Origin of the sequence: Ignavigranum ruoffiae, assembly GCF_900110675.1 — a bacterium.
GTDB classification, from domain to species: Bacteria; Bacillota; Bacilli; order Lactobacillales; family Aerococcaceae; genus Ignavigranum; species Ignavigranum ruoffiae.
Genome location: NZ_FOEN01000001.1, coordinates 346030 through 403700 on the forward strand (window position 1 = coordinate 346030; position 57671 = coordinate 403700).

Genomic DNA, 57671 nt, shown 5'->3' on the forward strand with positions numbered 1-57671 from the left:
ATGAACCTGTAAGTCAACACTTGGTCTTCTTTTATATTGTCTTATATTTTATGCTTACGCGAACACTTTTGCCAAATCTAGGGGATCAACGGCTTGATGATTGGCATCAAAGACTCGCATATTACCGCCAGAAATCTCATCAATTAAGAGAATTTGACCTGTTTCTTTATCACGACCAAATTCAAATTTAATATCGAATAAGGTCAAGTCATGCTTAGCTAATTCATCCCGGACAACTTTGGCTGCCGCAATCGTTAAGTCACGAATTTCTTGGTAATCTTCCTTGCTTAAAATACCAAGAATGTCTAAGGCCTCTGCTGAAATAAAAGGATCTTGCCGTTGGTCATCTTTCAAGGAGATTTCTACATAGGCTGGCAAGTCTTGACCAAATTCAATGTAATCACCATAACGTTTAATAAAACTTCCAGCTGCTTTAAAACGGCAGATGACTTCTAAGCCTTTGCCAAAAATAGACACGGGACGAACATCCATAGTAGGTCCTTGTAAGTCAGCTTCCAGGTAATGTGTCGCAATGCCAGCCACTTGCATTTTCTCAAAGAAATATTGAGTCAATTGTAAATTCGCTTGACCAGAACCCGCAACTTCTAAACCTACCGCATTCTCACCAGGGTCAAAGACACCATCTTTACCGGTCATACTGTCTTTAAATAATAAGCGAACGTCGCCAGATTCTAATTGATAGACATCTTTTGTTTTGCCTTGATAGATTTTTTCCATATTTATTTCTCCTTATGATACATGGATTTCATTGTTAATAAGAGTTGATCTGTTTGAAGTAAAGTTTCTAATGATTGAATATCTTCAGCAAGTAAGGTAAAGTGACCCATTTTACGTTGGAACTTAGCTTGGCCCTTGTCATATATATGCACCATGGCTTGAGGGAAATGATCAATAATTTCATCAAGCATAGACATATGTTGACCCATAATATTAATCATCAAGGCTGCTTGTAATAACTTAATGGGTTGGATACTTCGCCCTGTGACTGCCAAGATATGTTGATCAAATTGAGAAAAATTGCAGGCTTCAATACTATAGTGGCCACTATTGTGAGGTCTAGGAGCTATCTCATTGACCAACACTTGATGGTCTTCAGTTACAAAGAACTCTACTCCACAGACGCCCACCAATTTACCTGCTTGGGCAATCTTAGTAGCTGCTTCATGAACAGCTTGAGTCACTGCTACAGGATAGGTCTTACCCACCAGACTAGAGAATAAGACACCTGCTTGATGATCATTCTCACTAATGGGGAAGAGTTCAACCTGCCCGGCTTGATCACGAGATACCATCACCGAAATTTCATAAGCAAAGGGACAATAGGCTTCGATAATGCAACTTTGCTCATTCATAATCGCCTTTAAATCTGCTTCATTTTGTTCTAAATCTGCTGGACTGGTCAGGCGAAATTGTCCTTTCCCATCATAGCCAAACCGGCTGGTCTTGATAATCACAGGATAGGATAAGTCTTCAATACCTTGTTGAAGCTGATCCCAATTCTCTGCTTTACGGAAGGGGACTACTTTAACTCCAATACTTTCTAGCCATTCTTTCTCCATCAGACGATGTTGAGAATGAATCAAGAGATCGGTTCCTTGAGGTAATTTATTGGTTTGAGCTAAGTTTTCTAGGATTTGACCATTAATATTCTCAAATTCATAGGTAATGACATCTGCTTCCTTAGCAAAATTTAGAACAGCTGTTTCATCGTCGAAACTTGCAGCTTGTTTCCAGTGAGCTAAAGGAAAGGCACAGGCTTGGGAATTGGGATCATAGACACCTAAGCGGTAGCCCATTTTTTGTCCTGATTGAGCCAACATCTTGCCTAATTGGCCAGCCCCAATAATACCGACACTTTGTCCAGGTAATAATCGTTTACTCATTTAAATCAGCGGTCATCTTTTGAGCCATCTCCTTTTGTTCTTTCATCAATTCTTTTACTCGGTCACGAATAGATGCATCTTGCAGGGCTAAAATTCTCCCTGCCAGAATGCCCGCATTCTTCGCACCAGCTGTGCCAATCGCCATGGTCGCCACGGGAATGCCACCCGGCATTTGGACAATGGAAAGCAGGGAATCTTGACCATTGAGTGTAGATGTCTTCATCGGTACACCAATCACCGGGAGGACCGTATTAGAAGCTACCATACCTGGTAGATGGGCAGCCCCTCCAGCTCCGGCAATAATAACTTGATAACCCTTCTGCTCTGCTTGACTGGCAAATTCTAACATTTCTTCTGGCATGCGGTGGGCTGAGACCACGGCTTTATCATAAGAAATTTGTAATTGATCTAAAATCAGACAAGCTTCACGCATTTGTTTCCAGTCTGAAGAAGATCCCATAATAACAGCAACATCTGCTGACACATTAATCACCTTTCTTTATGTGTTTCTGAGCAATGTCTTTCCGATAGTAAGTTTGATTAATTTGTATTTGATTCAATTTTTGATAGATTTCCTGACTTAAGTTATCGAGCTGGTCACCTGATTGAATCAGCATTAAGATTCTACCGCCCTGGCTGATCAAGGGATAGTCTGGCGAAGATTTCACGCCGGCAAAACGAACTTGAGCCAGAAGATTCTCTGGAATCTGAATTGGCATACCCTTAGGATAGGTCCCTGGATAACCGAGTGCAGCCACAACCACTCCTAAACAATATTCAGGCTTGAGGGTCACCTGGTAGATTTCTTGATTGAGATGGACTTGGAGTAAGTGATAGAAATCATCAACAATTCTTTCAAGGACCACTTGAGTTTCAGGGTCACCAAATCGGGCGTTAAACTCAATCACTTTCGGGCCATCTTTTGTCATCATCAAACCAGTATACAGGATACCCGTATAGCTGATTCCTTCGGCTTTCAAAGCTTGAATCAAGGGCCGGACAATGATTTGATTACATTCTTCCATCAGCGCTTCTTCATCATAACCGGGAACGGGTGAGATTGACCCCATCCCGCCAGTGTTTGGTCCCTTATCGTCATCAAAAGCACGCTTGTAATCTTGAGCTAAGGCCAAAGGAATAATATGATCACCATTCAGCAAAGAAAAGTAAGATAACTCTTCACCTTCTAACAATTCTTCGATGACCAAATCATGGTTTAAATCTTTCATGATATAAGATAAATTGTTCTCAATATCGTCAAGATGGTGGTGGATGTAGACACCTTTTCCAGCAGCCAGGCCATCTTCTTTGACCACTAGACCTGAATTTTGTTGACGAACAAATGCAATCGCTTGATCAAATTCATTGGCTTTAAAGGCTCGATACTCCGCTGTGGGTACTTTGGCTTTGGTTAAGATATCTTTGGCAAAGGTTTTAGAACTTTCCAAGCGCGCTGCTGATTGGCTCGGACCTACAATAGCCAAATCATGTTGACGGAAAGCATCTACAAGACCAATGGCTAAACTTGTTTCAGGACCGACCACGGTTAATTGGATATCTTCTTTGCGAGCAAATTCGACCAAGGCTTCCTTGTCCACCGCTGAGATATCGATGCATTGTATTTTGTGGGCCGAGGGATTAATGGCTAATTCCATACCAGCATTCCCTGGAGCGACAAAGACCTGACTGACCTGTTTGCTTTCAGCTAACTTCAGAGCTAACGCATGTTCCCGGCCCCCGGAACCGATGACTAATACTTTATTCAATGGTGCTTCCTCCTAATGTTTGAAATGACGCATGCCTGTTTTTACCATTGTGAGTTGGTGCTGGTCTGCTAATTCGACCGAATCTTGATCACGGATCGATCCACCGGGTTGAATGATTGCTGACACACCATACTTCAGGGCTAATTCAACCGTATCTGCAAATGGAAAGAAGGCATCACTGGCTAAGACTAAAGGTTGCTTAACTTGAGATAATTTGGAACTGGCTGCTTTAAGGGCAATTTCAGCCGCCCCAACCCGATTCATTTGACCCGCGCCAATGCCTAGGGTCATTTCCCCATTGCTGACCACGATGGCATTCGATTTCACATGCTTACACACCTTCATGGCGAAATTCATCGCTTGCAGCTCAACTAAATCCGGTTGACGTTGGGTCATCACTGTCCATTGAGTCGGTAGGTTCGATTGAATCGAATCTGGTAATTCATCAGAAGCATCCGTTGCTTGTCCTAAGAGTCCTCCAATAATGCTGGTGTATTCAGTCTGATAGAAAGATGATTTGGCTGAGAAATCCAAATTCAATAATCGTAAATTTTTCTTAGTTTCCAGAATGGCTAAGGCTTCTGAACTAAATTCTGGCGCGATAATAATTTCCAGGAAGATTTCTTGCAGTTTTTGAGCTAAGTCGGCTTCTACTGGACGATTTAAAACCAAAATCCCACCGAAGATTGAAACAGGGTCTGCCTGATAACAATTAGCAAAGGCTTGCTCAATATCGGCACCGAGGGCAACGCCACAAGGATTCATATGTTTCACCGCCACAGCGCAAGGTTGGTCAAATTCACGAGCGATTCGAATAGCTGCATCAGCATCCCTTAAATTATTATAGGATAACTGTTTGCCCTGTAATTGTTGAGCCGCTGCTAATGAGAAAGCTGGCGGGTTGATAGCCCGATAGAAAGTCGCAGCTTGATGACTATTCTCACCGTAGCGGAGTGGAGTCGCCTGATCATAGGTCAAGGTCAAATAATTCCATTGATGTGGTTCGGGGAAACTCAAATCTTGATGCGCTGACGTCAAATATTCGCTAATCATGGCATCATAATGGGCAGTTAATTGAAAGACCTTGCGGGCCAAATAAGCTCGGAAAGCTAAGGAAGTGTTTCCCTCTCGGTCCAGTTCTTGAATGAGATACGGATAATCTCTAGGATCAGTGACCACAGTGACGGATTGATAATTCTTAGCAGCTGAGCGCAACATTGACGGACCACCGATATCAATATTTTCAATCGCTTCTGATAAAATGACATTTTCTTTATGAATCGTTTCCTTAAATGGGTAGAGATTCACCACCAGATAGTCAATCGCAGCAATTTCAAACTTCTCACAGGCGGCCAGGTGGTCTGATTTATCTCGCAAGTGAAGCAGGCCCCCATGAACCTTAGGATGTAGAGTCTTAACCCGGCCATCCATCATTTCGGGAAAACCCGTATATTCTTCGACGGCTTCAACGTTCAGTCCGGCCTCTTCAAGCACCTTAAAGGTCCCTCCGGTTGATAGGAGCTGAATACCGTGTTGACTCAAACTTTGAGCCAGTTCGACAATACCTGCCTTGTCAGACACACTCAATAAAGCATACTTCTTCACAGAGATTCTCCCTTCAATTCTTTAATAATTTCTTGAATAACTTGTGGATATAAACGATGTTCAATGCGATGAATTTCTTCCTCTAATTCTTCGAGCGTCATTCCTTTGGGGATAGTAAGCTTTTCTTGAGCAATAATCTCTCCCGTATCAATCCCTTGATCTACATAATGGATGGTGACTCCTGTTTGATTAACGCCTGCTTGATAAGCATCCAGAATACCTTGTCGGCCCGGAAATAAAGGCAACAGGGATGGATGAATATTCAGAATCCGTTGGGGGAAGGCTTGAAGCAGACCTTTTCCCAATATCCGCATAAAACCAGCTAAGACAACTAAATCAATCTGTCTTTCTTTCAAGAATTCAATAATTTCTTGCTCCCAGGCGCTTCGACTTGGATACGCCTCAGGTGGACACAGTAAAATATCCAAAGAATAAGGTTGCACTTTACTTAAGACTGGGGCTTGAGCTTGATCGCAGACTAGAGCTACCGCCTGAGATTCAATCTGGCCCTGATCAATTGCTTTCAAAATGGCCATGACATTGTCCCCATTACCCGAGGCAAACAGAGCTAATTTCATCCTATAAACCCTCAATCTGAACTTGTTCTTCGTCGGCAGCCAGCGCGCTGACCTCACCAATCCAACGACTTCCCGGAATGGCTGCTAGAATGTCTTCCTTATATTTAGTATCGACCGCTAAAACCATGCCAATCCCCATATTGAAGACATTAAACATCTCTTCCTTGGAAAGTTGGCCTAATTCTTCTAACCAAGTGAAGACTTCAGGGATTTCCCAAGATCCATATTGAATATTCGCCTTAAGTTGCTGAGCGAACATGCGAGGAACATTCTCATAGAAGCCACCTCCGGTAATATGACTGATTCCTGAAATTTTACCCGCTTGAACCCATGGTAAGACTTCTTTGACATAGATTTTTGTGGGTTCTAATAGGGTCTCAATCACAGTTCTACCAGACGGTAATTGGTCAGTAAAAGCAATTTGATGGTCTTTAAAAAGAATCTTACGCACCAAGGAATAACCGTTGGAATGAATTCCTGAACTGGCTAAGCCAATGAGTTGGTCGCCTTCCTTAACTTGTTGACCATCAAGCAAGTGAGTTTTATCAGCAATTCCAACCACAAATCCGGCTAAATCAAATTCATCCGCAGAATACAAATCAGGCATTTCAGCGGTTTCACCGCCAATCAGAGCCGCTCCAGCTTGAACACAACCTTCCGCGACACCAGCTACGATTTGTTCGATGGTTTCTGGCTGGTTCAGGCCAACTGCTAGATAGTCTAAGAAGAAGAGAGGTTCTGCTCCTTGAGCTAATACATCGTTGACACACATGGCTACACAATCAATGCCAATGGTATCAAATTTCTCTGCTTGTTGAGCCAGCAAAATCTTGGTTCCAACACCATCAGTTCCTGATACCAAGACAGGTTGGTCAAATTTCTTACCAGATAAATCAAAAAGCGCGCCAAAACTACCTAAATCGTTCATGACTTCTGGACGTTGAGTACGAAGTACATGTTTCTTCATCCGTTGAACTGCTTCATAACCCTTATGTATATCTACACCTGCCTGTTGATATGCCTTACTCATCTACATTCTCTCCTTTTAATATTCTTTGTTGCAATGGGGTTAAATTCTTCTCAAATTCCTGGCGATAGTCGCCTAAATCAGCTGTCGTCTGTCCATTAAAACCTGCGGTACAGATATCTATGGAATGTGAATGATCTTGACTTAGAATACCTTGACGCAGACCGTCAATTGACAAGAAGGCCAGGCTATCAGCGCCAATATATTGGCAAATCTGCTTGACCGTTCGATTGGAAGCAATGAGTTGCTGATTCGTTTGAACGTCAATCCCAAAATAATTTGGAAAGCGAATCGGCGGGCTAGCTATCCGCATATGAATTTCGCGAGCACCAGCTTCTTTCAGTAGCACGACCAGTCTTTTAGAAGTCGTTCCTCGAACAATGGAATCATCTACCAGAACAATCGACTTGTCTTGGACAATTTTTCGTACTGCTGATAATTTTTGCTTAACGCCTTGTTCACGCATGGCCTGAGTCGGCTGAATAAAGGTGCGTCCCATATATTGATGCTTAATTAGACCCATTTCATAGGGTAAACCACTCGCCTCAGCAAAGCCACTCGCAGCAGATAAGGAGGAATTGGGCACGCCTATGACCAAATCAGCTTGTGGGGCGGGTGCTTCTTGGGCCAAAATTTTACCGGTTTCTTTTCTTGCTGAGTGAACATTAATATTAAAAATATCAGAATCCGGCCGAGCAAAATAAATAAATTCCATCGGTTCAATACTAATGCCTAAAGATGGTTTATATGAACGAATCTGATAGCCATCATGGTCAATCTTGACATATTGGCCTGCAGAGACAATATCAATCACCTCTGCCCCCACACTATAAATTGCGCAGGTCTCACTGGCTAGAATAAAGGCTCCATTTGTGGCCCGACCAATCAATAAAGGACGGAAACATGAAGGATCTACAATCCCATATAGACCATCTTCGACTAACAAAGCAAAGTTAAAGCCCCCAGTTAAATGTTGAACCGCCTCAACCAATTTGCGCTCAATATCTTGTTCAGAACTATGTTGCATCAGATGAACTAATAATTCAGCATCCGAACTCGAATGGAAGACTGCTCCTTGCTTTTCTAATTGTTTTCTCAAGGTCTGAGCATTGGTAATGTTGCCATTATGGGTAAGACTTAAGTAGCCATAACTTAATTTGAAATTTAACGGTTGGATATTACTATTCTCATCCCGATCTAAATGAGAGGCAGACCGAACATGGCCCAAAGCATAAGAGCCTTTTAAATCATTTAATAAATGTTCTTGTTTAAAGACATGATTTAATAAACCTAAACCACGATGGTTATAAATTTGTCCGCCCTCTCTACTGGTTATTCCGACACTGGTTTGTCCTCGATGTTGCAAGGCATGCAGACCGAAATAGGTGATTTGAGGTGCATGGGGGTGGTTCCAAATTCCGAATATTCCACCCGATTCACTCACACCTGTTGGACTACTCGCAACATATGCTTGATCTAAGCTAATCGCCATCGATTTATTCCCTTCTCTTAGTTTCTTATTTCACCCTTAAAGTAACATGCAAGGCCATGAAGTTCAAAGAAAAACCGAATATTCATAAAATATCTTTATAATCGTTCGTGTTTTTAGTAAAAGTTTATTCATCAGCAAAATTTAAGCTGTGGCTAAAGAAAAGTACTTTGCTATTGCGAACAAAAAGTTTCAACGAAGCTTATTTTTTTTAGAAAGTATTTGTATTCTGACGGCCATCGATATAAATTATTTTGATAAGCCAGTCTACACTCGCTGAAACTAATATTTTTACCTTCTTAACAAAAAAGACCTAAACCAAGTGAGCTTAGATCTTTTCCAACAGAAGAAGCTCGAAATAAAAATGTAGAGCTTTTCTTATTTTTTATTAAATTTTGATTGAGTATGGGCCCGACGAATTTTTTTAATATTTTGTTTGAGTTTTCGTTTATAACCTGGTTTGACTTTTTTATGTTTTTGTCGATTAACTAAACGATTGATTTCGGGCAGGTCCTCTTTTGCCTTTACTTTACGTCGTTGGCGTCGGTCACGTTGATGTGTTTCAACCAACTCACCATCTTTCCAACGGACAGGAATAAATTGAATGCCTTTATCTTCTAATTGATCAATAGCTTGATCTTCCGCGGGGTCATAGAAGGTGTAAGCTTCTCCAGGTAAGTCATTCCGTCCTGTACGACCAACCCGATGAACGAAGAATTCCAGGTCCTGAGGCAATTCGGTATTAATTACCAGGGATATGCCCGGGATATCAATGCCCCGAGCGGCTAAATCGGTCGCTACCACATACTGAAATTCTAAATTGCGGATTTGACGCATAATCCGTTTACGTTCTCTGGAATCAACATCGCCATGAATTTTAGCGACTTTGAGCCCTCTATGTCTTAAATAATCAACTAATTGATCCGCGTATTCCTTGGTATTGGTGAAGACCAAGGCTAGAAAAGGATGACCCTTCGTCAACAAATCATAGGTTAAGACTTTTCGATCCTGTTGCTTAGTATTTAATAAGTAATTGCGAATGGTTGGACTAATGACATCTTGATTTTCTATTTTAATTCGTTGCGGATGATCCATATACTTATTTAGAAATACTTCTAAGGCTTGAGGAACCGTTGCCGAGAAGACCATCATTTGCAAATCTTCTGGCATGCGTGAGGCAATTTCATCGACAATATTCAAAAAGCCCATGTCCAGAGTCATATCCGCTTCATCTACCACCATCACTCTGCTCGTTTGAACCCATAAAGCATGTTCAGACATGAGGTCAAAGATTCGCCCTGGCGTACCAATCACTAACTGAGGTTGATTTTGACTGCCTAATTTATCTAATTGACGTTTTTTGTCAGTCCCACCGACATAGTTCTCAATTCTTAAAGGATTCGGACGAAATCCATTGATTTGAGTAGCCATTTGATATATTTGTTCGGCTAATTCGCGGCTGGGAGCGGTCACTACGGCTTGAACTTCAGCCAATTCACTATTTAATTGGTCCATTAAGGGTATCAGGAAACTATGGGTCTTCCCTGACCCGGTTTGCGATTCAACAATCAGACTTTCTCCTTTTAAAGCAAGTGGAATAACTTGTTCTTGAACGGGCTTTAAACTTTGAAAATTCAGGCTGCTTAAGGCAGCTTTGATATAATGTTGTATATTTAAGTCTTGAATATCCATAATTTCCTCCTATTATTACAAGTTCCATAATTATTATACTATATTGAGTATTTTATCCCTAATCAAATTGTCAGTATTGCTAAATTAAGCTATAATGTTTACTGTCTAACATACGGAGGGATAGCATTGAACGATAACCGCCTAATTTTGTTTCTTTTTGGAGCTACTGGGGATTTAGCCACCCGCAAATTGTACCCGGCTATTTACCGTTTATATAAAAAGAAACAACTTGCTGATCATTTTGCCGTCATCTGTACGGCTCGAAGAGAATGGACCGATGAACATCTCCATGAAGTCATTCTTAAGAGTATTGCCAAGGAAATTGAAGACCATATTGATGCTAATGAATTTGTCAGTCATTTTTATTACCAAGCCCATGATGTACATAATGCAGACCAATATTATAAATTAAATGATTTAGCAAAGCAATTAGATCAAGAATATCAAACACAAGATAATCGCGTCTTCTTTATCTCTTTATTACCTAGCCTTTTCCCAGAAATTACCAAGCATATGAAGGAACAAGGCCTACTAGCCAACCAAGGATATAGCCGGCTGATTATTGAGAAACCATTCGGTCATGATCTAGCTTCAGCAGAAGAATTACAAAAACAATTAAATCGATCCTTTGAGGAAGATCAAATCTATCGAATTGACCACTACCTGGGTAAAGAAATCGTTCATTCTTTACATTATTTGCGTTTCAACAATTATGTGCTTCGACGACTATGGAATGCAAAAGGGATTAATCATGTTCAAATTGCTTTGGATGAAGAGGTCGGTGTCGAGAAACGAGCAGACTACTATGAAAGTTCCGGCGTAATTCGTGATATGATTCAAAATCATCTCTTACAAATCCTGGCTCTAGCTGCCATGAAAGAACCTGAAGATGATAGCTCGGATGCGCTGAGACAAGCTAAAATTGAAGTTCTCTCCCACCTCAAGCCTTATGCTAATTTAGAAGAATTGAAGAAAAATGTTATCCGGGGCCAATATGGTCCTAATCCTCAATTAAACTTGCCAGGTTACCGTCAAGAAGCCGGTGTTGATCCCCAATCAAACACAGAAACTTTCTTAGCGGCAAAGGTCTTTCTAGATCTACCACAGTGGCAGAACGTCCCCTTCTTTATCCGTTCAGGGAAGAGACTACAACGGAAAGTTTCGGTGATCAATATTGTCTTTAATAAAGAGGAGAATGAAGCACAAGCTAACCGCTTACGGATTGAAATTGGGCCAAACTTAAATTACCAACTTTTCATCAATTCTAAAAAACCAGGCTATGATCATCAAACAGAATCGATTGCCTTTAAGTTTGAATATACTGCTGAAGAAGTCGCCGCCATGCCGGTTGACTATGAACGATTAATCTATGAATGTATTTTAGGTGAGTTAAATAACTTTAATCATTATCAAGAAATTGTCCAGGCTTGGAAATTTGTCGATCATATTATTGCGGGTTGGCAATCCTTACCAGCGCCGGACTTTCCAAATTATCCAGCCGGTATGGCTGAACCTCAAGCAGCGATCGATTTGTTGCAGGGCTATGCCCATCAATGGTATGGCTAGAATTGAAAGCACGATCATAAAATAAAGAACACTGGAAAAATTCCAGTGTTCTTTTTTGGTCACAAAATTTATAAGTTTTAAGCAGCTTGTCCGACCCTGTCTTTTAACATGGCAAAGAACCAAACTAAGCCAAAGGTAATAATAATATGACCTAAACCAGCGATTCCGTTTACCATCGCGGAATCAGCGTATCCCTGAACAGTCATGATTCCTTTGACAAGCATCATCGTCACCGTCCAAATCAAGCCTAAATTATATGAAAGATAGAAACGATTAAATTTAACATGGTCATGCAAGTTAAATTGACGATCAAGGCTTAAAACAATTAAGAAGAAGACCATTCCTAAAACCAAGAGATGGGTATGGAGCACATTTAATTGACTTTGACCAGTAAAACCTTGCCAACGCGTATATTCACGGTAAAATACGCCAGCAATCAAGCCTAGAATTAAGTATATTTTTGCGGTAGTATAGATTTTTTTCATCTTAGTCGACTCCTTCTGTATTAATAAATTGACTCTGATAAAGATTCTTGTACTTGCCATTTAACGCCATTAATTCCTGATGACTGCCCTGTTCGATAATATCACCTTTCTCCATATATAAGATTAGATCAGCATTACGAATGGTTGATAAGCGGTGGGCAATAATGAATGAGGTCCGTCCCATCATCAATTCATCCATCGCCTCTTGAATGAGTACCTCTGTCCGTGTATCGACCGAACTGGTGGCTTCATCCAGGATCAGCACCGGCCGATCAGCCAATATGGCTCGAGCAATGGTTAATAGTTGTTTTTGACCTTGGGAAATATTGGTCGCTTCTTCATTGATTTCAAAATCATAACCATTTGGTAATGCCTCGATAAAGTGATGGGCTCGGGCTTGTTGGGCAGCAGCTTGGACTTCTTCATCGCTGGCATCAAGACGACCATAGCGAATATTCTCGCGTATACTGCCCTTAAATAACCATGTATCTTGTAGAACCATGGCAATTGCCTGCCGGTAAGATTCACGATCATAGTCCAAAATATTATGCTGATCTAAAGAAATTTGACCTTGATTCACTTCATAGAAACGCATTAATAATTTCACAATGGTTGATTTCCCAGCCCCTGTTGGTCCGACTAAGGCAACCTTCTGTCCTGGTTGAATCTCTGCAGAGAAATTATGAATGATTGTTTGGCCTGGATTATAAGCAAATTGAATATGATCAAAGCTAATGTGGCCTTCGACATCTTCTAAAGGCAATTTATTGGCTGAACTAGCTACTTCTTCCTCTTCCTCCAACAATTCATAGACACGTTCACCCGCGGCTGCCATTGATTGCAACATGGTAACTACTTGGGCCATCTGACCCATAGGTTGGGTAAACCGATTCACATATTGGGTGAAGGCTTGAATATCACCTACAGAAATCTGGCCATGAAGGGCAAAGTAAACCCCTGAGATGACCACCCCAACATAACCTAGGTTGGAGATGAAATCCATAATTGGAAACATTAAACCAGAGAAGAACTGGGACTTCCAGGCGGATTCTTTAAGGGATTCGTTCTCTAGATTAAAGTCACTCAACACCTTATGTTTTTGGTTAAAAGCTCGGACAATGGTTTGGCCCGCAATATTCTCTTCAATTTGGCCATTGATGACTCCTAAAGATTTCTGTTGTTGTTTGAAATACTGTTGGGAGAATTTCATTAAGCTAGCCAAGACACCCATGCTTAACGGAATCATGATCAAGGCAATCAAAGTCATTTGCCAAGAAATTGTTAACATCATGTATAAAATACCCAGCATGGTCACAATCGAGGTAATTAACGTAGTAATACTTTGATTCATCCCGTTCGATAAAGTATCGATATCATTACTAATTCTTGAGAGAACTTCACCATAAGGACGTGATTCGAAGTAGGCCATTGGCATCCGATTAATCTTGTCAATCATCCGTTGTCTTAATTTGAAAGTAATATCTTGGGTAATGGTCGACATAATATAGCCCTGCACCATGCCAAAAATCGATGATATAACATATAAAGCCAGAACAAATAATAGAATTCGGCCAACATTATCGAAATTAATATCACCTTGACCTTGGATTTTTAACATCAGGCCTTTGAACAATTCAGTAATCGCCTTACCTAATTCCTTGGGGCCGACGATAGAAAAGACGGTAGACAATAAGGCAGTCACAATCACCACCGCAAATGATGCAGGGTACTTCATAATCTCGTGTAGAATTTTACCCATCGATTTGGAAAAATTCTTCGGTTTCTCAACCGATCCTAAAGCCGGTCTGCCTGGACGCCCTGCTTGACTTTGTTGATTTTTATTCTCTTCTTGGGCCATCTTAATTCCCCCCTTTCATTGATCGCTCAATTTCAGCAGCTGATAATTGAGATTGGGCAATCTCTTGATACACTGGACAAGTTGTCATCAATGTTTGATGCGTTCCTTGACCAATCACCTTGCCCTCTTCAAGAACAATAATATTGTCTGCATCTAAGATCGTCGAAACGCGTTGGGCAACAATAATCACTGTCGCTTCTTTGGTAACTAGTTCAAGTGAACGGCGAACCTGCGCATCGGTCTTATAATCCAAAGCAGAAAAAGAATCATCAAATAAATAAATCGTTGGGTCTTTAGCAATCGCGCGCGCAATCGATAACCGTTGTTTCTGACCACCGGAGACATTTGCTCCACCCTGGGAGATACTAGCCTGGTACTCTCCATCCATTTCTTGGATAAATTCATCGGCGGCTGCAATATTAGCTGCTTGCACCATCTGTGGATCAGCAATTTGATCATCGCTATACTTAATATTTGAGCTGACTGAACCTGAGAATAAGACCCCTTTTTGGGGAACATAGCCAATTAAGTCTCGTAAATCATGCTGACTTAATTGACGGATATCTACCCCGTCAATTGTAATTGATCCTTGACTGACTTCATAGAAACGCAAGAGCAAACTCAACAAGGTTGACTTCCCACTACCTGTACTACCAATGATGGCCGTTGTTTTACCTGGTTCGGCCCTAAATGAAACTTGACTGATACTATCTTGTTTGGCTCCTGGATAACGGAATGAGACTTGATTGAATTCAACCTGGCCATGAGCTTGATCAATATGTTGAACTTGATCGGCATCGTGAATTTGAATCGGTGAATCAATGACTTCAGCGACCCGGTCAGAAGATACTACCGCCCGTGGTAAGAGCACTGCCATCATCGAGAAAATCATAAAGGAAAAAATAATCTGCATGGTATAAGAGATAAAGGCAGTCATCTGACCAACCATAATCCCACCCGATGCAATTTGATGGCCGGCAACCCAAACGATTAAGATTGATGTTGCATTCATGATTAACATCATTAGTGGCATCATCATTGACATGGTCCGATTGACGAAGAGCATGGTTCTTTTTAAGTCACTATTTGCCGTATCGAAACGTTGGGTTTCAAGTTCTTGCCGACCAAAAGATCGAATGACTTGTAGTCCAGTTAGGATTTCTCGGGCGACCAAATTGAGTCCATCTACTTGTTTCTGCATAATTTTAAATTTCGGCATGGTTAACACTAATAAGCCACCAACAATAATCACGACCGCCAAAACAGCTAGCACAATAATCCAGGATAAACTGGTTCCAGTACGGATCACGTGATAGATACCCCCGGCAGCCATCACTGGGGCAAATAAGGCAAAGCGCAAAATCACTGTCATTGTCGTTGAAATTTGTTGAATATCATTCGTTGAACGAGTAATTAAAGAAGAGGTAGAGAATCGATCGATTTCATAATGAGAAAAGCTTAAGACCTTTCGATAAATTTGTTCGCGCAAATTATAACCAAGATCCGCTGAAATCCGTGAGGCAAAGAAATGGGCACCGACTGCTACCAGAATCGAAGCCAAAGTAATCATTAACATTTGGCCACCTTCGCGGAAAAGATATTGCCATTGATAGGCCTGCAAATCATTGCCACTCGCTTCATACTGGTCTTTGACGAAATTAACCGCGGCGGATCGAAGCATATTTTGGTCCATCTTTTCAATTTGCTTCTTAAACATCGAACGCAATTGAGTTTTAGGGATTTGACTTAACATCTGAGGATTCATATTTCCAAAGCTGGATGAAGTCTCTGTTCCCGAACTTTTATTCAGAAATTCCAGCACGGCAATCGGTTCTAACAAACTCTTTTCTAAATCTTTCAGTGCCTGATCATCCTTGGCAATTTGATCATTCAAGCGAAGCGTCTGATGATCGGTCTGTTGGTAATTACTGGCTAAGACTTCTTGTTCAGCAGGAGTCATCATTTCGCTTAATCTTTGCGCATCCTGAGCAGTGATTTCTAGTGGAACGGCATACTCAAAGCCAGAGTTCTGAATACCAATATCGATTAAACGTGAAGTATAATCAGGCAAAAGCAAGGTTGTATAGGCTCGTCCGACATGGAAGAGCATGATTAATAAGATTAACCATCGATAGGGTTTTAATTGTTGCCATAAATTTCGCATAAGTCACCTTTTCATTCTAATTCTTAAATTCTTGGCTCATAAGAGCTTCAATCTTTTGGCCAATTTCAACCCAAGTCTTTAATTCTTCTTCAGACAATTGACCGAAAATGGCTTCCATTTTCTCTTGAAATATCTTGTTTTGGGCATTGAAATGTTGTTGTCCAGACGGTGTCAAGCTCATATAAATAATTCGTCGATCATTCGGATTCTCTTGGCGTTGGACCCATCCGCGATCAATTAAGTTTCTACTCGCCCGCGAGACTGCCGGCGCAGAAATATTAAAAGTTTTAGCCATCTGACTGACGGTTAACATGTCTAGTTCTTGGGCATGCCGATCTAAGTATTGGAGCAATAAATATTCTCCGTGGGGAATTTGACTACAATAATTAAAAATGGGGAAACGACTCAGTCCCACATGGACTTGATATATATCTGTTCGAGTAATTCCTTCTTCATGATATACTCCTTCCAAAAATACTTAACACTGTTATTACTTAACATTGTTAATTGTTTACTTGGTTAATATATCATCTCGCTTAACAAATTTCAAGAAAAAAGTTTATCAAAGAGAACAATTATGGGTAATTTAGCTCCTAACTCGTAAAGCCTACATATGAGATCAGGTCTCTCTTTTTGATTTAAGCTGGGTGACTTGTAGCCGATTGCCTCTTTAAGTAAATCAATCAAATAAAAAAACTGATATCATCGTCTATTTGTCATAGACGACCCTATCAGTCAGATTGAAAAATTTATAAAATAGATTGAATCACAATGGGTTAAGCCTAGCCCATGGCTTTCAGGCTTTTGAATCTGCTAGACTAACTTGCGAAAGTTCTTGAATTAATATCATCTTCTCTTCTTCACTGTATACATTGGCGCCACTAGCCAAAGGATGACCGCCACCTTCATGAAGACTAGCAATTTGATTAATGCTGGATCCTTTGGAACGAATGCGACAGCGCCAATAAGACGGTTGGGTATCCTGCTCAACAAAAATAACCCAAGTTTGCACATCACGAATCCGACTCGGCAGATTGACAAATAAATTAGTATCTTCTTCGGTCAATCCATATTGTTGACGTAACGCAATTGGAATTGACAACCAAGCCACACCAGAATCATTGATTTGTAAGTGATCAAAAAAGTAACCTTCAAATTTGGCTTGCTGATAACTTAATAACTGGAATTGATTATTAATGTCATAACGATCAAAATCATATTGACTAAGCCAAGCTGCAATCTTAAAGGTATCGGCGCTAGTTGAGCGGAACATAAAGCGGCCCGTATCCCCCACGATACCCGCATACAATAAGCGAGCTATTTGGGCATCCATCGGTAATAACTCACTTTTGGCTTGAGCCAGTTGTCCGATAATTTCACTGGTTGAGCTGGCTTGAGGATAAATGATTTGCAAATCCCCAAAATCTTCTACTAGGGGATGGTGGTCAATTTTAATTATTTTTTGACCTAAAGAATAATATTTGCCATCAATTCTTTCTTCGTTAGCTGTGTCACAAATAATCACTAAAGCTTGAGCATAATCTTCTTTGCTAACTTTATCCATAGCCCCAAGCCATTCTAAGCCTCGGCTCTTACTACCCGCAGCTAACACACGTTTTTGAGGAAAAGCCTTACTTAATAAATGCTTCAAACCAAGTTGAGATCCTAGGGCATCAGGGTCTGGCCGTTGGTGACGGTGAATAATAATCGTTTCATAAGATGAAACCAGTTTGATAAATTTTTCTACTTCTTGCTGAGTTATATACATAGACTACCTATCCTTTATCAATAATTTGGGCCGAGATGATTGCCTTGGCCGCTAAAGAATTCTGATTAAACAAGTCGACCTGCATGAGCGCTTGTCGCCGATTAATATTAAAGATTTCTACCTTAATTTGGACATTAGACCCCAGCTGAATATGGGAGAAATAGTTTAAATCCATCTTCTCGATGATACTATTGTGTTTGGTCTTCTCAATCAATTTCTTACGTGACGCGTAAGTAATAATCTCACAGAGAATCCCATAGGAAACTGTCCCTGAATTGTTGATCATCCGCGGTTGAATCTCAACTTGATAATCATAATGACGATGAAGATTGTTCAAAGGATAATCCGTCAGCGTCATCATAATTTCATCTTCAAAAGTATTGTTGATTTGTGGCTGTTGTTGAATCATCTGCATGGCTTTCATCACATCTTGACGAGAAACTACACCAGCTAAATGATAGTTATCTTCAATCACCGGTATCATTTCGATATCTTCCCAAACCATCTTATAAGACACACTGGCTACCGACGTATGCTTATTGACTGTAACGACTTTCTTCGTCATTACCCGTTCGATACTGGTAGACTGTTCTTTACCAATAATATCCTTGGCGGTAACGACTCCTACTAAGCGCTGATGGTGATGAACCGGAAAACGCGAGAGGCCTGATTGATCTGCCAATTCATAAAAGCGTTGAATCGTATCACTGGGTTTCAAGGCATAAGTTTCTTCAATCGGCGTAAAGATCTCATTCACCGTTAGAATTTCTTTTTTTATTTCTTGATTAATGATTGACCGGTTAATCAGACTAGCTACCGTATAAGTATCATGTTCACAAGAAATTAAAGGTAAGGACAAATCATTAGCTAGTTGGATAATCTTCTGGCTGGTCTTAAATCCACCCGTAATCAAGACAGCGACTTGGTTATTCAGGGCTAATTCTTGAACCGATTCCCGGTTACCGACAATGATCATCGAATTCTTGTCAAAATACCGCTTCATCGATTCTTCGGTCATCGCCCCGATAATAAATTTATTAAGATGTTGATGTAAGCCAGCTTCCCCACCTAGAACTTCACCATCAATGATTCTGACAATTTCATCAAAGGTCAGCATTTCTGAGATTTTTTTCTTTTTCTCGATTCGTATGGTGGCCACCCGCTCAATGGTTGTCACCAAACCTTGAGACTCCGCCTGCTTGATGGCCCGATACACGGTTCCCTCACTAATCGAAAGCTTACGGGCCACGCCGCGAACTGAAATACGTTCGCCAATTGGTAGAGTTTCAATATAGTTAATTACATCATTTAATTTAGACATCGCTTAACCTCACATCTTTTAATGATACATTTAGTATATCATATTTAATCGAGCCTGCTACTTTAGATTTCACGCTAAGAATTTTAAAGCTTAGCCTAAGGCCACGTCTAGAATCATCATAATCGTAAAGCCGCCCATCAAACTTAGGGTGGCTAAGTCGGTGTAATTGGAGGCTTGAGATTCTGGGATTAATTCTTCGACCACCACGAAGATCATCGCACCGGCGGCAAAAGATAAGGCATAAGGCATTAAACTAGTCACTAGCAGAACGCCAAAGGCCCCCAACACGGCGCCAACAGGTTCAACGAGGGCGGAAGCTTGGCCAAGTTTAAAGGAATCCCACTTGCTACGTCCTGTTCCGCGAATCGGTAAGGAAAGTGCCGAGCCTTCGGGAATATTCTGAATCCCAATCCCAATCGTCAAGGCAATCGCACCAGCGAGGGTCGCTGAATCTTGGTGAAGCGCTGCGGCGGCAAAAGCGACACCCACCGCCAGCCCTTCAGGAAAGTTATGAATCGTCACTGCAAGGAATAATAAGGTCGTCCGAGAGAGACGATTTTGATTAGGATTCGTATCGCCATGATCCTCTGCATAATGGACATGGGGCACCATGACATCCAAAAGTCTTAAAAAAAAGCCCCCGAGGATAAAACCAAAAGCGACCGGCAGCCATACTGGCAGACCATGACTATTAGCTGCCGCATATTCTAAGGCAGGCGCTAGTAAAGACCAAAACGAAGCAGCAATCATGACTCCTGCAGCAAATCCTTGCATCATTGCCAGAACTTTACCGTTCACATCTTTCATAAAGAAGACGAAAGCCGAACCCAATACCGTACATAACCAGGTAAAGATCCCCCCAATCAAGGCTTGACCAACAGGCCCCAAATTCTCAAAAAATTCTAACATCATTCCACCCCTATATATTTAATAGGCATTCTTGTTCCAAACTTCGGTCGAAATTTGAGACAGTAACTCCTAATAATCGTATTTTTTCTCCTAATAAATTAAGGCTTCGCCATAATTCTATCACATTTTCGAGAATCTGTTGGTCATTTTTGATTGGTTGGGTTAGAGAATGCTGACGGGTTACAGTCTGAAAATCTGCGGTTCGCACTTTTAAAGTCACGGTATAGGCTTTCAAGCTTTCTTTAATTAAATGCCCTCCTACCTCTTGACTAAGTTCAGTTAAACTCGCCATGACTTGTTCTTCGGCCGTTAAGAAATTTAGAAAAGTTCGTTCTTTGCCCAGAGATTTTCTTAAACGTGAAGCTTCTACCCGGTTACTCGCAATCCCTCTGACCTTATAATATAAAGATAAACCGGCTTTACCAAAGTGCTTTTCTAACTCTTCCAGGCTAAGCTGATATAAATCGAAACCATCAGCAACATTCATTTCTTTAAGTAAGAATTGGGTCTTGGTCCCAACCCCATGGAAATGTTCAATCGGCAACTTCATCAGAAATACGTGGGCTTGTTCAGGCTCGATAACGGTCAAACCGAAAGGTTTCTGAAAATCTGAGGCCACTTTAGCCAAAAATTTATTATAAGAAATCCCTACTGAACAGGTAAGACCGGTTTCTCGCCGAATTTCCTGTTGAATGGCTTGACCAATCAACGTGGCACTAGGACAATTAAAATGATTCTGACTAATATCGAGATAGGCTTCATCAAGAGAAACGGGCTGCACCAGATCGGTATAGCGATAAAATATCTGCCGAATATTTTGTGAAACTTGCCGATAAGTTGACATATCTCCTTTAATAAAGATAGCTCGAGGACAACGACGGTATGCTTCGATCGCTGGCATGGCCGAATGAATGCCGTATTGACGGGCTACATAATTGCAGGTCGAAACAATGCCCCTTCCACCAGTTAAATTTGGATGCTTGGCAATCACAACCGGTTTATGTTTTAATTCTGGACGCTTTAATATTTCAATCGACGCATAAAAAGCATCCATATCTACATGAAGAATCTTCTTACTAAGATCTGGTAAAGGATCCGCAAATTCTAACATCCCATATTTCATCACCAACCCTCCTTTTGGTCTAGTATACAAACATTTGTTCGTATACTCAAGACCTATATTTCATTTAGGGTTAAATATTCATCAGAAATGACTTTTAAGATTCGCAAAATTGTCAACAAAAAAGACGACCAGCCGTTAAATCTAGTCGTCTCACGATTTTGTTATTTATTTTCTTGTGGATCTTCTTCAATGTCGCCTTCAACGACTTCTATTTCTTCTGAATGCTCTTCAGGGGATAAATCCTTGACTGAAACTGTCGCATTGGTGGCCGCTGGAGTGTCAACAACTTTGGCAATCGCTGAAAGTTCGAAAGTTAAGTAAACTCCTTCACAGTCAATCACAATTTTATTGGTATCATGTTGGACCTCTTCAACTAGTCCGTGAAGACCGCCAATAGTCACTACTTCTTGACCCGGACGAAGTGAAGAAAGCATATTTTTCTTTTCTTCCATTTGTTTCTTTTGGGGTCTAATCATTAAGAAGTACATGACCACAAACATTAACAACAAGGGAACTAAATTAACTAACATATTCATGATAAAACTCCTCTTTTTTTATTATTTATTGTAACATGTTTATCCTATGATGGCGATTATTTTAGAAAGCTGGTGCGTTGGCCTTGAAGTAACCATAACGTTCAAAGAAGGCTTGTCTAAATTCCAAGAGATTATCATCGCGAATCGCTTGACGGACATCCCGCATCAATTGTAACAAGAAATAGGTATTATGAATTGAAGCCAAGCGCAAACCGAATATCTCATCCGCTTTAAATAAATGACGAATATAAGCTCGACTGTAATGTTGACAGGTATAGCAATCGCAATCTGAATCAATCGGCTTGAAATCACGAGCATATTTGGCATTCTTCACGACTAGACGTCCATCATGGGTCATACAAGTCCCATTACGAGCAATTCGCGTAGCTAGCACACAGTCAAACATATCAATACCACGAATCACCCCATCAATTAAAGCATCTGGAGAACCCACACCCATTAGATAACGCGGTTTATTATCAGGTAATTCGGGCACCAAATAATCTAGCACGGCGTTCATTTCTTCTTTGGTCTCGCCGACCGACAAGCCACCGATCGAATAACCGGGGAAATCTAGACTGACCATATCTCGCACATGACTTAATCGTAAATCTTTATAACCTGCGCCTTGACAAATGCCGAAAAGAGCTTGCCGGTCAGGGTGTTTATGAGCTTGCAGGCCACGTTCTGCCCAGCGTGTTGTCCGGGCAATGGAATTCTTTATATAGTCATAAGATTGATGGAAATCTGGGCATTCATCGAAACTCATGATAATATCAGCCCCGAGGGCATTTTCAATATGGATCGCTTTTTCTGGTGAGAGGAATAATCGTTCGCCAGAAATATGATTGCGAAAGTACACGCCCTCTTCTTTGATTTGACGAATGTCACTCAATGAAAAGACTTGAAATCCACCTGAATCAGTCAATATTCCTTGATCCCAATTCATAAATTGGTGCAAGCCTCCGGCTTCTTCGACAATATCTTCTCCAGGTCTTAACCATAGATGATAAGTGTTGGACAAGATGACTCCAGCACCCATCTCTTTTAATTCCTCTGGCGACAAAGACTTGACTGTGGCTAAAGTACCTACCGGCATATACATCGGCGTTTCAAAACTTCCATGCGGGGTATGTAAAATTCCTAAACGGGCCCCGGTGTGTTTCTCAGTTTTAAGCGGTTCATACCAGACTGGGGCTTTCGCTTCATTCATAAATTTCCTCCTTTAATTCAATTCAACTTCAAAAATAATCGGATAGTATTTTCCAGTTAAATAAAACAAATTGTCTTTGATATGGGCAATACCATTTAAAACATCCATAGTTTGGCGCTGGCTGGGTGAAATTTTTGCCTGGTCAATAATAGGTGAAAGGTCATACACTTTCTTAACCTCGCCTGTATTCCCATCGATAGCGACAATAGAATTACTATACCACACATTGGCATAAATTAAACCATTGGCGTACTCCAATTCATTTAATAATTCAACCGGTTCTTCATCTAAATGGACTTGAATTTTGGCTAACAGATCAAAATTTTGGGCATCTCGTTGATAAAGCGTAGAGCTACCATCAGACATCCATAAGACATCGGCTTGAGCATCATAAGTTAAACCCCATCCTTCAGTATCATAGGCCACTTCCTTAGTCAGCTCGAAACTTTGTTCATCCCAGAGGAAAGCCTTGCCAGATTTCCAAGTCAATTGCCAAATACCATAAGGTGTATCCGTAATGCCTTCACCGAAATATTCATTGGCCAACTTCACTTTACTCTCTAAAGTCCCCGTGTCAGGATTTAAATAACCCAATTGTGACTGATCATATTGTCCCGATCCGATTAAAATCCGTCCTTGCTTATCAACTGTAAAGCCTTGGGTAAACAATTCCTGATCACTAGGTAGGATAGATACTAACTTAACCGGAGAATTCATGATGGATAAATTCAGCATCATGAATAAGCTTAGAATACAATAAAGCATAATCATCCCTCCAGACTAGCATGATAAATTATAAATTGATACAATGAGAATACTTTTGAAGAAAGGATAGCCAAACATGTACCATTTTTTCATTACTATTATATCAGGTCTATTTAAGTTATTAAATGGGCGACCGCTTATCCAGGGACTCGAGAATATCCCTAAAGACGACAGTGTCATCTTTGCAGCGACCCATCGGTCTGCCACTGATCCCTTCTATCTTGCCATTAATTTGAAAGACAGAACGATTGCTTTTATGGCTAAAGAATCAATTTTTAAATTTAAACCGCTGGCAGCATTATTAAAATCAGCCCATGTATTCCCAGTCAATCGGGATAAGCCATCGACCAAAGTCATTAAACACTCGGTCAAACTCTTAGCAGATGGACTTGACTTGGGTATCTTTCCCACCGGCTCTCGTTACTCCACAGAGGTCAAAGGGGGAACTGCCTTTATTCAAACTTTAAGCCACAAAGCGATTATTCCGGTATCCATTCAACCGCCAAGCAATTTCTGGCAATTTATCAGTCGTCGCAAAGCTCGCATCGCCTTTGGACCAGCCATTCCCTATATTGAAGGCAAAAAATATAAAAAAGCTGATTTGGCAGCCATTGATCAACAAATTGCTGAAGAGTTTGACCGCCTGGATAAATTAAATAATCCGGATTATAAATATATTCCCAAAAAGAAAAAGACAATGTAAAATATTCCACTTCGGCGGAGCAAGCCTTAACTGCAGCAGTTAGAATTTATCTTATAAAAGCAAAAAGAGTTGCCTACTCGAGCTAGCAACTCTTTTTCTTTTGGTTATGTTTACCCTTTTTCTGCCCTTTGAGCGAAAAATTGGCTTATTATATTTCTTTCCACAAAAATGAGTTTTCAAACAAAGCTATTTAGATTGCATCTTCATTGAAGCCATAATTTGTTTAACTTTCTTTTGTGATGGTTTTTGTCCCATTTGGGCCATCATTGTCATAATCATACGTTCATCAATCGGTGGATTTTCTTTAAAATAATCCATCATGTATTTACGTGAAATAAAGAATCCGCCAATCAGTCCTCCAATAAGGGCTAATAAAACAATCAAGATCCATACCCAAGTTTCCATCCTATCCCTCCTTCAATTAACATCTTAAATATTGTACTAAAAAATGAGTTTAAAACCAAGTAAAATTTAAGGACGATGTAAGCCTTTATCTTTTTGAATTTTTTTGACTTTAGCCGAGGTAAGGTCATTTCCTTCAGAATCGACGATTTTTATTCCTTCGATATGATTGCGCATACCACGTCTGAAAGCTTGTAAGTACTCTTTACGAAGGGTGACTTGTTCTTTCAATTCAGCGTCAGTCAATGATTCGGTCTTTTTCTTTCGAGCTAAATAATTTAATCGATCCATCTTTTCTTTCTCTAACATAGAATCTCCTTTCAGCGAACATTTGTTTGCTTCATCACTTTATCTTTGTTATAATAACATTAAGAAATAGAAAGGTACAACGCTTATGACAAAAATTAGCCAAAAACAATTAAATATTCTTAAATCCATTCATGAAACAATTGAATGTAAAGGCTATCCACCAACCGTCCGCGAAATTGCCGCTGAAGTGGGTCTGGCTTCGACGTCGACGGTGCATGGCCACTTGTCTCGCTTAGAACAAAATGGCTTTATCAGTCGCGACCCCAGCTTAACCCGAGCCATTGAACTAACCGAACAAGGTTTTCAAGCATTGGGACTCAATCAGCAGCCAGCTTCGATTCCCCTATTAGGACGAGTTGCTGCCGGCAGTCCTATTCTTGCTGTTGAAGATGCCACCGACTATTATCCGATTCCCAGTCATTTAGAGAAATTTGATCCTGACGAATTGTTTATGCTTGAAATTAATGGTGAAAGCATGATTAATATTGGTATCCTCGATGGTGACTTGATAACCGTCCGTAAGCAGAGCCAGGCTAATAATGGGGACATTGTAGTTGCCATGACCATGGAAGATGAAGCAACCTGCAAACGATTCTATAAAAAAGATGGTTATTATGTACTCCGACCTGAAAATGACTTCATGGAAGATATTATCCTTAATCAAGTCAGTATCCTAGGAAAGGTCGTTGCCTTATACCGAGAATTTTAATCGGTATTTAGACTGATTAGAGGCTATTTTTCAATTTTATGATACGAGTCTCACTCAGTTCGCCTGATTGAAAGAGATTGAAGTTACCAATTTGTACCCTCCATCAACCCATCAACAAGAAAAATCCACTTCTTTCTAAGCCCTTGCCAACCAAATGGCAAGGGCTTATTTCGTGGATCAGTGAACCTTAAAGTATAGCTCAAATCATTCATTTAATAATTTACGCTAAAACACACTATCAACCAGTCTGACCAATGATAAAAATAGACTTTTCATCGCCGATTTAGTATTTCATTAAGGCTTTATATTGATAGCCTTTGAGCTTGTCTTTACCATTTAAGTCGACTAACTCAATTAAGAAGGCACAACCAGCGACAATCCCACCTAATTTTTCTACGAGTTCAATGGTCGCTTTCATGGTTCCGCCAGTAGCTAATAGATCATCAATAATCAGGACTCTTTGTCCGGGTTGAATAGCATCTTTGTGAATGGCCAAAATATCAGTGCCATATTCTAAATCATATTCCACTTCTATGACTTCGCGAGGTAGTTTGCCCCGTTTTCTGACTGGAGCAAAGCCAATTTCCAAAGCGTAAGCAACCGGGCAACCTACAATAAAGCCACGTGCTTCGGGTCCAGTCACAACATTTACTTGCAAATCTTTGGCATAGTCAACGATTTGTTGAGTTGCATAGGAGAAAGCTGGGCCATCCGCCATGAGTGGCGTGATATCGCGAAAGATGATACCCTCACTTGGATAATTATCAACACGGGCAACATAGTTTTTTAAATCAATCATTGATCTTCTTCCCTTCAAAATACTCTTTCACAACCTGCAAAGGTTGGAAATTTAATAACGCTTCAGCTTCTAGACTCGCTAGGTAAGTCTGGTAACTCGGTAAAGAGAAGATATCAATCTTCTCATGCTGGCTTGGATCTATATTCTGTATCCAACCATCCTTTATTGTAACAAATCCTGCTTCGAAAAACATCATAATCAAGACTTTCAATTGAATTACCGGTATATTTAAACGAGTTGATATCATCGGTAGGCTAGTCCGGATTGGATAAGCTTCTTGACTCATCTGCCATAGATAAAATTTCTTGACACTTTGATAGGTCGGATTGCCTGCCAAATATTTAGAACCCTGATGATAACTCGCCAGAATAATCCGACGCCAAGAGTGATTTTCCAGAATTCTCTGTAAATCTTCGAGGCGCTTTGGCAACTGGAAGATGACTAAGTTTTCTAAATCTTGCCACTGAGATTCCAGAGTCTGCTCATTTAATAGTATGGCGCGACTATCAGTTAATAAATGCTCTTGATATTTAGTTAATAAAGTCTGACTAGTAAATAAATATAAAGCCTGATCGAATTGAAAGATATTCTCATCGACGGTTGAAGACCGCCAATCAATCCATTGTTGGCCACGGATCCCCAGATCTTCAATCACAATTTGAGCCTGGCTCTGGTTTCTAAATTGATTAATACTAGCCTGACCCACCAAAGAAATTTTTTGCCCCTCATTCAAAAATTCTCCTTGGTCTGCTTTATGGAAACCAATCGCTTGACCGACTGCAGACTTATCTTGATTGGTAAAATTCAATTTGAGATGTTGGCTGTCGTTGCCTAAAAACCGAACAGATTCAAGTTCAACATCCCCCAATAAAATTAACGGCTTGGCATTATCCATACCAAAGGGCCCTAATAAATTCATTTCTTGAATGAAATCCACGGTCAATTCTTCAACCCTTAATACCAGATCAATATTGATGCTTGGTGGAATAGCCAGTTGCTCTTGATAAGCTAGCATTGTCTCTTCTAAACCGGACTTAAATACTGACCAATTCGTCTCAGTCACCGTCATTCCAGCTGCCTGGGCATGTCCGCCAAAGTATTTTAAATGGGGTTCTTGTGTTTTTAAGATATTAAATAAGTGAATCGCGGCCGTACTCCGTCCACTTCCCTTATATTCTTGGCGATCTTCAAAATATTGAAAAAGCAGCACCGGTCGCTGATAAGTCTGACACAAACGTCCGGCAGCAATTCCTAAAACCCCTGCCGGCCAATTAGCATCGGCTGCAATAATAATATTTGGTAAGGCTTGCCCTTCCAGTTCGGCTTCAATCTCAGTCATAATTTGATTAACAATATCTTGCCGTTGTTGATTGGTCTTCTCCAACAAGTCAGCCAAGAGACTAGCTTCTGCTGCTTGATGAGTGGCGAGTAAATCGTAGGCCGGTCGAGGATTAGCGAGTCGGCCCATGGCATTTAAGCGTGGACCAATAATAAAGCCAATCGTCTCTTCATCTAGGTCATCAAGTTCTACCTGACCTCGCTTTAACAATTCGATGATCCCCGGTCTTTGACTGTGTTTCAATAAGCTGAGTCCACTCTTGACAATCGTTCGATTCTCATCAGTTAATGAGACCATATCGGCGATAGTTCCAATCATAGCTAATTCTAAGGCTTCGGCCGGGACCTCATCTAATAAGGCGGAAGCTAACTTCAAGGCGACCCCAGCTCCTGATAAATCAGAGAATGGATAAGTACCCTCTGGGTGACAAGGATGAATTATTGCATAAGCTTCGGGCAACCGATCTTGGATTTGATGATGATCGGTCACAATAACATCCACTTGGGCTTCTTTGGCCAGGGCTAGTGCATCGAAGCCAGCTACCCCATTATCACAAGTTATAATCAACTGAATACCTTGATCGATAAATGCTTGGTATCGTTCAGGATTGGGGCCATATCCATCGGCAAAACGATCGGGCAAATAGACCTCAACTCTTGCACCCAACGATTCTAAAGCTTCACTAAGAATCAGTGTGGAAGTAATCCCATCGGCATCGTAATCTCCATAAACTAAAATAGCCTCTTGTTCAATAATCGCTTGTTGAATTCGCTCCACGGCAACATCCATCTCATGAAGCAAATGAGGATCATGAAACAATTGAGGTTGAGCTTGGATAAATTCCTTTAAGTCCGGCAGACTTTCAATCCCACGCTGAACGACTAAACGCAAAAAAGCTGGCGAAAATTGATTGCCGGCTTCTTTAAGAAATGCTTTTTGATTGTCGGTATAATTTTGTGAAGGAAGTTGCCAATCTTTCTTCGCTAGATTGTATCTCACTCAGAGACCTCCTTCTTGACTAAAGTTTTTGATCCGTTACATATGAATTATCCTCTTCAGCCAGAGACGGGTCGTCGGATTGACTTGCTTCATGATGATTAAAATCCGTTTCTGTTGTATGGCTTTCAACACTTTCTGGTTCATAAGTAGCAATGTGACGTTGCTGCTCAATCTCTTCACGGAGTTGACGGATTTGTGCATCTTTTTCATTTAGGTTTTCTTGATGAGTCCGTTTCAAGCTGTCAAGTTCTTTATTCAAGCTGGTATTATCTTTACGGTTGGACTGGATAGCCGCCATGGAAGTCAATAAGCCAACAATCACTCCCACAAGTAGACTAAATAAAATCACCAACACTAAAGGAACTTGAAAATTCACTACAAATAAATCAACTAGAACGGCGCGGGTATTTTGTAAGGCAAAGACCACCACTAAAATTAAAGCAATAATCATGGTAATCACTTTCCATTGTTCTTTCATCACAAATCCTCCTTAAAATTTAAAATCTCATTGGACACGAAGTCACCAAAGTTGGGAAATAGCTTATAGCATAGATGCAACAGATTAAAGTAGCAAGGCAGGGTAATCTCTCTTAGCTTTTCTTGCACAGAGATTGTCAATTACTTTTTTGCTTACGTATTGGGGAGAAATCAAGAATCGTTTCACTTTTTGATAATAGGTGATTAATTCTGGACTGGTCGCGAAAAAAGGCGTCGCTACGGGCCCAGGGTTGACCACCGTCACAGAAATCCCCTTTCGCTTCAATTCTAAGCGTAGACTATTTGCATAACCAATTATAGCAAATTTACTAGCAGAATACACGTTAGATCTCATCGTCGCCATCTGCCCAGCCACTGAAGCGATTATGGTAATCTGGCCAAATCCCTGGTCTACCATCCTTTGTGCCAGGCGAGTGGTTAGATACATGGTCCCTAAAGTGTTCACCTTAAACATGGCCATCATTTCTTGATATGTAAATTCAGTCGCCAATTTGAACTGACCATAACCCGCACAGGCAATCAGCGCATCGATTCGCTGAAAAGATGAATCAATGTCTTCAATGAACTGATCGATTTGTTCAGCCTGGCTCAAGTCGTATCGATAAGGCCAGGCTTTAGTAGGCGTTGTTTGCTGAATGGTTGCCACTACATCCATTAAGCGTTGTTGGTTACGACCTACTAAAATCAAGTCATATTTACCCTGCTGGGCTAAATCTAAAGCAATTTGCCGGCCAATCCCGCTGGAAGCTCCAGTAATGATGATGACAGAATTTTGCATGGTTCCACCTATCCTTTGATTGAAATCTGGTCGAAATCGTTCACCACTTTGACCGAAGCGAATGTCTTTCCAGCTTCAGCCTGTAATTGTTGAATATCTTGACCTAAATAACGGGCGGAAATATGGTTGAGTAATAAATGTTTCACTTGTGCTTGTTTGGCAATATTCGCAGCTTGTTGGCTAGTAGAATGATAATATTGATGAGCCATTTTATGTTCATTGGCACGATGTGTCGCTTCATGTACCAAGCAATCTGCCTGCTTAGCTAGAATGACACTGTTAGAACAAGGACGACTGTCGCCTAGAATTGATACAATCCGCCCCGCTTTTTTCGGTCCAATAAAATCCTTACCATCAAGGATTTGACCATCTGGCAGCTGAACTTGCTTTCCTTGCTTGAGTTGGCCCAATAGAGGTCCATTTGGCACCTGATACTTAGCTAACTTATCCATTAATAGTTGCCCTGGTTGATCTGGTTCAATGACTCTAAACCCAAAAGATAAAGTACCATGATCCAGTGGTAAATATTCCATCGTCCAGTGACCATTGAGTTGAAGTTTACCCCCTTGAGGATCAAGCTCGACTATTTTCAAAGGATACAAGAGTTTGCTTTTTGAGAATTTCAAACTCGATTGAATATAATTTCTTAAGCCTGGCGGACCAAATACTGTCAAGTCTTCTCGTTCAGCTATTTGAAAAGACCGACTAGATAAGAAACCAGGCAGTCCAAAGATATGATCTCCATGGAGATGACTAATAAAAACTTTACGAATTTTACGAGGTTTTAGACTCGTCTTTAAGATTTGATGTTGGGTTGCTTCACCACAATCAAATAACCAAATCTCATTTAATTCATCTAATAGTTTCAAGGCAAGTGAGCTGACATTTCTTCCCTTACTAGGAAGTCCGGCTCCAGTTCCTAAAAATAAAAGTTCCATAGCATGCCTCTTTTCTTCACGATTATTATAACAAATATTTTACCATTGAAATAAAAAAATGTTCAAGACAACTAAATTCATTACAGGAATCTTCCAAATTTAGTTGCCTGAACATGGTATGAGTTCTTATTCATTTCTTAAACGATAGACTTCTTGGGCGATAAATTTGGCAAATTCTTTAGCTCCATCAACATTAGGATGGGTTAAATCATCATAAAACCATTCATCGTGATCATTTGAATAAGATTTCCAGTCAATAACGTTCACATTACCGAACCGTTGAGCGGCAGCAAAGAGTTGATTATTGGCATCTGTTTCCCAAGGTTTATCAACTTTAGCGGTCACAAAGAAAATTGACCGATCGCTACCAATCGCTTCAATATAATCATTCAACTGGCCTTCCGTAAAGGTCCCGTTGGACCCTAAAATTGTCACTACAACTGGTTTAACCATCTGTTCTGATTGTAACCAACGAACATGATCTACCGTTAAGTATAGCTGCCGGCCCACTTCGCCATCGACACTGGCTTTAGGGAAAATCTTCTCGATATCCTCGGTCGCACTTAATAAGACCGAATCACCAATAAAGGAAACATCTAAACCATTAGCATATAATAGTTCTTGTTGATTTAAACCTTCAATATTATTAATAACTTTCTCTTGTTGACTCTCTTCTGTCTGAGTTTTTTTGGCGATTTCTTGATTTTTCTCAATGACTTCTTGAATCTGTTTAGCCGTGTCATTCTTGGCTTCGGGAGCTAGGATCCCACCGATTAAACTTAAGGCCAACAAGACAATATAGCTGCCACTGATGATCTTTAATGGCAGATAACGACCGGTGGCTTGGCGCAGATAACGAAATTGTTCTTGAGCTTTCTTTAAATTGAAATCTTGGCCAACAGGTAAACTAATCTTCTTCTGTTCAAAGATTTGATAGCTAACCTCACTTAAGACTAATAATAGAACCATCTGCACAGTAATCAACAGATTTAAATTCTTGGTCAAGCTAGCTGATAAAGATGGCACAATTAAATAAATTGGGTAATACCAGAGATAAATTGAATAGGAACGTTTACCTAAATAGGTCAACAAGGGAAAACTTAACAGCTTATTAATGATGGTTTGGGGATGCAAACTTGTAATCACTAAAACGGCAGAAACAATGGTAAATAAAGTCATACCAAAGTTATAAGCAAATGGCATGGTCCCATACATAAACTTGGCCATTAAAAATAATAAAAGAAAAGCAACGATAGATATCCCATTAAAAATTAATTTATATCTTGGACTCAAAGGTTTCGCTTTAAGTTTCGGTGGCAAGATTAAGCCAATCACGCCACCAAAAGTATAGGCAAATCCTCGAGTGACCAAACTATAATAAACATGGGTAGGATCTTGGCCTTCCTTATACCAATAAGCCATCATAATCATCGACAAAATCGAGATAATTAAAAGGAAGTTGGCCGCGATTGATGGTTTTTTGTGCCAGGTGTAGAACACGGTAATCAATAACGGTGTCAGAAAGATTAATTGGCCAAGTAAAGATACATACCAAAGATGGGTAAAGGCTGAAGGATTGGCAGCTTGCACGAAATACGATTGTTCATTAATGATTTGAAAGTAATTATTTAGAAAAACTAAGCTCGATAAAGCCATATTTCTCAAGTTAAATAAATAGTCACGGGCAAAGACCAAAATGAAAGGGATGGTCGTGATAATCATCGCCAACATTGGGAAAAAGAGCCGGTTTAGACGTCTTTTGAAGTATTCCAAATAGGAGAAACTTTCATTTCTCAACATTTTTAAATAAAAGTAGCGGAAATTAAAGAATCCAGCAATCAGCAAGAAGGTATTTACCGCTAGAAAGCCCCCTGGCAAAATATGTTGAAAGAAATAATAAAAGATGATCATCAGGATGGCTAAGCCTTTTAAGCCATCAAAGATTTTGAGTCTTTTACCAGATTTATTGCTAACATTCATGATATATTCTCACCTAATCCATAAATTCAAATTGGAAACCTGAAATTTCAACCAGATCTCCGCTTTGGGCACCCTTGTCCCGCAAGGCTTGGTCAATTCCCATCGACCGCATTTGACGAGCAAATCGCTGCAGGCTTTCATCATGGGCAGTATTGGTCATGGCAAATAATTTCTCGATCTTCTCGCCACGAATCACAAAATAGTCGCCATCTAAACGGTCAATGGTAAACTTTGCTGTCTCATCGGCTAAGGTAAAGGTCTTATGATCTTCGATAGTCGCTTCTTCTAGTGGGATAAATTCACTTGTCTGCAGGACTTGATAGGTGCGCTCCATTAGCGCTTGTATCCCTTTATTCTGCCAAGCAGAAATCTCAAAAATTTCGGGCATATTATCCTTTTGGTCCTGATAAATGGTCGCTAAGGACTGCTTGAAGCTAGCTAAATTCTCTTGCGAATCAGCCTCATCCATTTTGTTAGCGACAATAATCATTGGTCTTAATAATAGACGGTCATTATAAGCCTGTAATTCAGTCATAATCTGTTGGAAATCAGCAAAGGGATCGCGTCCATGTTGAGCGGACATATCAACGACATGTAGCAAGACTTTCGTTCGTTCAATATGTTTCAGGAAATCAATGCCTAGACCCACCCCTTCTGAGGCGCCTTCAATCAATCCGGGCATATCCGCTACTACAAATTCACGGTCGACGGACAATTTTACAACCCCTAAATTAGGACTTAAGGTCGTAAATTGGTATTCGGCAATTTTAGGTTTAGCATTGGAGATGACCGACAATAAGGTTGATTTACCCACACTTGGATATCCGATTAAAGCGACATCGGCCAGTACCTTCAATTCTAACTGTAAATCAAATTCTTCGCCGGGTTCACCATTCTCCGCAATCGATGGTGCCGGATTCTTATGAGTTGCAAAACGAATATTACCTCGGCCTCCTCGGCCGCCTTTGGCCACGACGACTTCTTGTCCATGATGAACCATATCCGCAATGACTTCTTCACTGTCCGCCAATCGAATAATGGTTCCAGGAGGAACTTTCACATATAAATCATCAGCAGCCGCACCGTATTTACTCTTGCTCATTCCATTTTGGCCGGATGCCGCTTTAAAGTGACGATTATATCTAAAGTCCATGAGAGTATGAAGACCCTCATCGACAACGAAAATAACTGAGCCGCCTCGACCGCCATCGCCCCCAGCTGGCCCTCCATCGGGAACATATTTTTCCCGCCGAAAAGCCACCATGCCATCGCCGCCTTTGCCCGCTTTTACATTTATCGTTGCATAATCTAGAAAAGATGACATTGCTTGGCTCCTTTCTTTAATCTATCTATTTGAAATTAAAACTTGCTAATTAGTCGCGTTGGATCAAAGACACTTAGAATATAGTGTGATAAGTGACCCATGGTTTGAAGTCGATTCTCTCTAATGACAGGATCTTCATGATTGACCATATTTTCTTCAAAATAGGTCGCAATCATTGGACTGGCTTGAGCCATTAAATTAATAAAATCAACAACTGTTTTAGTCGATTTTACCATATTCAGCCATTCAATCAATTGAAATTCAGATTTAGATTGTAAGGCCTCTTTTTGTATCACTTTTAACTCATCGATATCTCGGCCTAAGTTAACAATCCGGCTGATATTCTCTACCATTTGTCGATAGTCTTGGGCTGCTTGATTCTTGAAAGTCTGCAAGTGTCGTGCAGTTTGAGTCATCTCTAACAAATTTAACTTAGGTTGAGCTGTGATGGCTTCGATAATATCATGGTCAATATCTTCTTTAGTCATTAATTGAGCAAAGCGAGCTTGATGGAATTCTTTAAGAGCTTGAATCAATGATTCTGAATTCTCTGCTTTGTCACCGGCCAATTTATCGAATAATTCAACTAAATCAAAATCCCACTGACGATCTAAAATAATTTCAACAACACCCATGGCTTGACGTCGTAAGGCATAGGGATCATTAGATCCGGTTGGAATGAGACTCACATTAAAGTATTGGAATAATGAATCTAATTTATCAGCTAAAGCAATTAAGGCACCAGCTAGACTTTCAGGCAAAGCGCCCCCACTATGGTCGGGGTAATATTGGCTACCAATAGCTTGAGCAACTTCTTGACTTTCACCATAATGCTCCGCATAAACTTGTCCCATGTGGCCTTGGAGTTCAGAAAACTCGTCCACAATATAAGTCATCAAATCAAATTTATAGATTTGACTGGCTCGTTGAGCAACGATGAATTCCTGGTCGTCTAAATTAGGAATTAATTCGTCTAATAAATTAAGAATCTTACCAACCCGACTTTGTTTTTCTGCATAGGTGCCTAACTTATAATGTTCTTTCACTTGACTCAATTGTTCAAGATAGAAATGCAAAGGTCGTTTCAAATCTTCTTGATAGAAGAATAAAGCATCTTCTAAGCGAGCACGTAAAACTTTTAAATTTCCTTGGCGTACATTATCTAAATAATTGCTATCGCCGTTTCTAACTGAAATAAAATAAGGCAATAAATCTTTACTTGCTTGATCTTGGACGTAGAAATACCGTTGATGGTCGCGCATGGCCGTAATTAAGATCATCGCCGGAATTTCTAAGTACTTGTCGTCGAATTGACCAGCAAAAGCGGTCGGCCATTCAACAATGGCCGTCACTTCTTCCAATAACCCTTGATCAATTGGAACCACCCATTGATTTTCTTGCTCAATATCTGCAATTTGCTGGCGGATGATTGCCTGGCGTTGGTTAAAATCGGCAATCACATTGTGTTGCTCAAGTAAATTCTCATAATGATCAGCCTGGTCAATAATAACGTCCCCGGCTAAGAAACGATGGCCTCGACTCGCCCGGCCTGCTCGAATATTTAGAAATTCAAAAGGAATAATGTCTTCATCTAATAATGAAACCAACCAATGGACCGGCCGAATAAAGGCAGTCTCAATCTGGTTCCAGCGCATAGACACTGGAAAGGTCATCGCCGACAAAACTTGATCAACTTTGGCTAGAATTTCATTAGCCATTTGACCTACAATATGCTTCTCAACGAAAATATATTCTTGACCCTTCACCGATTCAATGACAATATCCTCAACTTCAGCGCCTTGGCCTTTAAGAAAGCCTAAGGCAGCCCGAGACCAATTACCTTGGTCATCTTTCGCGATTTTTAAAGAAGGTCCTTTAGCCTTTTCGAAGCGATCTGCTTGCTTGGCGGCCACATCTTCGACTAAGATTGCTAGCCGTCTTGGCGTTGCATACTGGCGAATATTTGCATAAGCCAGTTGCTCTTCATTCAAAAAATTGGCCATCCGTTCAGCTAATTGATTACTCAAGTCTTTCAAAAATCTAGCCGGGATTTCTTCCAACCCAATCTCTAATAAATAATTGGCCATAATTAATCTTCCTCCTGCTGATGTAATAATGGATAACCTAGGGCTTCACGTTCGGCAACAAACTGTTCGGCCACGCCGCGCGCCAATTTGCGGATTCTTCTTAGATAAGCGGGACGGTCTGAAGCTGCAATCACACCGCGCGCATCCAATAAATTAAAATTATGTGAACATTTCAAAATATAGTCGTAAGCCGGATGCACCAAACCAGCTTCAATACAACGTTGAGCCTCTTTCTCATAAGCATTGAAAGCCTCAAATAGCAATTGGCTGTCAGATAAATCAAAGGCATAAGTTGAATGTTCCCGTTCTGGTTGCTTAAAGATATCACCATATTTGACACCAGGTGCCCATTGTAATTGATAGACATCCTCAACATCCATGATGTACATGGCCAGACGTTCTAAACCATAAGTTAATTCACTGGTTACCGGATGGCAACGTAAGCCCCCAACTTGTTGGAAATAGGTAAACTGGGTGATTTCCATCCCATCAATCCAAACTTCCCAACCTAAGCCGGCACAACCTAACGAAGGATTCTCCCAATTATCCTCAACAAAACGAATATCATGTTCTAATGGATTGATGCCAATTTCTTCTAAGCTAGCTAAATAAAGTTCTTGGATATTTAAAGGGGAAGGTTTCATGACCACTTGGAATTGATGATGTTGATAAAGTCTATTTGGATTCTCACCATAACGACCATCAGCTGGACGCCGAGATGGTTCAACGTACGCGGCATTCCAAGGTTCAGGGCCAATGGCACGGAGGAAAGTATAAGGACTCATCGTCCCCGCCCCTTTCTCAGTATCATAAGCTTGTAATAACAAACAACCTTGGTCTGACCAAAACTTCTGTAAAGTCAAAATAATTTCTTGCATACTCTGTGCTTTCATAGCTTCTCTCTCCTATCCTCCATAAAAAAATCCCCATGATTACCCGTAAGCAATCATAGGGACGAAATAAATTCGCGGTTCCACCCTAATTCTAGCAAGGAACTAGCACTTAAGATATCCAATTGTATTTGAGTCCGCCTACGATATTGACCTAGCTCCCACTATCCTAAGTTCGCTGAAACATCTTCTTGTTCTTGTCCTCATTGGTTTTAATTCTACCGACTTGCTCGATATTTGTCAATCCATGATCTGCTTTTATCGAGGCTTATTTTTCATTAGAAGATGGTTTCAATGAGCCTTGAAATTGTTCTATCTGTTCTAAGAAAGATTTACTTCTTAAACGAATCCCGACAAATTCTTGGTAAATCTGATCCATAAAGTACCGCATCTCTTTTAGCGTTTCAGGTCGGACTTGAATATTATTAATCTGAGACAAAGGTGTTTGGGCCATGAGGATCAAGACTTTCACTGTATTGGAGGATAAATGTAAGCGGTGAGGATCGGCCAAATAATGTTGCTGACAGAGGACACCTTGAAGTGCCATTGAAAAATCCAGTTCTCCCTTTAATCTTCCGCAAAGCTTGCATCCCTGCCAATGCAAATATATACCAAAGCGTTGCAATAAATGAAGCTCGCCATAGATGGTCAGGAGTTGGGCTGATTTGCCCTGAGCCATAGCCTGAAGAATATTCAAAAATAGTTGAAATAATGCATGGTCAGCTTGCTGATCTTCAATACTGGCATCGAATAATTGGGCTAAATAACTCGCATGGGCTTGTTGGGTCAAGTCTTGACGAATCGATAGAAATCGATTCAGCGCAACCCCTTCACGAATAAAAGAAAGTCCATCTGCATGAATCGTGCCGACATATTGATTATAAGTGAGGGGAAATAAAATAGAATGCAAGGGGTGATTAGCCCGGTGGTAATTCTTAATAAAAAACATTTTAAAACCGTATTCTTGGGTAAATATTTTGACCAAGGCATCACGTTCTCGGTAATCTTTTTTATAAATGACTATTCCACTAAAGGAATCACTCATCTAATCACATCCTTAATACTCATCAGGGTGATAGCCCAAGTCCTTTAATTGTTTTTGATGATTGCGCCAATCTTTTTGAACTTTGACCCAGAGATTGAGTCGGACTTTCTCTCCTAAAAGACCTTCAATATCTTTGCGCGCCAATTGTTTCACTTTCTTAATTAGCTGGCCCTTCTTACCGATCACAATGCCTTTTTGACTTTTGCGTTCGACAATGATATCTGCTTCAATGGACATTATCCCCTCTTCATCTGGCCGCATCTTTAAGACATTGACAGCGATTGAATGAGGAATTTCCTCCCGGGTAAAGTATAACAACTTCTCGCGAATAAATTCAGCAACAACAAAATATTCGGGATGGTCGGTAATTTGATCCTGTGGATAATATTGGGGACCTATAGGTAACTTGCTTTTAATGGTCTGAAGTACTTGTTCTAAATTAATCTCTTGGAGAGCCGAGATGGGAATCACGGCATCGAAATTTACTTCTTGACGGTAACTATTAATAATCGTTAGTAATTGATCCGGATGAATCAAATCAATTTTATTAATTAACAAGATTTTGGGTAAAGGATTTTCCCGCAGGTGGTCTAATATCCGCCGATCACCGGGACCAATCGCTTCGCTAGCATTGACCAACATTAAGACTAAATCAACGCCTTGACTTGCTTGAAAAGCCGTTTCAACCATGAATTCGCCTAAAGCATGCTTAGGTTTATGAATTCCAGGTGTATCAATAAAAATTATTTGAGCTTCATCATCCGTATAGATCGCCTGAATTTTATTCCGAGTGGTCTGCGCTTTATCTGACATAATCGCAATTTTTTGTCCAACTAAGGCGTTCATTAAGGTAGACTTGCCCACATTCGGGCGACCGATCAGTGTGACGAAACCTGATTTAAACTCTTTATTTCTCATAATGTCCCCCAATTCCTTCCCCACTCCCAAAGATATGGAATAAAAATTAGACAGCCAATAATTACAGCCATAATACTCGCCAAAAAGACGGCGCCTGCACTCGCATCTTTGGCGACTTTGGCCAAGGGAGCATAACGATGATCGGTGATTAGATCAACTGCCGCCTCCAAGGCTGTATTAACCAGTTCCAGTGCTAACACAATTGAAATGGTTAAACACAGGATGGCCCATTCCGATAAGGCTAGACCAAAAAAACTGGCCATCCCAATTACTAAGATGCTGATGGCAATTTCAATTCTAAAATTCAGTTCACTGCGCCAGGTTTGCCGAATACCTTGGCCAGCATATGAAAATGAGCGAATAACTTTCCGCCAAGCATGATATTTATCGTGAGAGTCCATAACGCTTCAATACCTCTTCTTGAATGCTGAACATCTCTTCAGCCTCTGCCGGTGTTTGATGGTCATAGCCATTTAAGTGTAGAAAACCATGAACCGCTAGAAAGCCAAGTTCACGCTCAAAAGAATGGCCATAAGCTTCAGCCTGTTCCCTAATCTTCGGATAAGAAATGATGATATCACCTAGATGGCTAGGAAATAAGTTTGCTTGTTGATAGATATCAGGGAAATTATCCTGATCACTCTCTTCTTCAAGAGCAAAGCTTAAAACATCTGTCGGTCGATCAATGCCGCGATAATCTCGATTAAGTTGATGAATTGTTTCATTGTCTACAATGGAAATATCCACTTCAAAATCTTGACGACGGTCAATATGAGCCGCTGCCAACTGGATTAAATCGGTAATGATATCGATTTGAGCTTGCTTTAAGCGGTTTTGCTCATCAATCACTTCAATATTCATCTGATCACTCCCTATCTTTAATCAATGTCTTTCAATGGAATGCATTGGTGCTAGAAGCTTTCTGTGAGCTAATTAGATTCCAAGTCTAAATTGAAAATCTAATCCCTTAAAGTATTATTCTTCTTTCTGACTGTATGCTCGAATAATGTCTGCGACTACTGGGTGACGAACGACATCAAATTCATCAAAACTCACAAATTTAATCCGGCGTAGGCCAGCTAACTTTTCTTGAGCATCTTTTAGACCGGATTTAACGCCTTTAGGTAAGTCAATTTGTGTTTGGTCACCATTAATAATCATCTTGGAGCCAAAACCTAGACGAGTTAGAAACATCTTCATTTGGGCGATGGTTGTATTTTGAGCCTCATCCAAAATAACAAAAGCATCATCCAAAGTTCTCCCCCGCATATATGCTAAAGGAGCAATCTCGATTAATCCTCGCTCCATCAAACGATTGGTATGTTCGCGACCATAGATGGCATAAAGGGCATCATAGATTGGTCTTAAATAAGGATCCACTTTCTCTTTAAGATCACCCGGAAGAAAGCCCAGATTTTCTCCAGCTTCAACAGCAGGGCGGGTTAAGATCATTTTCTTAACTTGGCCTTTGCGCATGGCTTCTACCGCCATTACGACCGCCAAATAGGTCTTACCAGTTCCAGCAGGACCAATCCCAAAGACCACGTCATAATCGCGCACTGCGTGACTATATTGAAGTTGGCCGAAGTTCTTAGCCTGAACTGCTTTCCCATCAAAGGTACGGCCAATGACCTCATCATAAAGATTTAAGAAATATTCTAAGCGATTTTCTTTCAACATCTTGATGGCCGTAATCACGTCCATCGTGTGGGGAGTAATTTTGCGTTCTAATAAATGTAATAAATTCATGAACAATTGATAAACTTGATCCACCATCAGCTGATCATCCGCAGAAATAGTTAAGACTTCACCCCGATTAGAAATCTGAACCGGCAAACTCTCTTCAATTAAGGCCACATACTTATCATTGGTTCCTAATACAGCCAATAACCAGTCACTATTCGTGATCACAAGTTGTTTAGTAAATAAGAATTTATCCTTCAAATAATAATCTCCTTCTATCCTCGAATAAATAAAGCATAGCATAATCGCTCACAAAATACACATAGAAAAGTTGACTTCTCCCCTAAATAAACTGACAGATAAAATAATCCAGGCCGAGATGATCAAAAGTACGTGTCGGGCTTCTATTCAATGTCCTCAGTTGAAAAACAAAAAAGCACCACACGGGTGCTTCTCTGTAAGAAATAAGCTATTTCTTAAATACTTCATCGCTCACTGTGAACTTACTAAAAACTAAATAACTATATACATATACAAAAACCAAAAGGTTCAAGAAATATTGCTACTATGTTAAGATGCAGTAAGAAACAGTAGTATATAAGTTTCTACTAGAAATTAAAATTTTCTCTTACGAGCGGCTTCTGATTTCTTTTTGCGGCGAACACTTGGTTTTTCGTAAAACTCACGTTTACGAGCCTCGCGTAGAGTACCGGTTTTAGAAACGTTACGCTTAAAGCGACGAAGAGCGTCGTCTAATGATTCGTTTTCACGAACAACTGTCTTAGACATATAATCCCCTCCTCCCAAGCTTTCATAACCATAATCGCTTAAGGAAAGCGAATAAAGTTCTTGTCTATTATAGCAAAAACCTTGTTCTTTTCAAGCATTTTTATAATCTGTTCTTCATAAATCAACAAAAAAACATGCTTAAAGATGGGAAAGTTATGCCTTCATACACTTCTGACATAAACCAAAAACTTCGAACCGGTGAGATTCAACATAGACATCGTCCAAAGCAGAACCCACCAAATCCATGGGACAGACATCAATGGCAATGGTCATTCCACAAGAAGTACAGATAAAATGATGATGGTGGTGGTTATGATTACAAGCAATCCTGAAGAGTTGTTCTTGATTATACTCAGTCGATTCTAATATACCATTCTCCACAAAATCATATAAATTCCGATATGTTGTATTATAAGACATGGTCGGATACTTCTTGGTTAAGGTTGAATGAATTTCCTTAGCACTATGATAATTTTGTTCCTCAGCAAAAATCTCTAAGATTTCACGACGTTTTTTGGTCATTTTAAAGCCTTGATCTTTTAAAAGAGCTAGAGAAGCCTCTACGAGCTCTTCCGGATCGTCATAATGACCGTTCAATTGAGAAGCCTTCTTAAGGTCTTCGATTTTTTCCATTATTATTCAACTCCAAAATTTCTTATGATACTATAGTAACGATAAAGGAGGAAGTCCATGGTAAACAAAACGCTACACTATTATATACTTTCAGATTCTATTGGCGAAACAGCCCTAAAAGTAGCTCGTTCCGCCCTATCCCAATTCCCAACTGCCCACACAGTATTACATAAGTATAACTTTATCTCCAACAAAGCGCAATTAAAAGATATCATCGACCATGCTCAAAAACACGATGGGCTTCTTTTTATGACGATTGTCGATCCTGAGTTAGCCCAATTCGTGGAGAAAGCCTGCATTGAAACAGGCTTGATCTGCTACAATCTCATCCAACCTTTTATTTTAGAAATACAACGTCGTTTAGATTTAAAACCATCGACCATTGCTGGTGCTCAGCATGAACTCTCGGAACAATATTTCGCCCGGGTCAAGGCGATTGAATTCTGTATTCATTATGATGATGGGAAAGATTTATCTGGCTTAGATGAAGCGGAAATTGTCCTGCTAGGGATTTCTCGAACCGGGAAAACGCCTCTAAGTATGTATCTAGGAACCTTAGGCTATAAAGTGCTCAACCTGCCCATTATGCCGGAGAAAGAAGTCAGTCCAGAATTATATTCAATCGATCCTAATAAAATTATTGGCCTAACCAATGAAGTCGACGTTATTAATCGTCACCGCGAAAAGAGAATGGCTGAATATGGTTTGGGACCAGGAAGTCACTATGCCTCTAAAGAACGGATTGAGGAAGAATTGACTTATGCCCGCAAGCTTTACCAAGATTTAGGTTGCCGGACGCTGAATGTCGCTGATCGAAGTATCGAAGAATCTGCCTCAATTATTCTTGATATGTTAGGACTCACTCCGAGATAAACATTTTAAATCTAATAAAAATAAACCCTCAGTTGAAAAAAGAAATAACAATAGTCGCATATTTATCTGGCAGGATAAATATGCGACTATTGTTTATTAATCGAGGCCTGAGCGACAGCGACTAAAAGCTCAGATTACATTTCAGTTTATTTGTTGGCTTTAACAGCGAGGTGCAGTTCACGAAGTTGTTCATGAGCCACTTTGTTAGGGGCTTGCATCATCAAGTCCATCCCTGAACCGGTCTTAGGGAAAGCGATGACTTCTCGAATATTTGGTTCTTGGGCTAAAATCATGACTAACCGGTCCAACCCTAAAGCAATCCCACCATGAGGAGGGAAACCATATTCGAAAGCATCCAATAAGAAGCCAAATTGTGCATAAGCTTCTTCAGGGGTAAAGCCTAATAAATCAAACATCTTCTCTTGCATTGGTCGGGTGTGAATTCGAATCGATCCCCCACCAACTTCGTAACCATTCAAGACGATGTCATAAGCTTTGGCTAAGGCTTGTTCAGGATGTTCCATCAAACGATCGATATCATCAGTTTGTGGTGCAGTAAATGGATGGTGCATAGCCACATAACGGTTTAATTCAGGATCGAATTCAAGCAATGGCCAGTCAGTCACCCAAAGGAATGCCAATTCGTCTGCGTCATATAATTGATGTTCCTTGGCTAGATAATTTCTTAAAGTACCTAAAGCTGGTTCGACAACTTCTTTTTTATCCGCCATAAAGAAGATGATATCGCCAACCTCAGCTTGTAAAGGTTGGGTTAAAGCCTGGTAGGCTTTTGGATCGGCAAAGAATTTGGCAATCGGACCATTTAAGCCTTCTTCAGTAACCTTAGCCCAGGCCAAACCTTTAGCCCCATATGGTTTAACGATATTAAAGAGATTATCAGCAGTCTTGCGAGTATATTCATCTGCTAGTCCTTTAAGATTAATCGCTTTAACCATGCCCCCTTGGTCTACCGCATTTTTGAAGACGGCAAAATCAGACTCAGCCGCCACTTGGCTTAAGTCTACCAATTTCATTTCGAAACGGATATCCGGCTTATCGGTACCGTATTCAGCCATAGCTTGAGCATAAGTCATGGTTGGAAAATCTTCTGTAATCTCAACTCCGCGGGTCTCTTTCACCACTTCTTTCAACATGGCTTCCATAAATTCTTGAATTTCTTCTTGTTCCATGAATGAAGTTTCAATATCAACTTGGGTAAACTCTGGTTGACGATCTCCTCGTAAATCCTCATCGCGGAAGCAGCGAACAATTTGATAATAACGGTCAATACCGGCTCCCATCAATAATTGCTTAAAGATTTGAGGTGATTGAGGTAAAGCATAGAATTGACCAGGTTCACGACGCGTTGGCACTAAGAAGTCGCGGGCCCCTTCTGGGGTTGATTTGGTCAGATAGGGGGTCTCAATGTCAATAAATCCCAAATCATCGAGGAAATGTCTCATGGTCTTAGTTACTTGATGACGTAATCTCAAGTTCTCAAAGACGGGTTTACGTCGAATATCAATGAATCGATGACGTAAACGTACTTCTTCCTCGGAATTAATTTCATCTTCAATATAAATGGGCGGTGTCTTACTCTTAGCAAGAACTATCAATTTGTTGGCATTTAACTCAAATTTACCGGTTGGAATCTTTGGATTTATCTGATCAGCGGATCGGTGAACCAATTGTCCAGTCACTTCGATAACGAATTCACTTCGCAAATGATCAGCTTCGTCCATTTGATCAGGAATATATTGTTTATCAAAGACAACTTGGCAGAAACCTTCGCGGTCTCTTAAATCGATAAAAATAACGCCACCTAGGTCTCGTCTTTTTTGGACCCAGCCTTTCAGCGTGATTTCTTGTCCAACCCATTTTTCATCTACTAAGCCACAATATGTCGTTCTTTTTGCCATGCTTACTCTCCTTCAAAAAACTTATCAATTACACTTGTATCCATGGTATGCCGGCGAAATACACCGATGAAATCATCCATGATTTCATCCATGGAAACTTCTTTTTGTTGACCACTGGCTAGATACTTAACTTGAACGACATTGCGTTCAAGCTCATCTTCACCGACGGTTAATAAGAGTTTGGTTTGATACTTACCAATGGTCTTGAATTGTGATTTAATGCTTCGGTCTAAATAATCCCGATCGGCCGTCAAGCCTGTCTGACGAGCGGCTTGCACTAAACGTAGCGCCGTTCCTTGAGCTTCTTGACCAATGGCCATCACGTATACATCTAGATTATCTTCAACAGGAATTTCAATCTCTTGTTCATCTAATAATAGTAACAAGCGTTCTAAACCAATGGCGAAACCAAAACCTGGTGCATTGGGACCGCCTAATTGTTCAACCAAGCCATCATATCTTCCTCCACCACAAATGGTCGATTGGGCTCCGATAGAATCGTCCTCCACAATAATTTCAAAGATGGTATCTTGATAGTAGTCCAAACCACGGACAATATATGGATCTACCTGGTAAGGAATTTCTAAGATATCCAACATTTCTTGCACTTGATTAAAGTGATTTAAACTTTGTTCAGACAAGAATTCAGTAATAATCGGGGCGTCTTTAACAAAGGCTTGGTCTTGTTCGTCTTTACTATCCAAAATCCGTAAAGGATTGGCATGAAGACGTCTTTGAGAATCCTCACTTAACTCTTCAAGATGCGGCTCAAAGTAATCAATTAAAGCTTGGCGATAAGCATGACGTTCCGCGGTCTTACCTAACGAATTTAAATAGATTTTGATATTTTTTAGGCCTAATTCTTGGAAGAAATCCCAGGCTAAGGCAATAGTCTCTGCATCAATCGCCGGATTTGAGGTCCCTAAGACTTCCACGCCCAATTGATTGAATTGACGTTGACGACCCGCTTGAGGACGCTCATAACGGAACATCGGACCCATATAATAAACTTTGAGCGGTTGAGGAAACTCAGGCCCGAACAATTTATGTTCGACATAAGCCCGGACCACCGGAGCAGTTCCTTCCGGACGTAGCGCAATTTCACGCTCGCCCTTATCTTTGAAGTTATACATCTCCTTCGTGACGATATCTGAAGTATCGCCCACACTCCGTTTAAAGAGTTCTACCGCTTCGAACATGGGTGTCCGGATCTCACTAAAATGGTAGGATTCGAAAATATCACGCGCAATCTCTTCTACATAATGCCATTTGTTAATCTCAATCGGTAAAGTATCTTCGGTTCCCTTCATCTTGTTAATCATTTGGCTTCCTCCTTAAATAATAATCTATAATAAAAAAAGTCCTATGAACAAGCCATAGGACGAGTGAACGTGGTACCACCTAAATTCGTAATTCTAATGAATTACCTTTAGACTTTAACGCAGTCAACGGAATAACTTTGCATTATTCATCTCCATAGTGTCTTCAACGATTTACTCCCTTTCAGCATTTGGCAGCTCTCTGTCATCATCGTTTACTTGTCTACTTCACTGATTGTTAATACTAATTTAACATAGGCTTAAACTTTGTCAAGTTATTTCTTGGATTTTTAAAGATGTCATTTATTTGACATAGAGATTACTATTAGGTAACAGTAAGAAATAAATTTGAATTGCTTAATCAGCATTCTTATAATATAGATAAGTGACTATCTGAAAGGAGGGCGTCCAGCTTGACTCAATTTCTTCGCCAACCATCCAAAATAAATACACAGCGGCTGCCGCTCTTCATCAGTTTAATTTTACTAGTCATCCCTTTAATTTTAATCAACTTTCTTTTTGTCCAAGAAACGTTACAAATTCAACGCACTAACACTGTCTTAAGAGAGAATCCGGCCAGTGACAGTAAAGCGGTCTATTCTTTAAAAGACCAAGAAGTTGTTCAAGTTCTTAAAGAAGACCATCAATGGTTACTGATTCGAACCTTAGATCACCAACAAGGCTGGCTGGCTAAGTGGTATTTAAATAATGAAAGCCTACAAGCCGATAGTCCACTTAAAGCTAAAGTACGTCAAACGACCCCTTTTTACCAGAAAGCTAGCCAAGATAGTCAAGTTCTGGGTGAGTTTGAAACTGGCCAAATCTTGGACCTTAATCAGGAATCTTTGGGCTGGTCGCGAGTTCAATACGACAATGCCTATGTCTTTGTCCCGACCAATCAACTAGAGATCCTCTCGGAAGAACAAGTACAATCACAAATGCCAGACCAAGATCAGGAACCCATGAGCGAAAAAGAAATTGTAAAAGTGCGAGTAGCTAACCAAGGAGCCTTTGATCAGCCTTCTAGCTATGGTCAAGTGATTTATAATCCAAGTTTACAGGAAGAATTCGAATTTATATCTGACGAGATTGATGTGGATGGTAACGAATGGTATTTAGTGAAGAATTCTGCAGGCGTACAGATGTACATAGAAGCTCGAATTTCAGCCTTTGTTTCTGATTCTAAGAATCATAGCACAGATACACCGGCCCGCGCTTTGAAAGATGCTACCATCGTGATAGATCCAGGCCATGGTGGGGAGGACGTGGGTGCCTTAAATTCAGATGTGATCTTCGAGAAAGACTTCAATCTAAATACTAGTCTTGGCTTGAAAGATGCCCTGGAAAAAGCTGGAGCCAAGGTTATCATGACTCGCGAGAGCGATCAATGGGTAGATTTAGCCGAACGTTCTGCCATTAGTAACCAAACGGATGCTGACATATTCTTAAGTATTCACTATGATGCATCTTCCGACCCAAGTTGGAATGGGACAACCACCTATTATTTCCACGAAGCAGACTACGATTTAGCGGTGGCGATGAACACCGAGCTAAAAGGTCTCCCTCTTGCTAATGTTGGGGCTAGCTTTGGTAACTATCAGGTGATCCGAGAAAACCATCACCCGGCATTATTATTAGAATTAGGTTATCTATCTAACGCGGAAGACTTACGCACCGTCCAACAAAAAGACTTCAACGATAAAGTCTACCAGGCAATTATAAATGGCCTCGATAACTATCTTAAATTACGCCAACCTTAATGGCTTGAAAGAACTTTTATTATTCTTACCTTCAAATTAATTAGCAGAACAATAATGTTGAAGACCTTTTTCCCACATAATTTTTACAAGCTTAAATAATACTATGTCGAATACCCCGATGAAAATAAAATATAAATAATTCACTTCTCCCTGTATTATTAAAACGGGAGTATTGACTACCAATAATAGAGGAATAATCCAGGATAATAGAAATCTAATACTTGATGGATATATCGACATAGGCCGAGTTGAAAAATCAAAAAGTTCTTCTGGAATTCCCTGAACAGATTCCACCCTTTCAAACCAAAAAGAAAAACTGACAGCAATTTGATTCAACAAAAAAAGAGTAAAAACACCTATAATAATTGATAGTACGTACATTAATAAATGCAATAAATTAATAGGATATTTTGAAATTAAATATAGATCAAAGATTGATACAACAATAAGATTAATTATACTCCCAACATCTATTCGAAAAAAAATATAGTAGTAAAATGAATTTATCGGTCGAACTAAAGAATAATCCAATTCCCCCTCAATAATAGCTTCGGACAAATGTTCATGTGCAGAAATAAAGATAAACTGGTAAATGTAATTTATTAGATTAGCACTAGTGACTAATAAAAAATAATCAGTCTTCGACCACCCTAACAACAAATCAATTTCTTCAAAATAAATTATTCCTGCTATTATCTCAATAGAAAAAAAGACAAGACCGACTGTTGCTGTTATTAATGCAGTTGTTTTATAAATGAAAAATTCTTGAAGGCTTTGCTTTACAAATTGTAAATACAATTTTAAATTCATTATGCCCCCATCCCTTCATATTTTTTTAATCCCTTAGAAAAACTCCAATGATATATAATTATTAAAATAAATATCCAAGCCATTACAATCTTGATATTTAATAATGCTTCTCCAAAATCAAGCTTTTCTTGGATAAACAATGCATACTGATAAGAAGTCATCGCAAAGGGATTATATTTAATATAGGAAAATACTGAGTTTGGGAATATATTTAAAGGAAATAAAAAACCACCAAAAAGCATATATATAGAATTAATGAGTGGTCTTAATGGCCAAATGTGTATTAAGAAGAAACCTAAGTTTCCAATTGTTGTCATTAAAAGGTAAAACATTGGTAATATTAATAAAGAATAGAACCATAATAATATACTATAAGAGAATGAATATCCATTATTGTAAAGAAAAAAAGGTAAAAAAAATAATAATAATATGAAAAACAATTTTTTTCCAATAAATATCCAAAATCCTTCATATAAGATGGATACTGGTCTTATCAACTTGGTAGATAGTCTTCCAGTTTTAACCAACATCCCTGTTCTTAACGACTCAGCGGAAGAAAAAATTATTGAAGAGCCATTGGTTAGTAATAAGTACCAGAACATTTCTGATAAAGAAAAACCTGCAATAATAGTTTCGTCTGTACTGGCATAAATCGCATTCCAAGTAAAAATTGATAAAATGGTAGAAATCAAGATAGATACGATTCCTACAAAAAAATTGGTTTTATAAGTAATGCTCGCATAAAATTGATTGAGAGCTATAATAATATATTTCTTCACAAATTATCACTCTCCATACTAAACACTTTAAATATAACATCTTCAAAAGATGTTATTTCTCTGTTTATAGAATATATATTGCTTAAAGACAAATCATCTAATATTTTTAAAAAATCTGAGTTTGACACTTCAATTGTATCTTTAGATAATTGATAATAATGAGTAAATTTCTCAGGAATTTTATTAAAAAATTTGATAATAATTTTTTCTGAAGCACTATATTTCTTAACGATATCTTTAAGGCTACTGTCCTCAAAAATCTTTCCCTGATTTAAAATTACGACCCTGTCACATAATGACTCTATATCTTTCATATTATGGGAAGTCAACAAGATTGTTATCCCTTTTTCGTGATTAATTTTTTTTAAGAAAGAATGTATAGCATACTGACTAGTAATGTCTAACCCAATAGTTGGTTCGTCTAAATATAGTATTCTTGGCATATGTATCAAAGCGCACATCAATTCAAATTTTATTCTTTCTCCTAAAGACAGTTTTCTTACTGGAATATTAATTTTGCTTTCAAGGTTTAATAAAATAAGCATTTCAGAAATATTTTTTTTGAATTTAAAATCATCAATCTCATATATTACTTGTAACATTTTTAAAGTATCTATAGCTGGTAAATCCCAAATCAATTGACTTTTTTGACCTATTAAAACACCTATATTTTTTAAATAATCTCTTTCTCTAAGATAAGGTATCATTTTATTACAATAAACTTTTCCCTGAGTCGGAGCTAGTATTCCCGTTAATATTTTTATCAAAGTTGTCTTTCCTGCACCATTTTTTCCCAAAATACCAACAATCTCGCCACTTGAAATCGACATTGATAGATCATCTAACGCTATTTTTTCAAATTTATTTCTTTTTTTTAAATCTCTCAATGTGCCTAAAAGGCCAACCTCTTTTTTAAAAGACGTATATTTATAGGTTAAATTATTAATCGATATCATAATATTCTCCCTCTAACTTAGCTTTCAAATAATTAATTATTTGATTTGCTAAATCTTGATCCATATATCCACTAATAACAGATTTGCATATAACAATTAAGTCAATATTTTTTCTTTCTTCTAATATTTTCTGTATTAAGATATCTAGTTTCGATATAATAATTGATATATTAGGCTTTTTTTTACTTTTCTTAGGAAATTCATAAATAGATAAAAAATATTTTCCATCATATTTTTCCATTTTACAACGCTGGCCATAGGATAATCGCAAAGTATGATATTTGTTTCTATAAAAATCAATATACTCTTCTTTTGTCACTTCAACAGTTACTGATTCACCCTTAAAATCATTACACCAAAAAAAATCTAAGTCAATAGAAACACAAATAATTTCATCTCTAAAACTTAACAAATGATGTAACTCAGAGGACAAAAAAATTATTTCTTTGTCTGAAGTTTTCTTAGTTGAGAGACTTAATTTTGTATATGGATAATAATCATTATTTTCTATAAGCGAGACAAAGAAATTTCTATTAATTTTTTCATTATTTACCCACACAAGTTTTTTTATTATTCCTAAATAGAATAAAAATATAATATAATCACTTACTCTTAGTGATGAATATACAATCTTTTTCAAACTTTTTTCTGTGACAAAATTATCATTTACTTTAAGACTATCTAAATTTAACAGAGGAGAAAATAAATCAGAATGATTATCATAATTTATTACTGTTATTTTAGAATTCAGGCCATATCTTCTGAATAATTCGAGTACTAATTCATGATGCTCTTCAATAATTACCATAATAAAACTCCTCTAAATTTCTGATGGAATTAAATAGCAACCGTTCATAATAGCTTGAAAATTATCAGTTCCTGGAATAAACACTTTGATCGCATAAAGATTATTTTTATTATAGACAATATTAAAATAAAAATTAAAGTCTGCTTTTTTTAAATACATGGTCATTTTATCATATATTACATTTAAATTATTTACCGAAACGGAATCTCCGATTGTTTTGATTAAATTTGTTTTTTTATAATCTTTTTCACAAAAATTATGAAATAAAATGTTCATATAAATTTGGTTGTTATTAAATTTCTGTAACGTAAGTAAATCCATGCTGAAATCTGCCTCATCCATTATTGAATAACATTGAAAAATTTCCATCAACGCTCTTTCAATCGCATACTCAGCAAATATCGAACTTCCCGAGCCTCTTAGAGGAAGCGGAAATTTTGAATGCTTTGCAAATGCATAATATGTATTTATCCCATCAACAGTTGTTATATCAAATACGGTAATTTCAGAACCGATTGATTCTTCAATATTTTTCCATAGTTTAACGAGGTTAACTGGGAGCGATAACATAGAGATATTCTTCAATTTTAATTCTTTTCTTATAAAATAGTTTTTATAAAGCTGTGAAACCGAATGCCTCTCAACTACCTCATTTATAGCATGTATAATTGCTTCTTCAAATCCTACACCGCAAGCCAAACCGTTATTAGAACAATATTTTCTCAAAAATCTTAGCCCTCTTGGTGGTTTATGATTGGGATTTATTAAAAAAGCTGGATAGTATATGACTTTATTTTCTTGTTCATTTTTAAATTCATAACAATCAATTTTATTCTCATATTTTTTCTTTTTAATTAGTTTTAAAGGGACATCATATTTTAACTTAATATCTCCTTCCAGAATAGAATTCAAGCTTATTGGAGTTGTTGTCATATTCATATTTTCGAATAATGAATGTTCGATAGTTTCAAAAATTGCACTAATGATTGCTTGTTGAGATACACCTTTTCCAGCAGCAAACGGGATTTTTTCATTATCTGTTACTTTTATTACCGTACAAAATTTACCACATTTGAAATTTTCCATATTTATTGTCAAATTTAATTTTTTTAGCATTTCTTTACCTAGAACCAAAGACTTATTCTGATCAATATGTCTTTCATACAAGATACTCACCTCCTAGAAAGTAATTAGTACTGGTAATATATAACAAGTTTGAATTAGTCATTTAGTCTTTAAAATAATTTTTCTAAGGAGTAGCATTTATTTTTCTTTATCATATTAATAAAACACATATGAAAAGATACATATCCTCATTTCATATGTGTTATAAAATTGAAATACTTAGAATTTATTTTAATGGGTTAATAATTTTTTTATTTCTAGTCTTTGAATTTGTAATAAATTCAGATGTAAGTTCTTTAATAATGTTTTCATCATCGAAAAAAGCACATAATACTTCTAATTCAGAGTCATCTAAAACAAAAGGATATTCTTTATCAACATTTATCTCAGTTCTTCTTCTTCCCATAATATCCCTCCTTTCTCGTCGAATACGAATAATTCTGTAATTTCAATAACTAGTCGATATCATGTAAATATATCATTATAAAATTTAACGTAATAGCAATATACATATCATTCTATTTTAATATTTCTTATCTATTTTTATTATAATCTTATTTAGAAATTAATCAAACCAAATCATTTGAAACTTTCCATTTTAATATAGAAACTTCTATTTCTGAAAACAATATAAATATATGAAATAGTTTTTACTACAAAAAGATTTAGGACACATCAGTCTACCTATAAAAATAATAGATATTCTTCAAAGTTCTCGATTGACCAATAATATCTATGGCTTGCAAAATGTATGTCCAACAACAAAGGTTCAATTTATACGATAAAAACAAAATAAAAGGTGTCAGTGGATGTTTCTCACTGGCACCTTTTTGATGGCTAGAATATTTATAAAATGATAAAGATAAAAGGATTATGATTGCAAATACTATAAATCTTTTTGTTTAGAATCCAAGATAATCGTCATTGGTCCATTATTGCTGATATCCACTTGCATCGTGGCGCCAAATTCTCCGGTTTCGACATGGTGACCTTTGTCAACTAATTGTTGATTAAATAATTGATATAAGTCTTGGGCCAAGGCTGGATCAGCAGCTCGAACAAAGCTGGGTCGGTTGCCTTTGCGCGTGTTAGCATAGAGGGTAAATTGACTTATCGACAAGATTTCACCCTCAATATCTTTTAAAGATAAATTGGTCTTTCCCTCTGCATCTTCGAAAATTCTTAATTGACTAATCTTTCGTACCAGGTATTCAACGTCTTCTGGCCCATCCTCTTGGCAAACACCAACCAGGACGACCATCCCTTTAGAAATCTGGCCAATCACCCTTTGATCGACCGATACTTTACTGGCTAAACTACTCTGAATGACTGCTCGCACCTTATGCCTCCTTAACTTGACATCCGAAAAACTTCATAAATATCGGGAATATTGCCTAACTTGGTCATTAAATCATTCAGTTGGTCTTTGTTAGCAACCAAGACTTTAACTTGAATGACTGCTTGACTATCAGGATTATTGCGGGCATTGACACTAATCAGGCTTTTTACCGAATGATTAATGACATGAAGTACATCATTAATTAAACCAGATCGATCAAAGCCGATGATTTTCAGATCGGTCTCATAATCTTCCAAAGCTGCATCGCCCAGATCCCATTCAACCGGAATCGTCCGTTTCTGCAATTCGGGTTCACTTAACAAGTTCGGACAATCTTTACGATGGACTGAAATACCACGCCCTTTGGTAATATACCCTACAATTTCATCACCGGGTACTGGATTACAGCAACGACTAAGGCGAATCATTAAATTGTCAACGCCTTCGACCACTACCCCACTTTCGTGGACCGATTTTTGTCGCTGAACCAATTTCTGTTGGACAGCTTGTTGGTTTTTCTTTTCTTTATCAGGAGTTTGACTTTCTTGTTCAGTTGACTCACTCCGCCAACCTAAATAATTCACGATTGTGGTTGGATTTAATTCCCCCAAACCAATCGCTCCATAGAAATCAGCCATGGTGGCGAAATTATAACGCTGCATGAGATCTTCTTCGATTTTTCGTTTTTGAATATCTTTCAGGCTATGGTCATTGGCCCGTAATTCTTTGTCCAATAAATTCATACCCAGTTCACCATTTTCTTCCCGGTCTTTGACTTTGAAGAAGCGACGAATCTTATTCCTTGCTTTACTGGTTGAGGTAATTTTCAACCAATCGCGACTTGGACCATTAGAATTTGAGTTGGTTAATATTTCGACAATATCGCCATTCTTTAATTTATAATTTAACGATACGATATTGCCATTGACCTTGGCTCCTACTGTTTTGTTACCGATTTCCGTATGCACATGATAGGCAAAATCAATCGGACCCGAGCCACTTGGTAATTCAAATACATCCCCTTGAGGGGTGAAAATATATACCTGGTCTTTAAAAATATCTTCTTTAACAAAATCCATAAACTCGCGGGCATCTTTGGCTTCATCTTGTAAATCGACAATATCCTTAAACCATTTCAATTGTTTCTGGATATTATCATCGGAAGAAACCTTCTCTAACTTACCTTCTTTATAAGCCCAGTGTGCCGCCACCCCATATTCAGCAATCTCATGCATCTGATGGGTCCGAATTTGGATTTCGACCGGCTTACCTTTTGGACCAATCACCGTCGTATGAATCGATTGATACATATTTGCTTTCGGCATGGCAATATAATCCTTAAACCGACCTGGCATGGGTTTCCATTTGGTATGGACTGCTCCCAAGACGGCATAACAATCCTTAATGGTATCAACAATGACTCGAATCGCTAACAAGTCGTAGATGTCATCAAATTCCTTATGTTGATCCACCATCTTGCGATAGATTGAATAAATATGTTTAGGCCGGCCATACACCTCAGCATTAATATCAATATCTTTCAGTGATTCATAAATCTCTTCAATCGTTGCTTGAATATATTCTTCACGCTCAACCCGTTTGGTATCCATTTGCTTAACAATTCGATAATAAGCCGTAGGATTAATGTAACGTAAGGCGATATCTTCGAGTTCCCATTTGATATTAGACATCCCGAGTCGATCGGCCAAAGGCGCATAGACTTCAATCGCTTCTTGCGATTTTTCAATTTGTTTTTCCGGCTTTTGATATTTCATGGTCCGCATATTGTGCAGGCGGTCAGCCAGTTTAACAATAATCACCCGCATATCTTTAGCCATGGCTAGGAGCATTTTGCGGTGATTTTCAGCCAGAGCTTCTTGTTTAGATTTGAAGTTAATCTTCCCCAATTTGGTAACCCCATCGACAAGAAAAGCGACTGTTTCGCCAAATTGTTCCTGAATTTCTTCCATGGTGACCGGGGTATCTTCGACCACATCATGAAGAAATCCAGTGGCTACCGTCGCTGGGTCTAAATGAAGTTCAGCTAAAATACCGGCCACTTGAATCGGATGGTTGATATAGGGTTCGCCAGAGAGTCGCATTTGACCTTGATGGCTACGTTCTGCGTAATCAAGTGCATCTTTAACTAAGGCCAGGTTCGATTCACTCATGTAAGCCTGGCAGCTTTCAATCACTTGATTTGCACTTAATTCTAAATTTGTCGCCATCACGGTTCCCACTTTCTCATTTCAAACTATTAATCTTTATTATAACAAATTCCCTATCAGCCCCTCAAGTAGCAGTATCCCACTTAGGGTGCTTCGACAATTTCAATTCCTTTAGAGGCACCAATTCGAGTAGCTCCCGCTTGAATCATAGCTTCAGCTTGTTCTCGGTTAGAGACTCCTCCGGAAGCTTTGATGCCGATGTCAGGCCCCCCTGCTTGGCGCATCAATTGAATATCTTCAACACGCGCTCCGGCTGTTGAAAATCCAGTCGAAGTTTTAATAAAATCTGCGCCGGCGGCAGTCACAATTTTTGAAACTTTTTGAATTTCTTCCGCTGTTAACAAGCTAGTCTCAATAATGACTTTCACAATGACCTCTGTCGGTACAGCCTGGACGACAGCTTCAATTTCTTTTTTAACTTGATCTTCATGCTGGTCTTTTAACCAAGCAATATTAATGACCATATCAATTTCTTCTGCCCCCTCTTTCACGGCTTGGCTTGCTTCGAAAACTTTCACCGCCGTGGTATTGGCGCCGAGAGGAAAGCCGATAACAGTACAGACTTTGACTTCAGAATCTTTTAAAAGTTCACTGGCTAGGGATACCCAGCAGGGATTAACACAGACCGACATGAAGTTGTATTGCTTCGCCTCTTGGCAAAGTTGGGTGATTTGTGATTCTTGAGCGTCTGCTTTAAGTAAAGTATGGTCAATATATTTGTTTAGTTTCATGCTTTTTCCTCATTTCTTTCTATTAATTCCATTTGATAACTAATTAAACTCATTAAATAAGCGGGTGCGGTTTCTGCTCTTAGAATCCGCGGGCCTAAACTAATCGTCTTAAATTGAGCTTCAATCAATTGATTCGCTTCAACGGGATCGATTCCCCCTTCTGGTCCGAAGACCGCGAGAACCTCTTGCTTAGGGCTAAGCTGATTTAAATCATGAACCAAGCCCCCATGTTGACCAGATTTGGCCGTTTCCTCATAGGCCAACCATTTAACATCATAATCCGCACTAGATTGAATGAGTTCTGCCAAAGTCATTGGTGCTAGAATTCGCGGAATTTTTAATCGTTTAGCCTGTTGGGCTGCATTATTGGCAATTTTCTGCAAACGTTCAAGCTTTTGGGCTAGCTTATTGGCTGGCCACTGAACCACATTG

Annotated in this window: 55 protein-coding genes and 1 other annotated feature (1 of these 56 running past the window's edge); of the genes, 5 read left to right on the forward strand and 50 right to left on the reverse strand. The window is 39.2% G+C overall.

Annotated features, from left to right (window positions below):
• Positions 1–54: 54 nt before the first annotated feature.
• The 9 genes from BMX34_RS01535 to BMX34_RS01575 form a co-directional block, all read right to left on the reverse strand.
• On the reverse strand, positions 55–738 hold the full coding sequence (locus BMX34_RS01535; protein ID WP_092570077.1) for a phosphoribosylaminoimidazolesuccinocarboxamide synthase: 684 nt from the start codon (positions 736–738) through the stop codon (positions 55–57).
• Between the two features lie 2 nt (positions 739–740).
• Positions 741–1904, reverse strand: a complete 1164-nt coding sequence (purK, locus tag BMX34_RS01540) for a 5-(carboxyamino)imidazole ribonucleotide synthase (protein WP_092570079.1) — start codon at positions 1902–1904, stop codon at positions 741–743.
• On the reverse strand, positions 1897–2364 hold the full coding sequence (gene purE / locus BMX34_RS01545) for a 5-(carboxyamino)imidazole ribonucleotide mutase (RefSeq protein WP_092570299.1): 468 nt from the start codon (positions 2362–2364) through the stop codon (positions 1897–1899). Before purE ends, purK begins: the two co-directional genes overlap by 8 nt.
• A 25-nt stretch (positions 2365–2389) precedes the next feature.
• Entirely contained in the window at positions 2390–3670 is a 1281-nt protein-coding gene (gene purD, locus BMX34_RS01550; RefSeq protein ID WP_092570081.1) for a phosphoribosylamine--glycine ligase, read from the reverse strand.
• A 12-nt stretch (positions 3671–3682) separates the two neighbouring features.
• Positions 3683–5275, reverse strand: a complete 1593-nt coding sequence (purH, locus tag BMX34_RS01555; RefSeq protein ID WP_092570083.1) for a bifunctional phosphoribosylaminoimidazolecarboxamide formyltransferase/IMP cyclohydrolase — start codon at positions 5273–5275, stop codon at positions 3683–3685.
• The gene (gene purN / locus BMX34_RS01560) at positions 5272–5853 is read right to left on the reverse strand and encodes a phosphoribosylglycinamide formyltransferase (RefSeq protein ID WP_092570085.1); all 582 of its coding nucleotides are present in this window, start codon (positions 5851–5853) and stop codon (positions 5272–5274) included. Before purN ends, purH begins: the two co-directional genes overlap by 4 nt.
• A 1-nt stretch (position 5854) precedes the next feature.
• On the reverse strand, positions 5855–6883 hold the full coding sequence (purM, locus tag BMX34_RS01565; protein WP_092570087.1) for a phosphoribosylformylglycinamidine cyclo-ligase: 1029 nt from the start codon (positions 6881–6883) through the stop codon (positions 5855–5857).
• Positions 6876–8372 carry an amidophosphoribosyltransferase gene (gene purF, locus BMX34_RS01570; RefSeq protein ID WP_092570089.1) on the reverse strand — a complete coding sequence of 499 codons (1497 nt, stop codon included), beginning with the start codon at positions 8370–8372 and terminating at the stop codon, positions 6876–6878. The genes purM and purF overlap by 8 nt, the downstream gene beginning before the upstream one ends.
• A gap of 375 nt (positions 8373–8747) precedes the next feature.
• Complete coding sequence (locus BMX34_RS01575; protein WP_092570091.1) at positions 8748–10061, reverse strand: DEAD/DEAH box helicase; 1314 nt, start codon at positions 10059–10061, stop codon at positions 8748–8750.
• A 126-nt stretch (positions 10062–10187) separates the two neighbouring features.
• On the opposite strand from BMX34_RS01575, the gene zwf reads away from it, so the two are divergent.
• A complete protein-coding gene (gene zwf, locus BMX34_RS01580) occupies positions 10188–11627 on the forward strand; it encodes a glucose-6-phosphate dehydrogenase (RefSeq protein ID WP_092570093.1) in 1440 nt (479 codons plus the stop codon).
• Positions 11628–11704: 77 nt separating this feature from the next.
• On the opposite strand, the gene BMX34_RS01585 is transcribed toward zwf, so the two are convergent.
• The 11 genes from BMX34_RS01585 to BMX34_RS01635 form a co-directional block, all read right to left on the reverse strand.
• Positions 11705–12112, reverse strand: coding sequence for a DUF2871 domain-containing protein (locus tag BMX34_RS01585; protein ID WP_092570095.1), 408 nt, complete (start codon positions 12110–12112; stop codon positions 11705–11707).
• A 1-nt stretch (position 12113) separates the two neighbouring features.
• A complete protein-coding gene (locus tag BMX34_RS01590; RefSeq protein ID WP_092570097.1) occupies positions 12114–13970 on the reverse strand; it encodes an ABC transporter ATP-binding protein in 1857 nt (618 codons plus the stop codon).
• Position 13971: 1 nt separating this feature from the next.
• Positions 13972–16134 carry an ABC transporter ATP-binding protein gene (locus BMX34_RS01595; protein WP_092570099.1) on the reverse strand — a complete coding sequence of 721 codons (2163 nt, stop codon included), beginning with the start codon at positions 16132–16134 and terminating at the stop codon, positions 13972–13974.
• A 16-nt stretch (positions 16135–16150) separates the two neighbouring features.
• Positions 16151–16606, reverse strand: coding sequence for a MarR family winged helix-turn-helix transcriptional regulator (locus BMX34_RS01600; protein ID WP_092570101.1), 456 nt, complete (start codon positions 16604–16606; stop codon positions 16151–16153).
• 324 nt (positions 16607–16930) lie between these two features.
• Complete coding sequence (locus BMX34_RS01605) at positions 16931–17902, reverse strand: DHH family phosphoesterase (RefSeq protein ID WP_092570103.1); 972 nt, start codon at positions 17900–17902, stop codon at positions 16931–16933.
• A gap of 7 nt (positions 17903–17909) precedes the next feature.
• On the reverse strand, positions 17910–19223 hold the full coding sequence (locus BMX34_RS01610) for a DRTGG domain-containing protein (RefSeq protein ID WP_092570105.1): 1314 nt from the start codon (positions 19221–19223) through the stop codon (positions 17910–17912).
• A 90-nt stretch (positions 19224–19313) separates the two neighbouring features.
• Positions 19314–20132 (reverse strand): ZIP family metal transporter, encoded by an 819-nt coding sequence (locus tag BMX34_RS01615; RefSeq protein WP_092570107.1) that lies wholly within the window; start codon positions 20130–20132, stop codon positions 19314–19316.
• A gap of 10 nt (positions 20133–20142) precedes the next feature.
• Positions 20143–21255: a DNA polymerase IV gene (gene dinB, locus BMX34_RS01620; RefSeq protein WP_092570109.1), complete on the reverse strand. Its 1113-nt coding sequence runs from the start codon at positions 21253–21255 to the stop codon at positions 20143–20145.
• 161 nt (positions 21256–21416) lie between these two features.
• Positions 21417–21791 (reverse strand): preprotein translocase subunit YajC, encoded by a 375-nt coding sequence (gene yajC / locus BMX34_RS01625; protein ID WP_092570111.1) that lies wholly within the window; start codon positions 21789–21791, stop codon positions 21417–21419.
• A 61-nt stretch (positions 21792–21852) separates the two neighbouring features.
• Positions 21853–23004, reverse strand: a complete 1152-nt coding sequence (gene tgt, locus BMX34_RS01630) for a tRNA guanosine(34) transglycosylase Tgt (RefSeq protein WP_092570113.1) — start codon at positions 23002–23004, stop codon at positions 21853–21855.
• Between the two features lie 12 nt (positions 23005–23016).
• Entirely contained in the window at positions 23017–23769 is a 753-nt protein-coding gene (locus tag BMX34_RS01635; RefSeq protein ID WP_159428812.1) for a glutaminyl-peptide cyclotransferase, read from the reverse strand.
• A gap of 76 nt (positions 23770–23845) precedes the next feature.
• On the opposite strand from BMX34_RS01635, the gene BMX34_RS01640 reads away from it, so the two are divergent.
• The gene (locus tag BMX34_RS01640; protein WP_092570117.1) at positions 23846–24472 is read left to right on the forward strand and encodes a lysophospholipid acyltransferase family protein; all 627 of its coding nucleotides are present in this window, start codon (positions 23846–23848) and stop codon (positions 24470–24472) included.
• Positions 24473–24658: 186 nt separating this feature from the next.
• Here BMX34_RS01640 and BMX34_RS01645 read toward each other — a convergent pair whose 3' ends face one another.
• On the reverse strand, positions 24659–24877 hold the full coding sequence (locus BMX34_RS01645; protein WP_092570119.1) for a YneF family protein: 219 nt from the start codon (positions 24875–24877) through the stop codon (positions 24659–24661).
• Between the two features lie 66 nt (positions 24878–24943).
• On the reverse strand, positions 24944–25183 hold the full coding sequence (locus tag BMX34_RS01650; protein WP_092570121.1) for a DUF896 domain-containing protein: 240 nt from the start codon (positions 25181–25183) through the stop codon (positions 24944–24946).
• Positions 25184–25268: 85 nt separating this feature from the next.
• On the opposite strand from BMX34_RS01650, the gene lexA reads away from it, so the two are divergent.
• Positions 25269–25892, forward strand: coding sequence for a transcriptional repressor LexA (lexA, locus tag BMX34_RS01655; protein WP_092570123.1), 624 nt, complete (start codon positions 25269–25271; stop codon positions 25890–25892).
• Positions 25893–26175: 283 nt separating this feature from the next.
• Here lexA and BMX34_RS01660 read toward each other — a convergent pair whose 3' ends face one another.
• The 16 genes from BMX34_RS01660 to BMX34_RS01735 form a co-directional block, all read right to left on the reverse strand.
• The gene (locus tag BMX34_RS01660) at positions 26176–26688 is read right to left on the reverse strand and encodes an adenine phosphoribosyltransferase (RefSeq protein WP_092570301.1); all 513 of its coding nucleotides are present in this window, start codon (positions 26686–26688) and stop codon (positions 26176–26178) included.
• Positions 26684–29029: a single-stranded-DNA-specific exonuclease RecJ gene (gene recJ, locus BMX34_RS01665; RefSeq protein WP_092570125.1), complete on the reverse strand. Its 2346-nt coding sequence runs from the start codon at positions 29027–29029 to the stop codon at positions 26684–26686. Before recJ ends, BMX34_RS01660 begins: the two co-directional genes overlap by 5 nt.
• Before the next feature lie 19 nt (positions 29030–29048).
• Positions 29049–29507 (reverse strand): LapA family protein, encoded by a 459-nt coding sequence (locus tag BMX34_RS01670; RefSeq protein WP_092570128.1) that lies wholly within the window; start codon positions 29505–29507, stop codon positions 29049–29051.
• Between the two features lie 84 nt (positions 29508–29591).
• The gene (locus tag BMX34_RS01675) at positions 29592–30305 is read right to left on the reverse strand and encodes an SDR family NAD(P)-dependent oxidoreductase (RefSeq protein WP_092570130.1); all 714 of its coding nucleotides are present in this window, start codon (positions 30303–30305) and stop codon (positions 29592–29594) included.
• Between the two features lie 8 nt (positions 30306–30313).
• On the reverse strand, positions 30314–31243 hold the full coding sequence (rnz, locus tag BMX34_RS01680) for a ribonuclease Z (protein ID WP_092570133.1): 930 nt from the start codon (positions 31241–31243) through the stop codon (positions 30314–30316).
• Between the two features lie 126 nt (positions 31244–31369).
• A complete protein-coding gene (locus tag BMX34_RS01685; RefSeq protein ID WP_092570135.1) occupies positions 31370–33223 on the reverse strand; it encodes an acyltransferase family protein in 1854 nt (617 codons plus the stop codon).
• A 13-nt stretch (positions 33224–33236) separates the two neighbouring features.
• The gene (gene obgE / locus BMX34_RS01690; protein ID WP_092570137.1) at positions 33237–34547 is read right to left on the reverse strand and encodes a GTPase ObgE; all 1311 of its coding nucleotides are present in this window, start codon (positions 34545–34547) and stop codon (positions 33237–33239) included.
• Positions 34548–34582: 35 nt separating this feature from the next.
• A complete protein-coding gene (glyS, locus tag BMX34_RS01695) occupies positions 34583–36634 on the reverse strand; it encodes a glycine--tRNA ligase subunit beta (protein WP_092570139.1) in 2052 nt (683 codons plus the stop codon).
• A gap of 2 nt (positions 36635–36636) precedes the next feature.
• Positions 36637–37527, reverse strand: a complete 891-nt coding sequence (glyQ, locus tag BMX34_RS01700; protein ID WP_092570141.1) for a glycine--tRNA ligase subunit alpha — start codon at positions 37525–37527, stop codon at positions 36637–36639.
• 265 nt (positions 37528–37792) lie between these two features.
• Positions 37793–38569 (reverse strand): DNA repair protein RecO, encoded by a 777-nt coding sequence (gene recO, locus BMX34_RS01705; RefSeq protein ID WP_092570143.1) that lies wholly within the window; start codon positions 38567–38569, stop codon positions 37793–37795.
• Positions 38570–38581: 12 nt separating this feature from the next.
• The gene (gene era, locus BMX34_RS01710) at positions 38582–39487 is read right to left on the reverse strand and encodes a GTPase Era (RefSeq protein WP_092570145.1); all 906 of its coding nucleotides are present in this window, start codon (positions 39485–39487) and stop codon (positions 38582–38584) included.
• Positions 39484–39888 carry a diacylglycerol kinase family protein gene (locus BMX34_RS01715; protein ID WP_092570147.1) on the reverse strand — a complete coding sequence of 135 codons (405 nt, stop codon included), beginning with the start codon at positions 39886–39888 and terminating at the stop codon, positions 39484–39486. The genes era and BMX34_RS01715 overlap by 4 nt, the downstream gene beginning before the upstream one ends.
• Complete coding sequence (gene ybeY, locus BMX34_RS01720; protein WP_092570149.1) at positions 39872–40348, reverse strand: rRNA maturation RNase YbeY; 477 nt, start codon at positions 40346–40348, stop codon at positions 39872–39874. Before ybeY ends, BMX34_RS01715 begins: the two co-directional genes overlap by 17 nt.
• A 114-nt stretch (positions 40349–40462) precedes the next feature.
• Positions 40463–41431, reverse strand: coding sequence for a PhoH family protein (locus BMX34_RS01725; protein WP_234971654.1), 969 nt, complete (start codon positions 41429–41431; stop codon positions 40463–40465).
• A 354-nt stretch (positions 41432–41785) separates the two neighbouring features.
• On the reverse strand, positions 41786–41959 hold the full coding sequence (gene rpsU / locus BMX34_RS01730) for a 30S ribosomal protein S21 (RefSeq protein WP_035364261.1): 174 nt from the start codon (positions 41957–41959) through the stop codon (positions 41786–41788).
• A 153-nt stretch (positions 41960–42112) separates the two neighbouring features.
• Positions 42113–42592 carry a Fur family transcriptional regulator gene (locus tag BMX34_RS01735; RefSeq protein WP_092570153.1) on the reverse strand — a complete coding sequence of 160 codons (480 nt, stop codon included), beginning with the start codon at positions 42590–42592 and terminating at the stop codon, positions 42113–42115.
• Positions 42593–42649: 57 nt separating this feature from the next.
• On the opposite strand from BMX34_RS01735, the gene BMX34_RS01740 reads away from it, so the two are divergent.
• Positions 42650–43465 carry a pyruvate, water dikinase regulatory protein gene (locus BMX34_RS01740; RefSeq protein ID WP_092570155.1) on the forward strand — a complete coding sequence of 272 codons (816 nt, stop codon included), beginning with the start codon at positions 42650–42652 and terminating at the stop codon, positions 43463–43465.
• Positions 43466–43611: 146 nt separating this feature from the next.
• On the opposite strand, the gene aspS is transcribed toward BMX34_RS01740, so the two are convergent.
• Both aspS and hisS read right to left on the reverse strand, forming a co-directional pair.
• Positions 43612–45384, reverse strand: coding sequence for an aspartate--tRNA ligase (gene aspS / locus BMX34_RS01745; RefSeq protein ID WP_092570157.1), 1773 nt, complete (start codon positions 45382–45384; stop codon positions 43612–43614).
• A 2-nt stretch (positions 45385–45386) separates the two neighbouring features.
• Positions 45387–46706 (reverse strand): histidine--tRNA ligase, encoded by a 1320-nt coding sequence (hisS, locus tag BMX34_RS01750; protein ID WP_092570159.1) that lies wholly within the window; start codon positions 46704–46706, stop codon positions 45387–45389.
• A 52-nt stretch (positions 46707–46758) separates the two neighbouring features.
• Positions 46759–46944, reverse strand: a binding site (T-box leader).
• A gap of 172 nt (positions 46945–47116) precedes the next feature.
• On the opposite strand from hisS, the gene BMX34_RS01755 reads away from it, so the two are divergent.
• Positions 47117–48463, forward strand: a complete 1347-nt coding sequence (locus BMX34_RS01755) for an N-acetylmuramoyl-L-alanine amidase family protein (RefSeq protein ID WP_092570161.1) — start codon at positions 47117–47119, stop codon at positions 48461–48463.
• A gap of 36 nt (positions 48464–48499) precedes the next feature.
• Here the strand turns inward: BMX34_RS01755 and BMX34_RS01760 are convergent, their stop codons facing one another.
• The 10 genes from BMX34_RS01760 to BMX34_RS01805 form a co-directional block, all read right to left on the reverse strand.
• Entirely contained in the window at positions 48500–49273 is a 774-nt protein-coding gene (locus BMX34_RS01760) for an ABC transporter permease (protein ID WP_092570163.1), read from the reverse strand.
• A complete protein-coding gene (locus tag BMX34_RS01765) occupies positions 49273–50052 on the reverse strand; it encodes an ABC-2 family transporter protein (protein ID WP_092570165.1) in 780 nt (259 codons plus the stop codon). Before BMX34_RS01765 ends, BMX34_RS01760 begins: the two co-directional genes overlap by 1 nt.
• On the reverse strand, positions 50049–51008 hold the full coding sequence (locus BMX34_RS01770; RefSeq protein WP_092570167.1) for an ABC transporter ATP-binding protein: 960 nt from the start codon (positions 51006–51008) through the stop codon (positions 50049–50051). The genes BMX34_RS01765 and BMX34_RS01770 overlap by 4 nt, the downstream gene beginning before the upstream one ends.
• Positions 50995–51816, reverse strand: coding sequence for a peptide arginase family protein (locus BMX34_RS01775; RefSeq protein ID WP_092570169.1), 822 nt, complete (start codon positions 51814–51816; stop codon positions 50995–50997). The genes BMX34_RS01770 and BMX34_RS01775 overlap by 14 nt, the downstream gene beginning before the upstream one ends.
• Before the next feature lie 12 nt (positions 51817–51828).
• Positions 51829–52983 (reverse strand): YcaO-like family protein, encoded by a 1155-nt coding sequence (locus BMX34_RS01780; RefSeq protein ID WP_092570171.1) that lies wholly within the window; start codon positions 52981–52983, stop codon positions 51829–51831.
• Positions 52984–53167: 184 nt separating this feature from the next.
• The gene (locus BMX34_RS01785) at positions 53168–53347 is read right to left on the reverse strand and encodes a hypothetical protein (RefSeq protein ID WP_092570173.1); all 180 of its coding nucleotides are present in this window, start codon (positions 53345–53347) and stop codon (positions 53168–53170) included.
• Between the two features lie 480 nt (positions 53348–53827).
• Complete coding sequence (gene dtd, locus BMX34_RS01790; protein ID WP_092570175.1) at positions 53828–54280, reverse strand: D-aminoacyl-tRNA deacylase; 453 nt, start codon at positions 54278–54280, stop codon at positions 53828–53830.
• Between the two features lie 11 nt (positions 54281–54291).
• On the reverse strand, positions 54292–56508 hold the full coding sequence (locus BMX34_RS01795; protein WP_092570177.1) for a RelA/SpoT family protein: 2217 nt from the start codon (positions 56506–56508) through the stop codon (positions 54292–54294).
• An 83-nt stretch (positions 56509–56591) separates the two neighbouring features.
• Positions 56592–57239, reverse strand: a complete 648-nt coding sequence (deoC, locus tag BMX34_RS01800; RefSeq protein WP_092570179.1) for a deoxyribose-phosphate aldolase — start codon at positions 57237–57239, stop codon at positions 56592–56594.
• Positions 57236–57671, reverse strand: the 3' portion of a protein-coding gene (locus tag BMX34_RS01805) for an RsmE family RNA methyltransferase (protein ID WP_092570182.1). Its footprint extends 344 nt past the window's final position; 436 of the gene's 780 nt are visible here — the last part of the coding sequence; the start codon falls outside the window, past its right edge; the stop codon is at positions 57236–57238. The genes deoC and BMX34_RS01805 overlap by 4 nt, the downstream gene beginning before the upstream one ends.

Bases quoted from the DNA above. Each gene is read 5' to 3' on its own strand.
- BMX34_RS01535 (WP_092570077.1), bottom strand. From the start codon at position 738: ATGGAAAAAATCTATCAAGGCAAAACAAAAGATGTCTATCAATTAGAA.
- purK (WP_092570079.1), bottom strand. From the start codon at position 1,904: ATGAGTAAACGATTATTACCTGGACAAAGTGTCGGTATTATTGGGGCT.
- purE (WP_092570299.1), bottom strand. From the start codon at position 2,364: ATGGGATCTTCTTCAGACTGGAAACAAATGCGTGAAGCTTGTCTGATT.
- purN (WP_092570085.1), bottom strand. From the start codon at position 5,853: ATGAAATTAGCTCTGTTTGCCTCGGGTAATGGGGACAATGTCATGGCC.
- purM (WP_092570087.1), bottom strand. From the start codon at position 6,883: ATGAGTAAGGCATATCAACAGGCAGGTGTAGATATACATAAGGGTTAT.
- purF (WP_092570089.1), bottom strand. From the start codon at position 8,372: ATGGCGATTAGCTTAGATCAAGCATATGTTGCGAGTAGTCCAACAGGT.
- BMX34_RS01575 (WP_092570091.1), bottom strand. From the start codon at position 10,061: ATGGATATTCAAGACTTAAATATACAACATTATATCAAAGCTGCCTTA.
- BMX34_RS01585 (WP_092570095.1), bottom strand. From the start codon at position 12,112: ATGAAAAAAATCTATACTACCGCAAAAATATACTTAATTCTAGGCTTG.
- BMX34_RS01590 (WP_092570097.1), bottom strand. From the start codon at position 13,970: ATGGCCCAAGAAGAGAATAAAAATCAACAAAGTCAAGCAGGGCGTCCA.
- BMX34_RS01595 (WP_092570099.1), bottom strand. From the start codon at position 16,134: ATGCGAAATTTATGGCAACAATTAAAACCCTATCGATGGTTAATCTTA.
- BMX34_RS01605 (WP_092570103.1), bottom strand. From the start codon at position 17,902: ATGTATATAACTCAGCAAGAAGTAGAAAAATTTATCAAACTGGTTTCA.
- BMX34_RS01610 (WP_092570105.1), bottom strand. From the start codon at position 19,223: ATGTCTAAATTAAATGATGTAATTAACTATATTGAAACTCTACCAATT.
- BMX34_RS01615 (WP_092570107.1), bottom strand. From the start codon at position 20,132: ATGTTAGAATTTTTTGAGAATTTGGGGCCTGTTGGTCAAGCCTTGATT.
- dinB (WP_092570109.1), bottom strand. From the start codon at position 21,255: ATGAAATATGGGATGTTAGAATTTGCGGATCCTTTACCAGATCTTAGT.
- yajC (WP_092570111.1), bottom strand. From the start codon at position 21,791: ATGAATATGTTAGTTAATTTAGTTCCCTTGTTGTTAATGTTTGTGGTC.
- tgt (WP_092570113.1), bottom strand. From the start codon at position 23,004: ATGAATGAAGCGAAAGCCCCAGTCTGGTATGAACCGCTTAAAACTGAG.
- BMX34_RS01635 (WP_159428812.1), bottom strand. From the start codon at position 23,769: ATGCTTTATTGTATTCTAAGCTTATTCATGATGCTGAATTTATCCATC.
- BMX34_RS01640 (WP_092570117.1), top strand. From the start codon at position 23,846: ATGTACCATTTTTTCATTACTATTATATCAGGTCTATTTAAGTTATTA.
- BMX34_RS01645 (WP_092570119.1), bottom strand. From the start codon at position 24,877: ATGGAAACTTGGGTATGGATCTTGATTGTTTTATTAGCCCTTATTGGA.
- BMX34_RS01650 (WP_092570121.1), bottom strand. From the start codon at position 25,183: ATGTTAGAGAAAGAAAAGATGGATCGATTAAATTATTTAGCTCGAAAG.
- lexA (WP_092570123.1), top strand. From the start codon at position 25,269: ATGACAAAAATTAGCCAAAAACAATTAAATATTCTTAAATCCATTCAT.
- BMX34_RS01670 (WP_092570128.1), bottom strand. From the start codon at position 29,507: ATGAAAGAACAATGGAAAGTGATTACCATGATTATTGCTTTAATTTTA.
- BMX34_RS01675 (WP_092570130.1), bottom strand. From the start codon at position 30,305: ATGCAAAATTCTGTCATCATCATTACTGGAGCTTCCAGCGGGATTGGC.
- rnz (WP_092570133.1), bottom strand. From the start codon at position 31,243: ATGGAACTTTTATTTTTAGGAACTGGAGCCGGACTTCCTAGTAAGGGA.
- BMX34_RS01685 (WP_092570135.1), bottom strand. From the start codon at position 33,223: ATGAATGTTAGCAATAAATCTGGTAAAAGACTCAAAATCTTTGATGGC.
- obgE (WP_092570137.1), bottom strand. From the start codon at position 34,547: ATGTCATCTTTTCTAGATTATGCAACGATAAATGTAAAAGCGGGCAAA.
- glyS (WP_092570139.1), bottom strand. From the start codon at position 36,634: ATGGCCAATTATTTATTAGAGATTGGGTTGGAAGAAATCCCGGCTAGA.
- glyQ (WP_092570141.1), bottom strand. From the start codon at position 37,527: ATGAAAGCACAGAGTATGCAAGAAATTATTTTGACTTTACAGAAGTTT.
- recO (WP_092570143.1), bottom strand. From the start codon at position 38,569: ATGAGTGATTCCTTTAGTGGAATAGTCATTTATAAAAAAGATTACCGA.
- era (WP_092570145.1), bottom strand. From the start codon at position 39,487: ATGAGAAATAAAGAGTTTAAATCAGGTTTCGTCACACTGATCGGTCGC.
- BMX34_RS01715 (WP_092570147.1), bottom strand. From the start codon at position 39,888: ATGGACTCTCACGATAAATATCATGCTTGGCGGAAAGTTATTCGCTCA.
- ybeY (WP_092570149.1), bottom strand. From the start codon at position 40,348: ATGAATATTGAAGTGATTGATGAGCAAAACCGCTTAAAGCAAGCTCAA.
- rpsU (WP_035364261.1), bottom strand. From the start codon at position 41,959: ATGTCTAAGACAGTTGTTCGTGAAAACGAATCATTAGACGACGCTCTT.
- BMX34_RS01735 (WP_092570153.1), bottom strand. From the start codon at position 42,592: ATGGAAAAAATCGAAGACCTTAAGAAGGCTTCTCAATTGAACGGTCAT.
- BMX34_RS01740 (WP_092570155.1), top strand. From the start codon at position 42,650: ATGGTAAACAAAACGCTACACTATTATATACTTTCAGATTCTATTGGC.
- aspS (WP_092570157.1), bottom strand. From the start codon at position 45,384: ATGGCAAAAAGAACGACATATTGTGGCTTAGTAGATGAAAAATGGGTT.
- hisS (WP_092570159.1), bottom strand. From the start codon at position 46,706: ATGATTAACAAGATGAAGGGAACCGAAGATACTTTACCGATTGAGATT.
- BMX34_RS01760 (WP_092570163.1), bottom strand. From the start codon at position 49,273: ATGAATTTAAAATTGTATTTACAATTTGTAAAGCAAAGCCTTCAAGAA.
- BMX34_RS01770 (WP_092570167.1), bottom strand. From the start codon at position 51,008: ATGATATCGATTAATAATTTAACCTATAAATATACGTCTTTTAAAAAA.
- BMX34_RS01775 (WP_092570169.1), bottom strand. From the start codon at position 51,816: ATGGTAATTATTGAAGAGCATCATGAATTAGTACTCGAATTATTCAGA.
- BMX34_RS01785 (WP_092570173.1), bottom strand. From the start codon at position 53,347: ATGGGAAGAAGAAGAACTGAGATAAATGTTGATAAAGAATATCCTTTT.
- BMX34_RS01795 (WP_092570177.1), bottom strand. From the start codon at position 56,508: ATGGCGACAAATTTAGAATTAAGTGCAAATCAAGTGATTGAAAGCTGC.
- deoC (WP_092570179.1), bottom strand. From the start codon at position 57,239: ATGAAACTAAACAAATATATTGACCATACTTTACTTAAAGCAGACGCT.